Raw genomic sequence first — 57,671 nt, 5'->3', positions numbered from 1 at the left:
TATTGCGCGTTAAAGACCTTATGCATAGCGGCACACGCTTGCCGCAGATAGCACTAGGCAGCCCGCTGCGTGATGCGCTCTTGGAGATTACCCGCCAAGGGTTGGGATTTACCTGTGTTGTCGACAGCGAAGGGCGACTTGCAGGTGTTTATACCGATGGCGACTTACGCCGCACCCTCGACCAGTTTCATGATCTGCGTAAAGTAACCGTGGACGATGTAATGACCCGACCCGGCAAACGCATTGGCCCCGACCTACTGGCCGCCGAAGCGGTGCGCATCATGGAAGATAGCCGTATTACTGCGCTAGCGGTCGTCGATGACGAACAGCGACCCATCGGGGCGCTCCATATGCACGACTTGCTTGCCAGCGGCGTTATCTAACCACTTTACCCAACAGTTTACTGACAAGGAGTCCCTATGGCCCTCCCCACTGCGCTACTTGACCAGCTTCGCCATGTGCGACTACTTGCCCTCGATGTTGACGGTGTGCTCACCGATGGACGGCTATACTTTCAGGCCGACGGTATCGAGATCAAAGCTTTCCATACACAAGACGGCCATGGCTTAAAGTTGCTTAAACGTGTGGGCATTCATGTGGCGTTAATTACAGGACGCGACTCCCCCATGGTGAGCCAGCGCGCTGCGGCGCTGGGAATTAACCTTGTCCACCAGGGCTGCGAAGATAAGCTCACTACTTTGAAAGCGCTGTGCGAGCGCCTCAATCTGAACCTAAGTCAGGTGGCTTACTGCGGCGATGACCTGCCTGATCTTGCGCCTATCAAACGCGCAGGCGTTGGCATTACGGTACCCAACGCACCCGATTACATGCATACCCACGCTGACTGGATTACCGACCGCTTGGGTGGTCACGGCGCCGTACGTGAAATTTGCGATACATTACTTGAAGCGCAGGGCCACTGGAGTACTGTTCTTGAGTCGTATTTGAATGGTCGCGTGTAATGTTTCAAAGAACCAAGAAACGCGTCGGGTTAGCGGCCCTGGTGGTCGCTTTAGGGGGGCTGCTGGTATGGCTGGACCCACGCGGCCCGGAAGACCGGCCCGTTGACGAAGAAGCGCAGGCTGAAGAGCCTGGCCACGTGCTGGAAAATGCCGAGATCACGCTGTTTGGTGAAACAGGGCATATCCAGCAGTCGCTGTCCGCGCCTTTATTGGTTTACATACCACAAAGCACCCAAGCCGAAGTCACTCAACCCGAAGCGACGCTGTTTGATAGTGATAACCGAGAGTGGCTCGCTCACGCCAACGAAGGCGTTCTGAACACGACCACCCAAGCGCTAACACTGTCTGGTGATGCACAGCTTCTGGCGCCTACAGAAGGCTGGCAGCTTGATACTGAGTTATTACATTATGATGGGGTAGCGCGTCATGTCTGGAGCGAGGCGCCCGCCGTGTTTCAGCAGCCACCTCAACAAATGAGCGCATCACGTATGGATGTTTGGCTTGATGATAGCCAGGTCCGACTAACCGATAACGTCCGCGGCCATCACCCCCCCGCAACACAAAATCCTTAGGAGTCGCTATGAACGCTTTTATTCGCACCGCGCTTTTCGCCCTTGCGGTGCCGCTATCGGCAGCGGCCCAGACAAGCCAAGCCCCCATTGAAGTAGAAGCCGACCAGCTAGACCTTGATCAGCGTGCAGGCACTGCCGTTTATTCAGGCGATGTCAATATTCGCCAAGGCAGTATGCAGCTACGTGGGGATCGCGTTGAAATTATCCGTAACGACGCGGGTGAGCTTTCTCGCGCTATTGCCACCGGGGAGCGCGCCTACCTACGCAATCAACTCGATGATCAGGACACGCCGATGGAAGGATGGGCACGACGCGTGGTTTATCACGTAGCAGAGCGGCGTGTAGAGCTTATTGACCAGGCCGAACTGACCCAGGCGGGTGATCAGTTTACCGGTGGCCGCCTGGAGTACTTCATTGACCGCGAAGTGGTGCAGGCACGCTCCGATGCAAACGGTAGCGAGCCGCAGCGTATTCGTATGACGCTTCAGCCAGCGCAATAGGAGCCAACCATGTCTATTGCGGAAGCACCGCCCATAAAAACCCTTTACGCCAATCACTTGGCAAAAAGCTATAAGCGCCGCCGCGTGGTTAAAGACATTAGCCTGGAGATTGCTCAAGGCAGCGTGGTAGGCCTACTTGGCCCTAACGGCGCGGGCAAAACCACATCGTTTTATATGATTGTGGGCCTGGTGAAGTCTGATGCGGGTACGGTGCGTATCGACGAGCAAGACTTAACCCGCGTTCCCATGCACGAACGCGCGATGGCCGGCATTGGCTATCTACCCCAGGAAGCGTCTATTTTTCGCAAGCTATCGGTTGCGGATAATATTATGGCGATTCTGGAAACCCGCAAAGATCTGGACAGGGCAGGACGAGAGCAGCGGCTTGAGGCCCTGCTTGACGACTTTCATATTACCCACATCCGTGACAACCTGGGCATGAGCCTTTCCGGCGGCGAGCGGCGGCGCGTCGAAATTGCCCGCTCCTTGGCCACAGAGCCCGCGTTTATCTTGCTGGACGAGCCATTTGCAGGTGTCGATCCCATCTCGGTTGGTGAAATCAAGAGCATTATTCGCGCCTTAAAACAGCGCCACATTGGCGTGCTAATTACTGATCATAACGTCCGAGAAACACTGGATATTTGCGATATCGCCTATATTGTCGGTGACGGCCACATTATTGCTGGCGGCAGCCCTCAGACTATCCTTGATAACCAAAAAGTGAGGGAAGTTTACCTGGGTGCTGATTTTCGCTTATGAATTTAATTTCACCGCTAAACAGTGATCTGCAGTAAAAATTTTATCAGTGGCATGCTTATTGCACTTGCACAACAACATGACTCGCACTAGGGTGAAGCTTTCCGATTAACGAGTGGTTCTCAGATGGTCATGAAAGCTTCTCTCCAATTGCGTATCGGTACGCAGCTGACCATGACACCTCAGCTGCAGCAAGCGATTGCACTGCTACAGCTATCGACATTGGATCTACGTCAGGAAATTCAGCAGGCACTGGATGCCAACCCAATGCTGGAGCAGGAAGACGAGTTCGGCGAGCAGGCGACCGTCGAAACACCCGACGAGGAGTGGTCAGAAAGCATTCCCGAGGAACTGTCTGTCGATAGCGACTGGTCTGACACTTACCAGGACATGGGTAGCTCTGGCAGCAGCGAAGGCCCCGATTTTGAACGCCAGGCCGCGGGACAAAGCCTGCATGGACATCTCCTTTGGCAGCTGGCGATGACCGATTTTACGGCTCGTGAGCAGCTAATCGCCGAAAGCCTGATTGATGCACTGGATGCCAATGGCTACCTGACGCAGCCGCTCAACGATATCCGCGATGGGTTACGTGCTCAAAGCATCGAAGGTCTCAGCCAGCGAGAGTTGGAGACCATTCTGATGCGTTTACAGCAGTTCGAGCCAACGGGCGTCTTCGCCCGTGACTTGCGCGAATGTTTGATGCTTCAGTTAGCAACGCTCCCCGACGACACGCCCCTACTTGTTCCCGCGCGCCGATTGGTTCGTCAGTTTCTTGAAGCGCTGGGCAAAAATGACATTCGCCTATTAAAGCGCCGCCTAAGCCTGGACGATGAGCAGCTAGACGATGTGATCGGTCTGATCCGAAGCCTGGACCCACGCCCAGGCAGCGCTTATGGCGTCACCGACGATAGCTATATCACGCCCGACCTGGTCGTACGTCATGACCATGAAGGCTGGCACCTGGAGCTTAACCCTGAAGCCCTGCCCCGGCTGCGTATCCAGCCCGACTACGCCAGTTTAATCAAGCGTGCAGACAAGAGTCAGGATAACCAGTTTTTAAAAGAGCACTTGCAAGAAGCGCGCTGGCTAATCAAAAGCCTGTCCAGCCGCAACGACACGCTTCTACGCGTAGGACGCGAGATTATCACTCGCCAAATCGGTTTTTTAGAGCACGGTGAAGAAGCGATGAAGCCGTTGATTCTTGCCGATATTGCCGAGGCGGTTGAGATGCACGAATCAACCATTTCTCGGGTCACCACACAAAAATATATCCATACCCCACGGGGCGTCTTCGAACTTAAGTACTTTTTCTCAAGCCAAATTAGCGGGCAGGATGGCGCAGACAGCCACTCAAGCACCGCGATTCGCGCCCGGCTTAAAAAGTTGATTCAAGATGAGCCTCCCGGCAAACCTCTTTCGGACAGTCGTTTGGTGACATTACTGGGAGATGGCGGCATCACAGTGGCACGCCGTACGGTGGCGAAATATCGTGAGTCGCTGGGCATTCCCTCATCAAGTGAACGTCGTCGTTTGCGTTAGTCGTTACAAGAGAAATGGCAAAACTCGCGACAGGGGCTTTGCAACACCGTAAAAAGGGTTACAATCGAAATTCAGTCCGATGGATAAGGAGCACGTCAATGCAAGTAAATATCACGGGTCATCATGTAGAACTGACTGACGCCTTGCGTGACTACGTTAATGAAAAGCTTGAACGCATCGAACGTCATTACGACCACATCACCACGGTACAAGTCACCTTATCTATTGAGAAGGAGCGCCAACATGCCGCGTGCACCCTTCATGCGGCAGGCGCCGACCTACATGCCGACGCCGAAGATGTCGACATGTACGCCGCTATTGACGCCTTAGCAGACAAAATTGATCGTCAACTCGTTAAGCACAAGGAAAAAGCACAAGCTCGCGCCCAAGGCGCTGGCGTGCGTTAATTCAATGACGTTGGAAACCATCCTCCCCCCGGAGCGCGTACTTTACGACGTGCCCGGGGGCAGCAAAAAGCGGGTGCTGGAGTTTTTCAGCACCTTTATCGCTCAAAATACACCCAGTCTGGATAGTCAGGAAGTTTTCAGCCGACTGATCGGCCGGGAACGCCTTGGCAGCACGGGGATCGGTAACGGCGTCGCCATCCCCCATGCGCGCAGCCCACATTGCGTTACGCCTATTGCGGGTTTTTTAAAATTATCAGAACCTATTGATTTTGATGCTATTGATGGCGACCCGGTCGACCTCGTCTTTGTGCTGCTTGTTCCCGAAGAGGCTGACGACACGCATTTGTCGCTTTTGGGCCAAGTGGCCACCATTATGAATGATGCGAGCACACGCCAGGCATTACGCAAAACCAGCAGCCAGCGCGATTTGCTTGACCTGCTGATGAGCAAGATTCGCGAACAGGCCGCTCCATAATCGCCCATAACGACTAACACGTTTTCATGCGTTATCCCTTTTATACGTTCAATCAGAGAGAGCCACTATGCAACTGGTGATTATTAGCGGCCGCTCTGGCTCTGGCAAGTCAATCGCTTTACAAGCGCTGGAAGATATTGGCTATTACGCCATTGATAATCTCCCTGCCATGTTGCTTGGTTCTTTGGTTGACGAACTCCGTGACGAGGGTGAGCGCACACATCTAGCGGTCAGTATTGATGCCCGCAACCTGCCAGCGGCGCTCGAGCGTCTTCCCGTACTGCTTGAAGAGCTGCGCGCGCGGCCTATAGATTGTCAGGTTATCTATCTAACCACCGATTCACGTATTTTACTTGAACGCTACTCTGCGACACGGCGACGCCATCCGTTAACGCGCAACAGTAATATGACGCTTGAAGAGGCAATAGAGAAAGAGGAAGAGACGCTCAACGAAATACGTGATTTGGCCGACCTGCGGATTGATACATCACGCTTATCGGTCCACGACCTGCGTCGGCGCATTTCAGACCAGGTAGCCCACCAGCGCAAGGACCAGCTAACACTCACCTTTGAGTCGTTCGGCTACAAGCATGGCGTACCCATGGATGCAGATTTAGTCTTTGATGTACGCTGCCTGCCCAACCCTTATTGGGACCCAACGCTACGCCAGTACACAGGACGTGATGCCACGATTATTGCGTTTCTGCGCGGCTACCCGATTGTCGAAGAGATGAGCCATGATATTCAGGCAATGCTTGAGCGCTGGCTGCCTGCTTACCAAAATAGTCAGCGCAGCTATATGACGGTGGCTATTGGCTGTACCGGTGGGCAGCACCGTTCTGTGTATATTGCCGAGCAGCTGGCGCAAAAGCTGGCACCGCTCATCGGCGAAGTCCAGTTGCGTCACCGAGAATTGGAGCTGCAATACACGCTACGAGGAACCCGGGCAGAGCCACCGACGGCTTCTCCATTTTCCGAGCAGACGCCCAGCCCTACGTAAACGCTTATGCCTAATGACACCACTCGGAAAAAAGGAACCAGGGTGCCAGAAAGAACCTTAACACTGACCAATCAGCGCGGCCTACATGCCCGCGCCGCCACAAAGCTGGTGAAGTGCAGCCAGCACTACTCCGCCAGCATACAGGTGTATAAACAGCAGCAAATGGCTGATGCAGCCAACATCATGTCGCTATTGATGCTAGCTGCACCCTGCGGCACCCAACTGCGGATTTGTGCGGAAGGCGAGGATGCCGAACAAGCGCTTGATGCAATCCAAGCGCTGTTCGACGCCCGCTTTGACGAAGATCAGTAGTACGGCTTTTTTAGCTACCGGCGACAGTCATCGCATCCACTAACCAGCTGCCCGTATGGATACTGCCGCGCGTATCGATATCACTTCCGATACCGACAAGGCCTGAAAACATACGCTCAAGATTTCCAGCGATGGTAAATTCTTCAACCGGATACTGGATTTCTCCATTCTCGACCCAGAAGCCCGCCGCACCACGCGAGTAATCCCCGGTTACGCCGTTCACGCCTTGGCCCATTAGTTCGGTGACCCAAATGCCTCGACCCATCGTTTTAAGCAGCGCATCACGCGTCTGCAAGGATGCGTCTAAACGCACGTTGCGGGCACCGCCAGCATTCCCCGTGGTTTGCATGCCCAAGCGACGGGCACTGTAGGACGAAAGCATATAGCTCGCGATACGCCCCTGTTCGATAAAGCGGTTATTACGTGTCTGCACACCTTCTCCATCAAACGGCGTACTGGCGGTCGCTCCTATTTCCATAGGGCGCTCTTCCAGACTAAACCACTCAGGAAATAACGGCGTGCCCAAACGGTCACACAGGAAAGAGGATTGACGATACAGCGCGCCACCCGCCAATGCGCCCAATAAATGCCCAACCAGACCACTAGACAGCGAAGGATCAAACAGAATGGGAAAGGTGCCGGTTGGCGGCCGCTTGGCACCTAACCGACGCAGCGTACGGGCCGCAGCCTCGCGCCCTACTTCACCCGGGTCGCGCAAATGCTGAGGATTACGCGCAGAGGTATAGTCGTAGTCCCGCTGCATACCGCCTTCATCCTGAGCAATGAGCATGCATGAAAGGGAGTGACTACTGCCTTTTTGGGTACCTAAAAAACCATGGCTGTTAGCATAAACCCGTACGCCCTCACCGCTTGAAAGCGACGCGCCTTCTGACTGACTAATACCCTCAACGTCGCGACCCGCCTGCTCGCAGGCAAGCGCAAGGTCGATTGCTTGCTCAGTTGTCAGCGCCCACGGGTAATGAACCTTAAGGTCCGGCAATTCGGTCGCCATCTGATCGGCATCCGCCAAGCCAGCCACCGGGTCTTCACCGGTATAACGCGCAATGGCTAATGCTTTCTCAACCGTTGCTTGAATCGAGGCACTGCTGGCGTCACTCGACGATGCACTTCCTTTGCGCTTGCCGACGTAAAGCGTGACGGCAATGCCTTGATCCCGTGAAAGCTCAACCGTTTCCACATCGCCCAAGCGCACACTAACGCCCACGCCCTGATCAACGCTTGCGCCCACTTCTGCCGCATCGGCTCCCAGGCGCTTGGCCAAGGCCAACGCCTCTTCTGCACGCGCGGTTAACAGTGCCTGCTGCGAGGATGCATCAAATGCCTGTGCCATATAGCCTCCTTTTTCGTACGAATCTCATCGCCGAATCAATGTTCTTGTCGCAGCCTGATATAATGCTGCCAACGAATCTTGTCTGTGAGCCTTACTATGCCGAAGAAACGCCCCGAGCCCCTTGATACTCAAGAACCCGAAGAGCGCCCCAGCAAGTCGCAGCTCAAACGCGAAATGCATGCGCTCCAAGCGCTCGGCGAAACCTTAATCGCCATGAAACCAGCTGAGCGTGCCCGCTTTCCTCTCTCCGACGACATGCTGCGCGCTATCGAAGAGACCTCTCGTATTCGCTCCCACGAAGGGCGCCGCCGTCATATGCAGTATGTCGGCAAGCTGGTTCGCAAAGAGGACCTGACCGCGATTCAAGGTGTCTTTGACTCAATTGAGCAGGAAAAAGAGCAGCGCGACCATGCCTTTCATCGTCTTGAAAAGTGGCGGGACCGGCTTATTGGAGAAGGCGATCCTGCCGTTGACCAGTTTATGGCAGACTATCCCAACGCGGATCGCCAAGCGCTACGTCAGTTAGTTCGCAACGCTCAGCGTGAGCGCGATCAGGACAAACCACCCGCCAGCTCGCGTAAGCTGTTCAAACTTCTACGCGACACGCTGGCGCTTTAACACTTACGAGGACTGCGTACCGCCTACGGTTAGCTCATCCAGTTTTAGTGTGGGCTGACCCACCCCAACCGGTACGCCTTGACCCTCTTTGCCACACACGCCAATGCCTGTATCCAGCGCCATATCGTGGCCGATCATGGAGACACGTCCCATCGCCTCCGGCCCATTACCAATCAGCGTGGCACCCTTAACGGGCACCGTAATACGCCCATCCTCAATCAGGTAGGCTTCGCTGGCGGAGAATACAAATTTGCCCGAGGTGATATCCACTTGGCCGCCACCGAAGCTAACAGCGTAAATCCCTTTCTTGACGCTTTTGATAATATCCTCGGGTGCATCCTGACCTGCCAGCATGACCGTATTGGTCATGCGCGGCATGGGCAAATGCGCAAACGACTCGCGGCGAGCATTACCGGTTGGCGCCATGTTCATTAATCGGGCATTCAGCTTGTCCTGCATATAGCCAGTAAGAATGCCGTCTTCAATCAACGGCGTGTTTTGCCCGGGCGTACCCTCGTCATCGACACTTAACGAGCCGCGACCATCAGCAATCGTGGCATCATCGACCACCGTCACACCCTTGGCAGCTACGCGTTGCCCCATACGACCCGAGAATGCCGAACTGCCTTTACGGTTGAAATCACCTTCCAGTCCATGGCCGACGGCTTCGTGCAGCAAAATACCCGGCCAGCCAGAAGCCAGTACCACCTGCATTTGCCCGGCTGGCGCGTCGACCGCCTCAAGATTGACGAGCGCTTGGCGCACAGCCTCTTTTGCGTATCGCTCGGCAACACCTTCGTTACGCAGGCGAGCCATGGAGTAGCGTCCGCCACCGCCTGCACTGCCGCGCTCTCTGCGGCCATTTTTCACGGCAATTACGCTAACGTTAAAGCGCACCAGCGGGCGAATATCTGCGGCCAAGGTGCCATCACTGGCACGCACCAGAACCACTTCGTAAGTGCCAGAAAGCGAGGCGCTTACCTGAGAAACGCTAGGGTCAGCCGCGCGAGCGATGCGATCAGCTTCTTTTAGCATGGCGACCTTCTCTTCAGCAGTCAGCCCCGCTAAAGGATCAACACCAGCGTAAAAAGGGGCCACTGAAACCGGCTTAACGGCTTGCCCAGGCAGGCGCTTGCCACTACGCACAATGCCTGAGGCCGTGCGCCCGGTATCGATAAGCGCATCCGCACTAATCTGATTGGAGTAGGCAAAGCCGGTTTTTTCTCCGGCCAGGGAGCGGACGCCCACACCGCCATCAATGTTGTAACTTGCCTCTTTTACCTCACCATCTTCCAACACCCAGCCCTCTGTCCAGGTGCGCTGAAAGTAGAGATCAGCGTAATCCACACCCGCGCCCATGGCGTACTCAAGGCCTTTATCAAGCCCACCAAGATCCAAGCCACCCGGCGTAAGAAGAATGGAAACGGCGGAGTCTATATCGCTCTTAAATGCGGTCATTCGGAGCCTTCTAAAGTAACCTGCGGCGAAGTCCAGGGGCCTCGCGCGCGATAATGAATGGTCGTCGCTCGGTCCAGAGCGCTGCCAAAAAGCTGATCAGCAATAAATAGTGCGCCACCTACAACAGGAGCGCCCACCGCAATGGCGGCAATGGGCAGTGTTTGCGTCACCGGCATCACAACGCCAAGGCGCAAATCAAGCTCTCGATGAAGCAAGTTAACATTACCGGTTAGGGTTAAGTTGGCGGCAGGTGCTTTAATTTGCAATGGCTCGCTCAACGAAAGCTGGCCATTTTCGACATCTGCCGTGCCGTCAACGCGATCAAAAGCGGTGCCCGTGCCGGTGACGTCAGAAAAATCCAACCGCAATCGACGCAATATATTATCGAAATTCAGCAGGCCAACGAGGCGCACCGGTGCAGAGTCCAGATGCATAAAGCGCCCATCCTGCATGTCGATGTCTATATCGCCCTGCGCCTGATTTAACGAGAACTGCCATGGTGCGCCCGCCCAGCCAAGATTGGCGGTTGCGGTAGTACGTCGGCTGCGTAAGGCAACGGGTTGATCCATGCGCTCAAGAGCGGTACCTACATCGCCGCCTTCGATGGAAATATTGGCCTGGGTTCGACTGGTCGAAGCATCGCCCTCCCAATAGAGTTCACCACGAGCAGAAAGTTGCCCAAGCGTTAACCCAACCGGCATTAGCGAAAACCGGCCTGGTTCAGTGTGCCAATAGGCGGATAAAGGCCCGAAACGGCTTTCCCCCATGCTCATTTCCGACAGCCGAAGCCGCCCATCGGGCACCTCAGCCAGCCACTCAGGAATAGCCGCAGGCACTGTGTGCTGTGTCTCCACTTCACCGAGCCATGAATCCGGCGAGGTCGTTTCTGACTCACCGCTCGTATCTGCCAAATCAGTCAGCCGATCCAGTGCTAACTGGCTAATGGTGATATCCAGAGGGTGCTGAGCTGCTTGCTGATAGCGAAGATGCCCCGTTACCAAGTCGCTCTCAAGCGCTGCGGTAACTGTGCCATTCTGTACACTGCCGATTAATGCCGCACCACCAGCGCATGCTTGCTGATAGACAAGGCAAGCGGTATCCAGGGAAAACTCCAACGGCGGATGCTGACCGGATAGTTGAGCGGTTAGATCACCGCCCACACCCTGGTCGCCTCGAAACAGTGGAGCGACGGCCTGTTGCCACGCCATCGGGTCAATGCGAGGAAGGTTTGCCTGTAAGCGAAAGCCTGACTGCATCGGCCACTCGGGTGCGCTTACCTCGGTATCCGCCACATGCAGGTTGCCTGACACGTCACCTAACCGATCCTTTAAGCGTAAATGCGCGATATCGGCCAAGCGACTCTCCACCCGGCCACTGTCGAAATCAGCATTAAGCGTCCAGGGCCAAGGCTCGCCTGCTGCCTTGGCAAAAGGTTCAGGCAGATCAAGACGCACCCCTTCAAGCTGGCTTTCTAGAGATAGCGCAGGGCTTGGCTCAAGCGTTACGCGCCCTTGCCACTGCATCGTTCCATCAAGCAGCTGCTTGCCTTGCTCGGCAGGTATATCCACCAATGAGAAAAGTGACGCCACCGGCGTTTGCCCCCGCAAGCGGATACCGTCTCGCTGGGTATGCATGTCGGCACTAATATCGCCGCCCAATAGCTGTCCATCGACACTGCCTATTAGCGCCATACTGTCACCGTACTGCTGCCAGGTTAACTGGCCCTTTACCGCCTGAAGCGCCCCGCCCACGGGGGCGTAAGCGATACGGGTGAGCGCAGGGACTGCATTGACTTCCAGTTGGAAATTATCTGGCGCTTCTAGAGGTAGCGATATGGCTAAATCAGCCTCTACCTCGCCTTCAGCCTGAAGGTCGTTGAGAATATTCATATCGACATCAGGTATCGATGTTAAAAATGCAATCAGGGCGGAGCCATCGCCATGCAGGTTACCCGACACATTGAGTATCTCATCTTGCATGGTCAGCTCGCCTTGTGAAGCGGTTATACCGCGACTCTGGGCATGCTCAACCCGCGCTTCAAGCACCTGATTTTGCCACGTTAAACGCCCTTCAACATCCTCCAGGCGAGGCCAGCCGGGGGCAATAGGCAAATGCCCTTCGGTTATCTTAAGTGCCAGCGTTGCGGATATATCATCAGCGCTAATGTCGCTCTCGATAGGCAGGCTCAGTTTGAGCGAACCATTAGGCACCTTGCCGCCAATATCATCTAACAGCCAGTCACGCAGTTCCTCATCGAATACATGCAAGGGCAGCCATTGACCCAGAGGGCGCTCAAGCGCATCGACATTGGCAAAATCGATATCCAGTCCGAACCGACCTGTCTCCTCTGCAACCACTAACCCAAACCCACCGCTTATCTGGGCATCGTCCCAATCCACGTTAATTTGACGGCCGCTGACCATCGTATTAGGCCCATCGTAGACCCACTCTACGATGCCCTCAGCCTGCTGAAGCTGCATGGGTTCGGTGAACAAGTCGGGGAAATAGAGCGAACTGTCACCGGCACTATTAAACGTCACCCGGCCACGGGAGTCCCGAGCCTGAACCCAGGCATCCATGGGGCCGCCACCTGGCGCGCCTTCCCAGGGCGATACTTCGACATTGGTTAACGCCGCATCGACCTCCCAACTACCCTCCTTCTGGCCCAAGCTCAGTCCTTGCACCCGCCCCCTCGGAGCCAGCGTTTCCAGTACACGCGTCACGGATTCGGGTAACAATACGTAGTCTCGCCAAGCAGTGAGCGAAGCCAGCTCAAAAGCACTGGTACGCAGCGCCCACTGGCCTGGCCGATGAGACAGGTACCAGTGATGCGGAAGTGCCGGGCCTTCTATCGCCTCGCCAGGTTCAGCCCAGTCAACACTCTCTGCGTTACCGCTTAACCATGCTTCACCGCCCTCTCCTTCGCGTTGCCACTCACCCTGTGCTTGTATGTTTCTTAGCACGGCGAACTGAATATCCTGGCGCAGCACTAGCTCAGGGATATCGATGGCAAGGCGCACCTCCTGAAGCCCGCCTTCATACCAGCGGCCCCACACGCGTGCATCGCCTCCGGCCTGCTCCAGGTTCGGCACATGTTCTGGCCGAAACAGCTCAACCAGCGTCAGTAACTGATCAAACTGGGCCTCCAGCTTCAACGTGGCAGAGAAGTCGTTCAGGCCATCTCGGCCCGGCTGCATTTCCGCTAGTAGCTGTACAGCGGGTATTGGTGGCGCTTCGCTACGCTCCGAATCAAGAACGTCGACCGTACCCTGAAGTTTTGCCCCTTGCTGATTGCCGGCTAATAACAGCGCAGGAGCTTCGAGCATGACGCGCTCTTGCTTGCCGTGTAGTACAACACGTGTGTCATCAATCCAGATTTGCTGGCGTAATACCCATTCCGTCCAGGCATCGATGGTTGGCAAGTCAACATCCGGCTCTGGCGCTATATGCACCGGCAGCTTGGCAGGCTCGGGCCATTGCCAAACATCGTTCACTCCTTGATAAAGGTGAAATTCGGTTTGATGTAATCTGATATCGCTAAAGATAGGCAAGAGATTACGTAGCGATGCGCCAATATCCAAGCGCAGCTCGGCTTGGCGCAGTGAAAAAAGCGGCTGACCGCTCGGCGTTTCGGCCCCAAAGCCTTCAAGCTCCACGATCAACTCACTACGCGCCATTGAAAAGGAGAGATTTTCAATCGTTACCGGCACACCAATCTGAGCTTCCAAAAAAGCCTCAACATGCGGCGTCAAAGTATCTGCCTGACTGACCATGAGCCGGAAAAGCAGCGCTATTACCGCAATACCGCCCAGTCCCCAGGCAAGCAGAAGTAAACTCCAACGCGTCAGCGAGCGGATCGTCATGGCATCACATCAACACAATGTCGTACTGCTCTTGTGAGTAGTGTTGCTCCACCTGAAAACGAATCGTTTTATTAATAAACGTTTCCAAGTCTGCCACTGCCGCCGACTCCTCATCCAGCAGCCTATCAACGACGGCCTGGGAAGCAAGCACGGTATACGTTTCAGGGCTATAGGCGCGTTCTTCACGCAGAATCTCGCGGAAGATCTCGTAGCACACCGTTTCAGGGGTTTTGAGCGTGCCGCGTCCGCTACAGGTAGGACAGGCATCGCACAACGTTTGCTCAAGGCTCTCACGAGTACGCTTGCGCGTCAGTTGCACAAGCCCTAACTCGGTAACACCGGTGCATTTGGTCTTGGCATGATCACGCTCCAGCGCTTTTTCAAGCACACGAATAACCTGGCGCTGATGCTCTACCTCCGCCATATCGATAAAATCGATGATGATAATACCGCCCAGATTGCGTAACCGAAGCTGGCGGGCAATGGCCGTTGCTGCCTCAAGGTTGGTCTTGAAAATGGTCTCTTCGAGGTTGCGGTGCCCAACGTACCCCCCCGTATTGACATCAATTGTTGTCATCGCCTCGGTCGGGTCAATGACCAGATATCCGCCTGACTTCAGTTGCACCTTGCGGCCCAGCGCCTTCTGAATCTCATCTTCTACACTATAGAGATCAAAAATGGGCCGCTCGCCTGGGTAGTACTCAATTCTATCCACGGCATAGGGCATAAACTCTTCGGCAAATTCGACCAGCTTGACAAAATTTTCCCGAGAATCGATACGCACTTTCTCGATGTCATCACGCATCACATCCCGCAAGGTACGCATAAACAGCGGCAAGTCGTCGTAAATGACGTTGGACGGCGCCGCGCTAATTTTGCGTTCGGTAACTTTACGCCAGATACGCAGCAAAAAGTGCATATCGCCCGCCAGTTCCTCATCGCCGACGCCTTCAGCGGCCGTGCGTACGATAAAGCCGCCGGTCACTTCCAATGTTTGCTCAGTAATGCTGCTATCCAGCAGGGCCTTCAGGCGCTCGCGTTCACGCTCATCTTCAATGCGCTGCGAAACCCCATGATGAGGAGAGTCGGGCATATACACCAGGTAACGAGAGGGAATAGAGAGGTGCGTGGTAAGACGCGCCCCTTTCGTACCAATGGGGTCCTTGGTTACCTGTACGACCAGCGCTTGCCCCTCGTGCAATAATTGCCCAATGGTTTGCTGCTCATCAACGGGCGTCCCGGAGGGCATAACTTCATGGGCATGGATAAACGCCGCGCGCTCAAGGCCAATATCGACAAAGGCAGCCTGCATGCCAGGCAATACGCGAACCACTTTGCCTTTGTAGATATTACCTACAATGCCACGTCGCCGTGAGCGCTCTATAAGCGCCTCTTGCAAAACGCCATTTTCAACGAGCGCAACCCGTGTTTCCATGGGCGTTAAATTGATGAGGACTTCACCGCTCATGCAAAATTCCTTCTCGGTTCACGTATATCACACCCGTTACAGGGGGCATGAGACGACGAATAAGTGTGCGAGTATTAATGCCCCATCCAAATAGGCACTCCCTGCTGGCCAAGCAACTGCGCCGTTTCATAAAGCGGCAAACCCACAACGGCAGAGTGGCTACCCTTGATTTCTTCGACAAAAATGGCGGCCAAGCCTTGTATGGCATATCCGCCCGCCTTGTCCGCTGGCTCACCCGTTAACCAGTAATCGCTAATTTCCTGAGCGGTGATCTGTCGCATCTTGACGTCCGTCGTTACGCAACAACACAGCACCCCCTTGGGCCCTGTAACAGCCACCGCCGTCAGCACCTGATGTGTCCGATTCGACAACTGCCTCAGCATGGCGGCGGCATCTTCTGCATTAACCGGCTTGCCCAGAATAGTACCGTCTACCACTACGGCGGTATCCGACCCAAGCACCGGTAACAGCGTCTTCGGCGCAGCGGCCAAGGCCTTGGCAACCGCAAGACGCTTTACATAAGCCGCTGCTGACTCTCCCTGTTTCGGCGTTTCATCTACATCGCTGGGTATAACACTCACCGTCACCCCAATGGACGCCAGCAGGTCTCGCCGCCTGGGTGAAGCAGACGCTAAACAAAGCAGGGGCGATGATGTAGTAGCCAGTGTTGACTGCATGCCTAAGACCCCAGTAAGCGTCTTTCCAGTGCCTTAAACATGGTAGCTAACCATGGCCATAAAAAGGCACTGATTAACGCCGACATCAGGAAAGAGAGGTGTATTGAGAACTCCCCGGTTAAGGTACGTAACCACTGTTCGACTAACTGCACCAGGCCAAGCAGCACCAGCACCAATAGCGACTGTTGAACCAGTGAATACGCTCGAAAGCGCGGATACACCAGGGCGCATAGAAACGCTAATAACGACAATATCAGCGCATGTTGGCCAAGCGCCGTTCCCTCTATCAGGTCAAGCAGCAGCCCAAGCACAAAGCCATGGAAGACACCGACTCGGTCAGGTGAACGCATACACCAGTAAATCAGCATCAGCCCGATCCATTCAGGCCGATAAACTTGCCACCCCTCGGCCAGTGGCATGACTTGCAAACACAGCGCCAGAATCAAGCTAAACCACACCACTACCAAAGGTACAACAGGTGCGCGCGCCATTAGCGAACCTCCTGAGGGTCAGCAGGTACCGTTGGCGCAAGGCGCTGGGCTGCATGTATCGCGCTGGCTGAGATATCCATGGACTCATCCCAAATTGAATCTTCGATGTCTTCGCGCGGCGGTGGGAAAAGCAGCAAGAAATGACGAGCACGCTGCAACTGGGCAGTAGGTTCAGCCGTTACATGCGCAAATGGCTGACCGGGGTCATGATAAACGTTGGTAACGCGCGCAACGGGGTATCCCGGCGGAAAACGACCGGCAATCCCTGAGGTGGTGAGCAAATCGCCTTCCCGAATATCCGCCGTGTCTGGCACGTGTAATACATTGACGCTGCCATAGCGACCAGCCCCCTGGACAATAAAGCGCAATCCGTTACGGTTAATCTGAACAGGCAGCGCGTGGCTTGCATCTGCCAGCAACAGCACACGACTAGAGTACGCTGAAACGGCTGTCACTTGGCCTACCAGCCCCGACGCATCAATCACAGGCTGCCCAACATACGCCCCGTTACGATGCCCACGATCAACCACCATTTGATGGCTAAACGGGTCATTATCCAGGGAAAGCAGCTCTGCACTGATATAAGGAATTTGGCGCCGTTCTGCGGCGTTTAATAGATGACGAAGCTCGGTATTTTCAGCCGTCAGGTTGGCCATGCGCTGCCCACGATGAGACAGCGTCAGAATTTGTTCGCGCAGTCGGCGGTTTTCGTCCACCAATGCCTGCTGATCAGACAGCGCGAGCGCGCCCCAATTCAATAGATCGCTAGGCACGCTAACAATCCATTGAACAGGCGCAACAACCATCGTCATTTGGGCGCGCACGCCTTCCATGCGTGTAAATCGGTGGTCGGCAAACATCAAGGCGCTTGCCGCCAGCACGCAGAAAAACAGCCGGTAGCCCGGCAGCGACCCGTGTGAAAATAGCGGTTTAATAGGCAATCCCCCGCGATAAACCGCTAAAAATCAGTCGCTTGAGAGCAGCTCAAAAGTGTGCTGATCGATCATTTCAAGCGCTTTACCGCCGCCTCTTGCCACACAGGTAAGTGGGTCTTCGGCCACGATGACCGGCAATCCCGTCTCTTCAGCAATCAGCTTATCGAGGTCGCGCAGCAACGCGCCACCGCCTGTTAACACCAAACCGCGCTCCGCAATATCAGAAGCAAGCTCTGGGGGCGACTGCTCAAGTGCGCTTTTAATAGCGGCGACAATCGAGCCAAGCGTTTCCTGCAGCGCTTCCAGAATCTCGTGCGAGTTCAACGTGAAGCTGCGCGGTATACCTTCCGCTAAATTACGCCCACGGACGTCGATTTCACGCAGCTCACCACCGGGGTAGGCGCAACCAATCTCTTCCTTGATTCGCTCAGCCGTGGCTTCACCAATCAAGCTGCCATAGTGGCGGCGCACGTACGCGGTGATCGCCTCATCAAAACGATCACCGCCTACGCGGATCGATTCTGAGTAGACCACGCCATTAAGCGAAATAATGGCAATTTCGGTGGTACCACCACCAATATCTACCACCATCGAACCTTGCGCTTCCTCAACTGGCAGCCCAGCGCCAATCGCAGCAGCCATTGGCTCTTCGATCAGGAACACTTCACGGGCGCCAGCCCCTTCAGCCGATTCACGGATCGCTCGCCGTTCAACCTGCGTTGACATGCACGGTACGCATACCAGTACGCGCGGGCTAGGCGTCAGAAAGGTGCTTTGGTGCACTTTACGAATAAAGTGCTGAAGCATCTGCTCGGTGACCGTAAAGTCGGCGATGACGCCGTCTTTCATGGGCCGGATGGCGGTAATATTGCCAGGCGTACGTCCCAGCATGCGCTTTGCGTCGGCACCTACCGATGCCACGCTACGCATACTGCCAGACTGGCGAATGGCGACAACGGACGGTTCATCGAGCACGATGCCACGACCGCGAACATAAATCAGTGTGTTGGCCGTACCCAGATCGATCGACAGATCGCTGGAAAACAGCCCCCTCAAACGTTTGAACATGGATGTTGTTACCTAGTGCAGACCGGGAACCCTGTGCGGATGCAAACGGTATCACCGCAACCCCTTGGCAGCAAGCACGAGTCGCGCTGAACACTGCCCGCGGAGGTCAAAATGTGCTACCTTTTGCGGCTATTTTCCACGTCTGCTACACAAGACGTTTTTTTCGATGACTGATTGTATACCGTATAACGCGGAATATGTTCCATCTCACGTTTTAGCGAGGAATTTTCGATCATGGCGCTTGAAGAATCTCATGTGCGCCGGGCTGCGCACCTGGCCCGACTCGCCGTCAGCGATGACCAGGCTATTGGCTTTGTAGACGATCTAAGCCGCATTTTGGACATGGTCGACCAATTACAAAGCATTGATACAGAGGGAGTTTCTCCGCTTTCACACCCATTGGATGCCACCCAGCGCCTGCGTGCGGACGAAGTAACCGAAACCAACCAGCGCGACACCTTTCAGCGTTGTGCTCCGGCAGTGGAAAACGGCCTATATCTGGTCCCCCGCGTCGTTGAGTAAGAAAGCCGTGTTTTTAAGGCTGTTTTAATGACGGTTTCCACACTTTTCATACGTTCTCGAACGGAGCTTTCGGGTCATGCTTGATAAAACGTTAACGCAACTCGCTGCCGCCTTAAAAAGTGGTGAGTTTTCCAGCCGCGAGTTAACCTCGCACTATTTACAAAAAATTGAAAAAGCTGATAGCAAGATCAACAGCTTTATTACCGTGACCGCTGAACAGGCGCTTAATCAGGCCGAAGCGGCCGATAAAGCACGCGCAGCGGGTAATGCCGGGCTGCTTACCGGCATTCCTTTGGCGTTAAAAGATATTTTTTGTACACGCGATGTAAAAACCAGCTGTGGCTCCAAAATGCTGGATAACTTCATCGCGCCGTATGATGCCACCGTCGTAGAGAAGCTTAATGCGGCCGGCACCATCAGCCTGGGTAAAACCAATATGGATGAGTTCGCCATGGGCTCCTCCAATGAGAATAGCTACTACGGTGCGGTTAAAAACCCTTGGGATTCAACCGCTGTTCCCGGCGGCAGTTCCGGCGGAAGCGCTGCTGCAGTCGCTGCCGGCCTTGTGCCTGCGGCCATGGGTACCGATACCGGCGGCTCTATTCGCCAGCCGGCGGCTTTTTGCGGCATTACGGGGTTGAAGCCCACTTACGGGCGCGTTTCGCGCTACGGCATCATTGCCTACGCATCCAGCCTGGACCAGGCAGGCCCCATGGCCCGCTCGGCTTCTGACTGCGCGCATTTGATGAACGTGATTGCGGGTCACGACGTACGCGACTCCACCAGCGTCGCCCGCGGTGTGCCGGACTACACCGAAACCCTCAATGCGCCGCTTTCAGGTCTAAAAATCGGCCTACCAAAAGAGTATTTTGGTGATGGGCTAGACCCCGAGGTCGAAAAAGCCGTGCGTGATGCGGTAAGCGTGTATGAGTCACTGGGTGCGACGGTACGCGAAGTGAGCCTTCCGCATACTCACTATGCGATTCCGGCCTACTACGTCATCGCCCCTGCGGAAGCTTCCTCCAACCTGTCGCGCTATGACGGCGTGCGCTTTGGTCACCGCTGCAACGAGCCGGTCGATTTAGTCGATCTTTACATGCGCAGCCGTGCCGAAGGCTTCGGTGAAGAGGTCAAACGACGCATTCTGATTGGCACGCATACTCTTTCAGAAGGCTTTTTTGACGCCTACTACACCAAAGCGCAGAAAGTTCGCCGCTTGATTCGCCAGGACTTTTTAGACGCGTTTGAAGATGTTGACGTCTTGATGGGCCCGGCCTCGCCGACTCCGGCCTTTGACCTGGGTGCCAAAAAAGATCCGGTCTCGATGTATCTGCAGGATATTTATACGATTGCCGTGAACCTGGCGGGCATCCCCGGCATCAGCGTACCCGCAGGCTTTGCCGGCGGCCGCCCAGTAGGCTTACAGATTCTGGGTACGCACTTTGCTGAAGCGCAGCTTTTAAATGTGGCGCACCAGTATCAACAAGCGACCGACTGGCACCTTCAACTTCCTGCTATTGCCGAGGAGCACGCCTAATGCAATGGGAAACCGTAATTGGGCTGGAAGTCCACGTTCAGCTCGCTACCCGCTCCAAGATTTTCTCTGGTGCTTCTACCGCGTTTGGCGCCGAGCCAAATACCCAGGCATGCGCGGTTGATTTGGGCCTTCCAGGAACGCTGCCTGTGCTCAACGAGCAGGCCGTGGCCATGGCCGTTCAGTTTGGTCTAGCGGTCCATGCGGATATTGCTGAAGTATCGGTATTTGATCGTAAAAACTACTTCTACGCGGACCTACCCAAAGGCTATCAAACCAGCCAGATGTATCAGCCCATAGTGGGCCCTGGTGACGTGGAAATTACCCTGGATGACGATACTACCAAGCGTATTCGCATTCACCATGCGCACCTGGAAGAAGACGCTGGAAAGTCGCTGCACGAAGACTTTTTAGGCATGACCGGCATCGATTTAAACCGTGCAGGCACTCCGCTGCTAGAGATCGTTTCCGAGCCGGATATGCGCAGCGCCAAAGAAGCCGCCGCGTATCTTAAAGCGATCCACTCCATCGTTACGTATCTGGGCATTTCCGACGGCAATATGGCCGAAGGCTCAATGCGCTGCGATGTGAACGTGTCTGTGCGCCCGAAAGGCCAGGAAGCCTTTGGCACCCGGGCAGAGATCAAAAACGTTAACTCGTTCCGCTTTGTCGAGCGGGCGATTGCGTTTGAAGTAGAGCGCCAGATTGAGCTCATCGAAGACGGTGGCACCGTTGTCCAGGAAACACGCCTGTTTGATCCTGAGCGCGATGAAACCCGCAGCATGCGGACCAAAGAGGAAGCCAACGACTACCGCTACTTCCCCTGCCCCGACCTACTCCCCGTCGTACTTGATAACGCTTACCTGGACCACTTACGCAGCCAGTTGCCTGAACTGCCCGCCGACAAGCGTGAGCGCTTCAAGAGTGAGCTAGGCCTTTCTGCTTATGACGCCGCGGTGCTGTCTGCCAGCCGTGAAATGGCCGAGTTCTTTGAGGAGGTTCACCAAGGTTGCGGTGATGCCAAGCAGGCCGCAAACTGGGTACAGGGCGAGCTTTCCGGGGCGCTTAACCGTGAGAACCTCGCCATCAACAGCAGCCCGATATCGGCGCGCCAACTGGGCGAGTTACTTAGCCGAGTGATTGACGATACGATCAATGGTAAAGCTGCCAAGCAGGTCTTCCAGGCGCTCTGGAATGGCCAAGGCGAAAGTGCCGACGCCATCATCGAAGCCAAAGGGCTTAAACAGGTTACTGATACCGGCGCGATTGAAGCCATGATCGACCAGGTGATTTCTGAAAGCCCGGCTCAGGTCGCGCAGTATCGCGACGCAGAACCTGAAAAACGCGGCAAGATGATTGGCTACTTTGTGGGTCAGGTAATGAAAGCCTCGCGCGGCACGGCTAACCCCCAGCAGGTTAATGGCGTGTTAAAAGAGAAGCTCGACGCGCTGCTGTAAGCATCAACGTTTGGCTCGTACAGCAACGCGAACGGCGGCCTTGGGGCCGCCGTTTTTATTACTTTAAAACGGTTCTTTCAAGCCAACTGACCTGGCGACATATAACGCGCTAACTGAGCGCAGCCTGCTGCCCATACGTCTGCCTCTAACTCCGCAATGCCCGCGGTGTCGAACCCCAGCCCCTGGCCCGGCCTGCCCTCCACCAGCAGTTCCGTCAGGTTGCCCACCAACGGCATATGGCTGACCAGCATTATCGGCGCGCTGTCTGGCTGTGTTAACAACCAATCGCTTACCTTGGCCGGGTCATCCTCTGGGGTTATAAAGTCCAGCGTGCTTAGCGAACAGCCTAATGCCTCAGCGACAATACGTGCCGTTTGTTGCGCACGGGCGTAGGGGCTTGCATAGAGAACCGGTGCGAAAAGCTCCCCTTTTGCCAAGCGTGCAGCCAGCCATTGCGCCATCATGGCGGCTTCGCGCTCCCCCTGCGGGGTGAGCAGCCGTTTGCTATCCGGAAAGCCGGGCGCGGCTTCTCCGTGGCGCATAATGAATAAGCTACTCATGCCAGCCTCGATTATCCAAATGGGCCTGCTGAACTGCCTCGCGGGGCAGAATAAATTCTACATCACTGCTCTGCTCGCCCATCATCAGCGTACGCGCCATCTCCTGGGCAGGCACACCGCCGAAGAGAACATGGGAGAGGCCTTCGGCAAGCGGCATATATACGCCCATTTCCTGCGCCTTGGCGCACACCAGCTTAACCGTATTGACACCTTCAGCCACTTGGCCAAGCGCGGAAACAGCCTCTTCAAGGCTGCGCCCCTCGCCCATGGCATACCCCACGCGATAATTACGCGACAGGTTCGACGAGCAGGTCACAATCAAGTCGCCCACCCCGGCAAGGCCAAGGAATGTCATGGGGTTAGCCCCCTGGGCCACGGCAAAGCGGCTCATTTCAGCCAGCGCCCGAGTCATTAGCATGCTGCGGGTATTTTCCCCCATCCCCAACGCAGCGGCCATGCCCGCCGCAATGGCATAAATATTCTTAAGTGCACCGCCCAATTCCACCCCGTGGCGATCATTGCTGGCATAAACACGAAAGTAGCGACAGCCCAATGCTTGCTGCACACGGGTGCGCGTTAGCGCATCGGCACTGGCAATCACTGTCGCCGTTAGCTGCTTATCGGCTATTTCCGAGGCCAGGTTGGGGCCTGCGATGACGCCAATATGGGAAAAACCGGTTTCATCCGCTAACACCTGACTCATCAGCAGAAAGCTATCCGGTTCAATACCTTTGGTGGTACTGACCAGAATTTGACTGGCCTTTAGCCAAGGTTTCGCGGCCTGCACCACGCTTCGAAACGCCTTTGAGGGAATGGCGATAAGCACAAGCTCGGCATCGTCCAGCACCGTGTGCAGGTCCGTTGAGGCTTGAACGGCAGGATTCATCGCATAGTGCGGCAAGTAGCGACCGTTACGGTGCTCTTGATTAATTTGTGCGACCAGCGCTTCGTCTCGCATCCATTGACGCACATGGGCACCGTTATCCGCCGCGATGCTGGCAAGCGCCGTACCGAAACTGCCACCTCCCAGCACCGCGACCTTGATTTGCTGCTCAGCCATAAGGATGTCCTGAATAAATCACGCGAAAAGTAACAGCTACTTTATCAAAACAAACGGCCCGCTTGGGAATCCAAACGGGCCGTGAGAGGTAACAACGACGATTAAGCGGTCAGTACGCTGTTTAGACGCTTCACATAAGCGGCTGGGTCGTCCAGATGACCGCCCTCGGCGATAATCGCCTGGTCAAGCAGGATATGCGCTAGCTGTGTGAAGATCTCGCCTTCTGCTCCTTCCAGGCGTGTTACCAGCGGGTGCTCCGGGTTGAGTTCTAAAATGGGCTTAACGTCCGGCATTTTTTGCCCGGCGGCTTCCATAATGCGGCGCATTTGAAAGCCCATTTCATGCTCAGGCAGCACGACGCAGGCCGGTGAGTCGGTCAAACGATGGGTAACCTTGACGTCTTGTACACCATCGCTAAGCGCTTCTTTAACACGCTTCAACAGATCTTCTTTTGCCTTGGCGGTCTCTTCCTGAGCTTTTTTCTCGGCTTCGTCTTCGACATCACCAAGGTCCAGCTCGCCTTTGGCAACATCAGCAAAGGATTTACCGTCAAACTCGGTCAGATGGCTCATCAGCCACTCATCAATACGGTCAGACAGCAGCAGAACTTCGATACCTTTCTTGCGGAAGATCTCCAGGTGCGGGCTGTTTTTCGCCGCATTGAAGCTATCTGCTACCACGTAGTAGATCTTCTGCTGGCCTTCTTTCATGCGCTCGACGTAGTCAGCAAGCGATTGATCCTGGGTAGCGGTGTCGCTGTGCGTCGACGCAAAGCGTAAAAGACCGGCGACTTTTTCGCGGTTGGCAAAATCTTCGCCTGGGCCTTCCTTCAGCACGCTGCCGAAGGTGTTCCAAAAGGTTTGGTACTCTTCGCTATCCTTGGAAAGCTTTTTAAGCATATCCAGCGCACGCTTGGTCAGCGCCCCTTTGATCTTGTCGACCTGCGGGTCCTGCTGCAAAAGCTCGCGGGAAACGTTGAGCGACAGATCGCGCGTATCCAACACACCTTTGATAAAGCGCAGATAGAGCGGCAGGAACTGTTCAGCATCATCCATGATAAATACGCGCTGCACATAAAGCTTAACGCCGCGAGCGCCATCGCGCTCATACATATCAAAAGGCGCCCGGCCCGGCACGTAGAGCAAACTAGTGTACTCAAGCTTGCCCTCTACCTTGTTGTGGCTCCAGGCAAGCGGGTCGCTAAAGTCATGGGCAACGTGCTTATAAAACGCCTTGTACTCGTCATCAGAAACGTCGCTCTTGGGGCGCGCCCAGAGTGCAGTGGCTTCGTTAACGGTTTCCCACGTGGTGACTTCGCTGCCTTCGATGTCGTTGCCTTCATCATCCTTGGCCGTTTCGGTCTTGGGCATGCGCACGGGCACTTCAATATGATCAGAGTACTTGCGCACCAGGTTTTGAAGGCGGTAATCGTCAGCAAACTCTTTAGCGTCTTCTTTCAGATAAAGCGTAATTTCGGTGCCGTGAAGCTCGCGCTCAATATCAGCGACGGTAAACTCACCTTCGCCTTTAGAGCGCCACTCAACGCCTTCAGAGGCGGCCGTCCCGGCTTTGCGGGTACGCACTGCCACTTCGTCAGCCACAATAAAGCCTGAGTAGAAACCTACACCGAACTGGCCGATCAACTTGGCATCTTTTTGCTGCTCGCCTGACATCTGCTTTAAAAACTCAGCGGTGCCTGAGCGGGCGATGGTGCCCAGATTAGCGATAACGTCTTCGCGGTTCATACCAATACCGTTGTCGCGCAACGTAATGGTATTGGCTTCTTTATCGTGCTCAATTTCTACTCGAAGCTCGCTGTCGCCTTCGTACAGCGCATCGTTATCTAGCGCCGCGTAGCGCAGTTTGTCACAGGCATCCGCGGCGTTAGAGATAAGCTCACGCAGGAAAATCTCCCGGTTGGAATACAGGGAGTGAATCATCAGGTTGAGAAGCTGCTTAACTTCTGTTTGAAAGCCTAACGTTTCTTCGTGGGTCGCTGTTGACATTCGCCTAGCCCTCATCAATCACGTTTGTTTAGAGTTCCTGCCTCCCAATGAGACAGGAACGAAAAAATGTGTGAGTTGGATATGGGGATAAGCAGAGCGATTTCAAGAAGGTGAGTGTTGAGAAGTAGTGATATCAATATCGCCGTACTTCCAGGCGCGGTAATCTGCCAAGCGCTGGTCAATACGGTTGAGAAGCCAGCCAACGATAATGACATCGTCAATCAGACCTATGAAAACGAGAAAGTCCGGAATTAAATCGAACGGCATTGCAAGGTAGGCAAGCGCCAGCGTCATCATGCCAAAGGCAGCCCAGGGCACAGGCCGAAAGCGACCGCTCAGGACATCAGACGTCATGGGCACAAACAGTTTCAGTGCGCGTCCGATACGTTTTACAGCCCAGAGGCGGGATTTAAGTCGACGAAATAGCCACAACGTGGATAATCGAGCCATCGTAATTGAATCCTCCAAGTGTCACGATTGTCTGAACACTATTTGACCATTTCGTTCACTATTAGCGGTTGCCAATCCGTTAGCGAGAAAGAGAGAAAATTATGCAGGCATCGCCATTCAGATCCCCTTTTCGCACTTTATGCGCGGCAATCCTGGTGGGCTTACCCACTGCCTCATGGGCCGCTTCTGATACCGCTATGCGCGATGCGTTAGAAGCCGCTCGTCAACAACAGTGGAACCACATCGACGAGCGCGCTATTGAAGGTCATGTGCTGAGCGGCTATGTCGACTACCACCGATTACGCAATCAACTACCCAACGTCTCGACGGCCCAAGTACAACGCTTTATTGACCAGCATAACGACTCTCCGCTTTCTGAGTGGCTACTCGGTCAGGCCATTGCCCAGTATGGCCACGCGGGGCGTTATAGCGATTTGCTGGCCGTTGCCGATGGCGAACCTGCAGGCACCGCTCGCCAGTGTTATTACTATACAGCCATACTGGATTCACAGCCCCAGCAGGCCGCAGAGGCAGGCCTTGCACTTTGGCTTGAAGGAAGCTCTCAGCCCGATGCGTGTGACCCCCTGTTTGACCGCCTGCGGGCTAACGGCACGATTGATGCAACGGCTATCTGGGAGCGAAGAATGCTCGCTTGGCAAGCCGGTGAAGATCGTCTCTCAGACTATTTAGACGGGCTGCTCAGTGGCCAGTGGCACACCGCGATTGAAACCGCCGACCAAGTGAATACCAATACCCGCGCGGTCACCTCAGCGCCCGCCTGCCTTGGCCCTGAATGCGCGGCAACCGCCAGTTTCTACAAAGCCGCGATGCAGCGGTTCACCCGTGAAGATACCCCGGCCGCATTGAGTAGCTGGCAAACCATCGCGCCCAACTTGAACCTTCTACCCAGTGATCAGCAAACCATTGAAGAAGAGTTGGCTTTCTATGCACTGGTACGCAATGTACCCGGCGCCTTAGGCTGGGTAGATGACGTTCTTCCCTCGTTGGATAGCGAGCGCGTGCTTGAGCTGCGCGTACGTCGTGCATTGGCAGACCGGCAGTGGCAGGAGGTGATTCACTGGATTGCGGAAATGCCCACCAGCCAACAAGAAAACAGCCGCTGGCAGTACTGGCTGGGGCGTGCCAACGAACAGCTGGGCAGCCAGGAGGCAGCCACCGCTCGCTACCGTCAGGCGGCGACCGACCGCAGCTTTTATGGGTTTGCGGCCGCTGAACAACTTGGCCAGCCTTACCAGCTCAATCTTGAGCGCAATCATTTTGATGAGACTTCACGCGAACGCACTGCACGCCTCCCCGTGGTCCAGCGTACCGAAGCGCTGCTACGCATTGGCGAAGACGGCCTTGCCAATAGCGAATGGCTGTATGCGGTGCAAAACGGCACGCCCCAGCAGGCGCGCGCCCTGGCCGATTATGCGGCCCATCAACAGTGGCATGCACGCCTGGTACAGACCACGATTGCTGGCAGCATGTGGGATGCGCTTGATTGGCGTTTCCCCGAGGCTTACCGGGAGAGCTTTATGCACTGGGGCCACCAAACCGGTGTAGACCCGTATATGCTAATGGCGATTACCCGTCGTGAAAGTGCCTATAACCCGGTAGCGCTCTCTCCAGCAGGCGCTCGCGGTTTGATGCAGTTAATGCCCGGCACGGCAAGCCTGGTAAGCCGCCAACTGGGTATTAGTGACCCAGGGCCTTACGGCATTCTTGACCCTGAACTTAATATTCGCCTGGGCAGCACTTATCTGCGCGACAAGCTGAACCGCTATCAGGGTAACCGACTTGCCGCCGCTGCGGCCTATAATGCTGGCCCTGGGCGTGTTGATCAGTGGCTGGGAAGCGGTATGGAGTCATTTGATCTGTTTGTGGAAAGCATTCCCTTTAAAGAAACACGCGATTATGTGCAGGCGGTGCTTAGCTATCGGGTAATTTTTGAAAGCCTGGCCAACGGTGGTAACAGCGAAGGTGTTTCACTGTTGAGTGATAGTGAACAACAAGTACGTTACGACCGCGCTTTGCTGGCACGTCAATAAGCGTACAAAGGTAATCGCGCTTACTGCCTGGTCAGTTTACTCACCAAGCGCCCAGTTATACTGGGCGCTGCTCCATCGCCAAACGGAGCCCAAACGCGACCAGCACCGCGCCAGTCGCGGCATTTAACACCTGCGCAAAGCGCACGCTGGCGAGCCACTTGCTGGCACCTCCTACCATGAATACCACGCTAATTTGCCAGATATTGGCAATGATAAAGTGGACACCTGCTAGCCACAGGGACTTGACCAACGCCGGATCACCCGGCGCAATAAACTGAGGCAAAAAAGCCATATAAAAAATAATCGTTTTTGGATTCAATACATTGGACAGCAAGCCTTCCTTAATGGGCTGCCAAAGCGGAACAGGAGAAGCAGCACCGATCACCCCTTTGACCGGTAATGGCTGGCCACGCCTTGCGGCTAACAAACTGGTGACCCCTAGCCATACCAGATACCCCGCCCCGACTAACTTTAATAGATGAAATACCCAGGCCGACTGGAGCAGAATCAGTGAAATGCCTAATGCCGAGATGGTCGCGTGTACAAACAGACCGCAGCAGATCGCTAAGCTGGTGGCAATGCCGTCCCGTGTCCCGCCTCGGGCAGTGTTACGGATAACCAGCAAGGTATCCACGCCAGGCGTAATCGACAACAGTGTAATAGCGACCAAAAAGGCCACAAACTGAGAATCCACAAGCTGTATTGACGACATATACGCGGCTCAACAAAAGTTAAGAAACATTAGATTGTTACTGGACGACCCATTTTTTTGCATCTACATTGATTTTGGCGGGCGAATCCTATGCAGGTTCGCTTGATCATTATAAGCACGTTAAGGAAACGACTAATGGCAACTGGCACCGTCAAGTGGTTCAACGATACGAAAGGTTACGGCTTCATCTCACCCGATGATGGCAGTGACGACCTGTTTGCGCACTTCTCCGAAATTCAAGCGGAAGGCTTCAAGACCCTGCAAGATGGTCAAAAAGTCAGCTTTGAGGTAACGCAGGGTAAAAAGGGCCTTCAGGCTTCTAACATCCGCCTTGCTTAATCATGGCCGGATGTAGCGAGGCCCGCCAAGGCGGGCCTTTTTATTGCCTGCTCAACGCGCCTTATTGATGAGTAGCGTTAGCATTATCGTTGTCTGCGTCTTCATTCAGAATAACCCCACGGCTACTACTGCCATTATGTTCACGCTCGATTTCCTGAAACTGCTCTTCAAGACGCTTTTGGGCTTCCTCAAAGCGGCGTTCGGTATCCTCAATCAATGCATCAACATCAGTAGCTTCCCGGTTATCTTCCAAGCGAGGGCTTTCGGGTAGGCTGCTCTGTGTTTCCCACTCATTGGACAATGCTTCTTGCTCAATAGCATCGTACTCTTCGGCTTGTTGTTCAGCTTCTTCAAACTGCTCATTTAAGCGCCGCTGGGCTTCCTGAAAACGCTGTTCAGTCTCTTCAATCATTTGATCGACGTCGGAGCGCGTTGCCTCTCCTGGTAATGCACCACCCTCTTGCAGTATCTCATCAGGGTCCGCCGCCAGAGTGTCTTCGCCTGCTGTTACCTCTTGGGCCTCGGACTCGTCAGCGTTGGCTGCATCATCTTGCATATCATCACGCAGCGCCTCGGCCTGCTCTAGCTCTTCAGCGGCTTGGCGCGCCTCAACGTCATCCTCTATCTCCGCAGGGCTTGGCATATCCGCGGCATTTTCAGCGGCGGCCGACGCCTCTTCCTCTTGTACAACGTCATCATCAGAAACCGACGAAGGCTCATCCGGTGTCACATCAGTCTCTTCTTGAGAGTCGCCACATGCGCTTAGCAATAGTGCCAAGGTGGCAATAACCGGTATCCATAAACGGTTTACCATTAGATTCCCCTTCTTAAATAACGCTTTTAAAGACAGCCTACGATCAGTGTCGGTCATTTGCTGACAGTAACGAGCAACCCTCAGGCAATAAAACGTGCAGCGCCAACGGCACCACTTCAACGCAAAAACGATCATACTGACACATTTCGCCGTCCAGCGTTAAGGGCCAAGCGGGATCATCTTTCTGAGTTGTGACCGTCAGCTCAGTCGCTGTGAAATAGCGTACATACTGCCCATCAGAGGGAAAACTCTGAAGCTCGCTAATCAGCGTCGGCAGTTCCGTTACGGAGCTAAAATCCTTCACCAAAAGAACATCCAAGCGGCCATCATCAAGCTTGGCACGTGGGGCGAGCACCTGTCCGCCGCCTGATTGCCGGCCATTACCTAACGCCAATAACAGCAGCGAGACATCCTGCTCTTTATCGCCCCAGTGAAGCGTGCCACGATAGCTGCGATGCCGCCAGGCTTTAAGCGCCCCCATTAAGGAGTATGCACCTCCGCCTAACAAGCGTTTCAGCGTCTTCGGTGTTGAAGAGGTAATTTCCGCCCCAAATCCGCCCGTGGTCATGTTGACGTAGTACTGAACGACGGTTTTACTATTAGCCTCAGCCGTTACTCGTACGACATCAACAGGGTATGCGCTTAGTGTCATTGCCTCTGCCAGCGCAGGGCTTGGCTCCAACGGTAACCCCGTGGAGGTGGCAAAGTCGTTGGCACTGCCCAGCGGCACAACGCCCAAAGCGGGACGCTTATCATGAGCGACACGCATTAGCCCGTTAACCACTTCGTTAACAGTGCCATCGCCGCCGCAGGCGATGACATGGGTGATGCCCATATCACATGCCTGCTCGGCAAAGAGAGCGGCGTCACCGCCCTCCCATGTTGAGCGCACGGTAATCGGCATCCCTGCCTCACGCTGCTCTTCAACGGCTTCACGCAGTGCCGGGTTCCCGGCTGATTTACCATTTATAATCAGTAAAAAATGCGGTTGTGAGTCGTTCACCAATGGCTTCCCTTTCATGGTTGGAACGCTGGGAGTGCTTACGCCAGCGCTTTTTCAACTACTTCATATACGTTCGAAGATAGCGGCTCTTTTTTGATACGTTCCAACTGCGCATGCATTAAGGCCTGGCGCGCTTCGTCAAAACGCTGCCAGCGTGTTAGCGGGGTAACCAATCGCGCGGCAATTTCCGGGTTTAGTCGATTAAGCTCAATCACCACATCGGCAAGCAGCGCGTAGCCCTTACCATCCAGGCGATGGAAATTAACCCGATTTTGCGTAAAAGCACCCACTAGCGCACGTACTTTGTTTGGGTTCTTGATTGAAAATGCCGGATGCTGCATCAAGAACTCGACACGTTCCAGCACATCAGACTGCGGCCGCGTCACTTGAATCGTAAACCACTGATCCATAACCAGCGAATCATGCGCCCATTTTTCACCAAACGCTTTTAAAGCGGGTGACGACACGTCATCACGTTCGCTATGCACAAGCAGCGTTAGCGCATGGCGAACATCGGTCATATTGTGGTCAGCGGCAAACTGAGCCTGGCAAAATGCAATCGCCTGCTCATCCTCAATCGACATCAAATAGCTAAGCGCTATGTTTTTGAGGCTACGCTGGGCGATTTGCTCAGGCGTTGGCGCGTAAGCCTCCTCCGAGCGATTGGTTTCAAACGTGGCCACAAATTCATCGCGAAGTGCTAACGCCAATGATTGGCGCACAAACTCACGCGCCGCGTGAATCGCATCGACATCGACGATCGGCTGCTGCTCGGCAATGTAGGCTTCAGAAGGTAGGGTTAGCATCTCGGCAAGCACCGCCTTGTCAGACGTCGAGCTTGTCAGCAGCGCTCTAAAGGCTTCCGTAACGCGGCCGTCCATGACTTTTTCAACGCCATTACGATGCGCCGCGATCAGATCGTCCAACGCCAGCATGGCCAAGCGCTGACCGGCATCCCAGCGGTTAAAACCATCACTATCATGGGTGAGCAAAAATGCCAGTTCTTCACGTGAATAGGGGAAATGTAGCTTCACTGGCGCCGAGAAGTCACGCAGCAGTGACGGTACTGGCGCCTCGGCCACATCGGTAAAGACAAAGGTCTGCTCGTTATCGCGCAAATGGATCACCGCATCCTTGCCCAGCACTTCCCCGGCCATGGTCAGCGTTAAGTCCTGACCAGACTTGGTTCCCACCAGCCCCATCCGCACAGGGATATGCAGTGGCTGCTTCTCGGTTTGGCCGGGCGTGGCAGGCGTGCGCTGCCGAAGCGTTAGCCTGTATTCACTATGTACATAGTCGTATTCACCGTGGACATCAATCTCTGGCGTACCTGCCTGCGCGTACCAGCGCATAAATTGATCAAGCGTTTGGCCCGACGCCTCTTCCATACAGCCAACAAAGTCTTCAATGGTGACCGCCTGACCATCAAAGCGCTCAAAGTAGGCATCGGCCCCTTGGCGGAAATTTTCCCACCCCACCAGGTTACACAGCATACGCACTACTTCTGCACCCTTTTCATAAATAGTCAGGGTGTAGAAATTGGTGATTTCAATGTAGTGGTCGGGGCGCACAGGATGCGCAGTGGGCCCTGCATCTTCTGCAAACTGCGCCGTACGGAAAAAAGACACATCTTGAATACGCTTAACCGGCGCCGAGTTGGTATCAGCGGAAAAACACTGATCCCTAAAAACGGTAAAGCCTTCTTTCAGCGATAGCTGGAACCAGTCACGACAGGTCACTCGATTGCCGGACCAGTTATGAAAATATTCGTGGGCCACAATGCCTTCCACGTTTTGAAACGTGGCATCGGTGGCGGTATTGGGATGCGTCAGTACAGCGGCAGAGTTGAAAATATTCAGCCCCTTGTTTTCCATCGCTCCCATATTGAAATCGTTAACGGCCACGATCATAAACAGATCAAGGTCATATTCGCGGCCATAGGTCTGTTCATCCCACGCCATGGAACGTTTGAGCGAAGCCATGGCGTGTTCGGTTTTATCCAGATTTTCCTCTTCTACCCAAATTTGCAGCGTGACATCACGGCCGCTCATGGTAGAAAAGTGGTCCTCAACCTTGTGTAAATCACCCGCTACCAACGCAAACAGGTAGCACGGTTTAGGGTGCGGATCTTCCCACTTCACGAAATGGCGGCCGTTTTCCAATATACCGCTGTCCACGGGGTTGCCGTTGGCCAGCAAAACGGGTTCGTTGTTTTGATCACCAATGACCGTGACGGTAAAGGTGGCCATCACATCCGGGCGGTCTGGGTAGAACGTAATGCGCCGAAAACCTTCCGCTTCACACTGGGTACAGTACATACCACTCGACTGGTAAAGCCCTTCCAGGGCAGTGTTAGCACCAGGCGCAATTTCTACCTCACTTTCAAGGCTGAACGCTGCCGGCACCTGCATAATACGCAGGCTGCCCTCACCCAACTGGTAATCCGCTTCCGCTAGCGGTGTGCCATCAATGACCAACGAGATCAGCGACAACTGCTCGCCATTCAGCACCAGGGGCGTTTGGGCGTCTACGTTTTCGTTACGTTCAATCAACAATCGTGCTTTTACACGGGTGGCAGCAGGGTCAAGATCAAACGTCAGCTCGGTATGGGTGACCTGGTAGGCGGGCGGCTGATAGTCGCTTAAATAAACCGGCTGCGGATCAGACATAGTGCGTTAGCTCCTGTAATAAACGATGGTTGCGAGTAGACAAAAAGAGTGGCAAAAACGGGGCAGCGCATAGACACCGCCCTACACGTGATAAGGCTTAATCGCGGAAATTATCAAACTGCAGAGGTAGTTCAGGCCCCTCTTCACCCCGTAAAAGCGTCATGACGCCTTGTAAGTCGTCACGTTTTTTCCCGGTCACGCGAACTTTTTCACCCTGAATTTGCGCTTGGACTTTAAGCTTACTCGCCTTGATACGCTTTACCACATCCTTGGCTTCTGCCGCATCAAGCCCCTGCTTCAAAACGACTTCCTGACGCGCCTTCACCCCGGAAAGCTCGGGGTCTTGAATATCCATGCAGCGCGCATCAATGCCTCTGGCAATTAACCGACCGCGCAGTACATCCAGCATCTGCTTAAGTTGAAAATCGACCTGGGCCTCTAGCTGCACTTTTTCGCCTTCAAGGGCGAAGCTTGCGTCAACGCCTTTAAAATCAAAACGCGACTGCACTTCACGATTCGCCTGGTCAACGGCGTTAGACGCTTCGTGCTGATCAAATTCCGACACAATATCAAAAGAGGGCATGGCATTTTCCTGGCAAGTTATGATGGGTTATTTTAGAGCAGTAAGCTCCCTATCGGCCAATTCTGTTATTGATTAGCCACAAAAACCTCGATTCCTACGGAAAAGCTTAACAACTGTATAAATTTTATTCACATTTAAGCTATCATCACGGCATTGCAAGCTCTATATGGCGTAGGCTAGAAATCTTCATGCAGCCTTTTAAGAGGAAAGTGACGGTGAAAGACCGCGATACACGCCATAAAGCGTCGATGGAAAAACTCAAAGCCCGCGTGGATGAAAAAGTAGCCAGCGCCACAGAACAACGCGGACTACTGCTGGTGAATACCGGAAATGGTAAAGGCAAGACCACGGCCGCCTGGGGCACCGTCACCCGCGCGTTAGGCTATGGCTATAACGTGGGGGTTATTCAGTTTATTAAAGGCTTATGGGAGTGTGGCGAACGCAACCGTTTGGAAGATGACCCTAATCTTGACATAGCAATTATGGCGACGGGCTTTACCTGGGACACCCAAAACCGTGAAGCCGACACTCAAGCCTGCCTGGCCGTTTGGAAAGAGGCTGAGCGCATGCTGGCTGACCCAAACACTTACCTGGTCGTGCTGGATGAAATTACCTACATGCTCAAGTTTGGCTACCTGGATATCGCCACCGTTAAAGCGGCGCTTGAAAATCGCCCCAGCGAGCAGACAGTAATTATTACGGGGCGTAATGCGCACCGAGAACTGATAGCCATGGCGGATACCGTCACCGAAATGCAGGAAGTTCGCCACGCCTTTAATAATGGCCTACAGGCACGTCGTGGCATTGATTTTTAATCAAGATTTACCAAAAAGGGGCGCCAAGGCACCCCTTCTCATACACCCGACGATATTCTCAGCGAGTGTTATTCGACGACAGCGGATTATTCGCCGTCAAACGGATTGCGCAGTACGATGGTTTCAACACGGTCTGGACCCGTTGAAATAATATCGATACTGGTGCCCACCTGCTCTTCCAGGAAACTGATGTAAGCGCGGGCATTGGCCGGTAAGTCGTCGACGTTTTTAGCACCCAGCGTCGACTCTTTCCAGCCTGGTAAATCCTGATAAAGCGGCTCTATGGCTTCGTAGCCTTCAGAATCAACCGGGTTGTCCAGAACGTCACCATCTTTACTGCGATAGCCCACGCACACCCGAATATTTTCCAGACCATCGAGCACGTCAAGCTTGGTCAGGCAGATGCCGGATATGGAGTTAATTTGTACCGCATGACGCAGGGCCACAGCATCAAACCAACCGCAACGGCGTGGACGACCCGTGGTGGCGCCAAATTCGTGGCCACGCTCAGCCAGGTGACGGCCATGGTCGTCGAACAGCTCAGTGGGGAACGGTCCTGAACCCACGCGCGTGGTATACGCTTTGGTAATACCCAGCACATAATCCAGGTAAAGCGGGCCGACACCAGAACCCGTGGCCGTGCCGCCAGCCGTGGTGTTGGAGCTGGTAACAAACGGGTACGTACCGTGGTCGATATCCAGTAGCGAGCCTTGGGCGCCCTCAAACAGAATATTTTCACCCGCCTTGCGCAGGTCGTGAACCATGCTCACGGTATCGCATACCATCGGACGAAGCTCATCAGCCATTTGCATGGCGCTGTCCAGCACTTCCTGGAAGTCGACGGCGGGTTCACCGTGGTAATTAACCAATACGAAGTTGTGGTAATCCAGCACTTCGCCCAGTTTGGAGGCAAACCGCTCCCGATGAAGCATATCGCCCAAGCGCAAGCCACGGCGTGCCACTTTATCTTCGTAAGCCGGACCAATGCCTCGACCCGTTGTGCCAATCTTGGCAACGCCACGGGCTTTTTCGCGGGCCTGATCAAGGCGCACGTGGTAAGGCAAAATCAGCGGGCAGGCGGGTGAAAGGCGCAGGCGCTCACGCACCGGCACACCTTTATCTTCAAGCTCGCGGATCTCTTTGATCAGCGCTTCAGGCGAAAGCACCACCCCGTTGCCGATTACGCAGGTTTTACCCGGACGCAGGACACCCGACGGAATGAGATGAAGCACCGTTTTTTCACCGTCGATTACCAGCGTGTGGCCCGCATTATGGCCACCCTGGAAACGCACTACCGCCGCCGCTGACTCGGTGAGCAGGTCAACAATCTTGCCTTTGCCTTCATCACCCCATTGGGTGCCCAGGACTACGACATTCTTACCCATTATGCACTCGTCTCTTGTGTCAGGGCCGTTGTCTGCCAACAGCCATCGATAAACTCAAGACGGCGGTCACACTTGTGCTCCGCCGGCCCAGTACGCTGCCCAGGCAGCGCTTGAATAACGCGTTCTCCCTGCTCTCGCAGTGCAACTATGGCAGCGTTGAGAGACTCTTCCTCTTGGGCAGGTGCCCAAATGGCGCCGTTGCCTGGCGATGCCAAGGCCAATGATGCCAGTTGCTTTAAATCCATCGAAAAACCAGTAGCCGGACGTGCACGCCCAAAGGCGCGCCCCGTATCATCATAGCGGCCACCCTTTGCAAGCGCATGGCCGTAACCTGGCACATAAGCGGCAAACATCATGCCTGTGTGGTATTGATACCCACGCAACTCGGCAAGATCAAAATAGAGCGACACGTCAAAGCGAGCCAACACGCCCTGATACAGCGCACTTAACTGATCAAGCGCGGCGGTTACAGAAGCCGGGGCACCTGCAAAGCGCTCGCGTGCTTGCTCAAGTATGCTGGCGTCGCCGTGCAACTCGCCTAGCGCCATAAACATATCGGCCAGTACCGGGTCGCTGACGCTTGCGTTAACTTGCTCCGCCAATTGTCCCGGCGACTTGAGTGCCAGTGCCTCAAACAGCGTGCTCTCCTGCTCATTATTAAGCGCGGCAGCGTCTACCAAACTACGATAAATGCCGATGTGCCCAAGAGCCAGATGTATTTCACCTGCGCCTGCGGCTTTTAAACTGGCGAGCGCCAAATGAATGATTTCACTATCGGCCTCTAGCCCAGCATGGCCAAACAGTTCGACGCCGACCTGAACAGGGCTGCGTCCGCCCTGATGCTGATCAGCTTTAGCGCGCAGTACGTTCGTGCAGTAGCACAACCGAACGGGCCCTTGGCGTTTGAGCGAGTGGGCATCCATACGCGCCACCTGCGGCGTGACATCTGCCGAGGCGCCCATCATACGGCCGGTTAATTGGTCTGTTAGCTTAAAGGTTTGCAGATCAAGGTCGGTACCGGTACCGGTCAACAAGGAGTCTAGAAACTCCACCGGTGGTGGCATGACCTGGTCATAGCCCCAGCAATGATAAAGATCAAGCAGCGCGCGGCGCAGCTCTTCCATGCGGCTTGCCTGAGGCGGTAGCACCTCATCCATGCCGTCGGGCAACAGCCAGCGGTCAGCGATGGTCATGTAAACAATCCTGCAAGACGATGAAGGCCCTGGAGTCGATGAATACGCGCTTGACGCATTAACGTTAAATGAGGGCCACAAAAAAACCGGGCGACGCCCGGTTCAATTAAGTCTACCACGTTTGCTCAAGGGATGAACCCCGCCATGCGTTCTGCTTCATGGCAAAGTTCACCTCTATGCCAACTTACTCTTCTTCGCCTGCTTGCCCGTTAGGATTAGCACTGCGCAGGTAACGGAAAAAGTCGCTGCTGGGGTCTAATACCAGCATATCACCGTCGCCCGAGAAGCTGTCGCGGTAAGCATTCAAGCTACGCCAAAAGGAGAAAAACTCCTGATCCTGGCCATACGCTTCAGAAAAGATACTGGCCGCCTGTGCATCACCTTCACCGCGCAGCGTCTCTGCACGCTCATTTGCCTGAGCGATAAGTACGTGGCGACGACGGTCAGCATTAGCGCGAATCCGCTCAGCTTCCTCCTGCCCCTGGGCACGCCATTCGCGGGCTTCGCGCTCACGCTCAGAACGCATCCGTTCAAAGACTGCCGCTGACACGTCTTCAGGTAAATCAATACGCTTGATGCGAATATCGCGGATAGCGACACCCAGCTCATCACGCATCAGGCTGTCCAGCTCTTCGGTAGGACCAATCATCAGGTCATCACGGCGCTCGGCAATGATTTCCTGCAGATTAAGACGGCCAAACTCGTTACGTAAGCTCTCGTCAACACGCGGCTGAATAAGGCGGATCGCCATCATTTCATCGCCCGCCGTTGCCTCGTAGTAACGGGTAGGATTAACCACCTGCCATTTAACGTAGGAGTCGACGATAACCGCTTTTTGCTCAAGCGTCAGATAACGACTGGTATCAGTATCCAGCGTCAGCAGGCGCGTATCAAACTTATGGATCGTTTGAGCAATCGGTATTTTGACATGCAGGCCAGGCTGAATATTCTCTTCAATAACCTCACCAAAGCGCAGTTTTACGGCACGCTGTGTCTCATCAACAACATACAGCGAATTACTTGCCAACCACGCGACAACGGCCAAGCCACCAACGATCAGCAGGGATCGATTATTAATCATTTACCGGCCCTCCCTGCGAATAGAGCTACTACCTGAAGATGAAGAATTCGTCGTTTGGCTTCCACGTAAATTTTCTACAACACGCGGATCCAACTCCTCACTGCCTGAGCCACTGTCATTAGCGCTTGATGCGCTATTGCTGCGCCCGCTATTGCCACGCATTTGATCAAGCGGCAGATACATTAGCGGTGCATTTTCGCTTACATCCATGAGTACCTTGGGTGTACCGCCATAGACGCTTTCAAGCGTATCCAGGTACATCCGCTCACGCATTACCTCTGGCGCATTTTGGTACTCTGTTAACAAGGCATTGAAGCGATTCGCTTGACCCTGAGCTTCAGCCACTACCGACTCACGATACCCTTGGCCTTGCTCAACCACGCGTTGGGCTTGACCCTGAGCGGCCGGGATAATGGCGTTAGCGTAAGCCATGCCTTCGTTAATGGTACGCTGGCGGTCTTCGCGAGCACGAATTACATCATCGAATGCGTCGATAACCGGCGCAGGTGCGGAAGTCGACTCAATGTTAATGGTTTGTAAACTGATACCCGCTCCATACGCATCAAGATAGGACTGCAAGCGGCTAGCGACCGAGCTGCCCAGGATTTCACGTCCTGAGGTCAGGATATCGATCATGTCTGTGCCACCTACAACGTGACGCAAAGCAGAATCAAGCGCATTTTCCATGGACAGTGCAGGATCACGCACATTGAGAACAAAATCTTGCGGATTTGCGACCTGGTACTGCGCCGATATTTCCACTTCCACGATGTTTTCATCGCGCGTCAGCATCGCCTGGGTTTGTGACACAGAGCGAACGCGCGTGACATTTACCATGCGGACATCGTCAATCAATGGCGGATTCCAGTGAAGACCCGGCCCAACAACGCTCTGGTACTCACCAAAACGTAAAACAACGCCACGCTCAGACTGATCCACCAGATAGAAGCCGGAGGCTGCCCAAATCGCTAGCGCAACCACAACTAAAAGGCCCGGCAATGCAAGCGTATTACGTGGCTTACCACCACCGCTTCCACTGTTCCGCTTGTTTCCATTGCCTTTTTTACTGCCGCCGCCCAGCATGCCGTTCAGCTTGTCTTGAAACTTCTTGAGCGCTTCATCAAGGTCAGGAGGGCCTTGGTTATTACCCCCATTGTTCCCGCCCCGATTACCGCCATCGTTGCCACCACGGTTATCACCGTCGTTGCCACCCCGTCGACCACCACTACTCCATGGGTCGTGCTGGTTGCCACCACCAGGCTCATTCCAGGCCATACTTCGTCTCCACTAAGGTGCTCATCTACGCATGGCATGCCTTCGGCAAGTTCCATGCGCTTTATTGAAATTATTGCTATATCAAACTGTTATTACCATCCCTTACACGAGTAGAAAAGCAAGGACCTACCACTCGTCAACTTCACGTAATGCTACAGGCAAATAGGTGTTAGCGCGCTCACCCAGCTGCGCCATTAATTGGTTAAAGTCGCGACGCGGCAGTCGAACCTCTAATACAGAGCGCCCCTGCTCATCAAATGCTTCCTGACGCACGGCGTTTAACTCATGAAGTCCTGCCCGCAGCTTGCCCTGTTCTGGCGTCAGTGTCAGCGAAAATCCGATGACATCGCCAGCCAAGCGCTCAGTAAGCGCTTCATGAAGTAGCTCAAGACCTTGGCCTTGTTGAGCAGACAACCACACCACTTCAGGCACGCCATGCCCATCACGCTCAATACGCGGCGCGCTATCAAGCTTGTCGATTTTATTCATTACCTTGAGAACCGGCACACTATCGGCGCCAATCTCTTTCAATACGTGCTCTACCTGGTCAACGTTTAGCTCGCGATCAGGGTCGGCTGCATCAATCACATGCACAAGCAAGGTGGCTTCCGCTGCCTCCTGAAGCGTCGCCTGGAACGCCTCAACAAGCTTATGGGGCAAATGCCGGATAAACCCTACTGTATCCGCCATCACCACCGGGCCCACGTCTTCGATCTCAAGGCGCCTCAGCGTCGGGTCCAGCGTTGCAAACAATTGGTCAGCGGCATACACATCGGCATTGGTTAACGTATTAAACAGCGTCGATTTGCCTGCGTTGGTATAACCGACCAGCGACACACTGTGGATTTCCGCACGTGCACGGGCGCGGCGGTTCTGTTCACGCTGGCTACGTACTTTATCCAATCGCTTGTTGATTGACTTAATACGTCCTCTTAATAGACGGCGGTCGGTTTCCAGCTGCGTTTCGCCGGGCCCACGCAAGCCAATCCCGCCTTTTTGGCGCTCAAGGTGCGTCCACCCACGCACAAGGCGAGTAGACATATACTCTAGCTGAGCAAGCTCGACCTGCAGCTTACCCTCATGGGTTCGTGCCCGTTGCGCAAAAATATCGAGAATCAGACCAGTACGGTCAAGGACTCGGCACTTGAGTTCTTTCTCAAGGTTGCGCTGCTGGGAAGGACTTAAACTATGATTGAAGATCACCAGCTCCGCCTCATGAGCCGCGAGCATGGCTCGCAACTCTTCCAGCTTTCCCGAACCCACAAAGGTTCGTGAATCAGGGCGCTGACGACTAGCGGTGAGCAGCGTCGCGGGCTCTGCACCTGCAGAGCGCACGAGCTCTAAGAACTCACCCGGGTCTTCACGTGCTTGTTCGTCATGAAAATCAACGTGGACAAGAACTGCCGTTTCACCGGCTTCTGGGCGTTCAAAAAACAATCAATACCTCGAGGACTCTATTGCTCATCCAGCGGTGTTAAATATCCGCATCAGGCGCGGCCGGGTCTTGTGCCGGCAAACGCACATTGCGCGAAGGCACCACCGTGGAAATAGCATGTTTATAAACCATCTGACTAACGGTGTTACGCAGCAGAATAACAAACTGGTCAAACGATTCGATCTGGCCTTGAAGCTTAATGCCATTTACCAAAAAGATGGAGACCGGAATGCGCTCTTTGCGCAAAATATTCAAGTAAGGATCTTGAAGGGACTGCCCTTTGGACATGTTGCTCTCCCTAAACTGTCGTTGGGGTTGGTTGTTAAATGGCGTGCCCTACTGGTGCTACGCCGCAATCTATTTGCCCGAAAGGCCCGTGTGGTTGAAAGCGCCCTTCGGCTACTCAAAAACACACGCTCACGAAACCACTATCTTACGCTAAGCACCGCTTTCACGCACGAATTTCAGCGTCTTATCCACCACGTCCAACTGCTGCGAATCAATCCAGGTAAGATTAGACCAGCTTCTTAACCAGGTTAGCTGACGCTTGGCGAGCTGGCGAGTAGCAATTACGCCGCGCTCCTTTAAGACAGCATAGTCGTACTCACCGTTCAGATACTCCCACACCTGACGATACCCTACGCTTTTCATGGCGGGCAGTTCCAGATGCAGGTCACTACGCTTTTTGAGGGCGGCCACCTCATCTATCAAGCCCTCCTCAAGCATAGCGGCAAAACGTTTTTCAATACGTGCGTGTAAAACACGTCTGTCGTCTGGCGCCAACGCAATGGATAGCACGCGCCAAGGGAAAGGCGCTGGCTGCTGCTCACCCCATAGCTCACTCATTGAGCGCCCACTGGCGTAATAAACTTCGAGTGCGCGCATTAAGCGTTGAGGATCATTAGGATGGATGCGCTGCGCCGACACAGGATCCACATCCATCAGTTTTTTATGCAGCGACTCCAGGCCTTCACTTTCACGCTGTTTGGCTAGCTGCTCGCGAATAGCGGGGTCCGCCGCAGGCATATTTGCGACCCCTTCAACCAGGCGCTTGTAGTAAAGCATGGTGCCGCCCACGAGCAGTGGCACCTTGCCCGCTGCGCTGATTTGCCGCATCTCACTAAGCGCATCTTCTCGAAAATCAGCGGCTGAATAGGGCTCTGCAGGATCACGCAGATCTATTAACCGATGGGGTGCACGGGCAAGCTCAGCAGCACTGGGCTTAGCACTACCAATATTCATACCGCGGTAGACCATTGCGGAATCAACGCTGATTAGCTCATGCCCTAGCCGCTCGTGCAGCGCGATTGCCGTATCGGTTTTTCCGGCCGCCGTGGGACCCATTAAAAAAATCGCCCAAGGGCGTGTATCAGCCATACCGTGGCAAACTCCGCCAAAAAATAACAGGGATTAATTCAGCCAGCCGCCACTTGGCAACATCTGGCAGCACCGCTACTGTCCGCGCAAGAACAACCGATCAAGCGCTTTTAGGTTCATTTGTGTCCAGGTAGGCCGACCATGGTTGCACTGATCGCTACGCTCGGTGCGTTCCATATCGCGCAGCAATCCATTCATCTCTTCAATGGTTAGCCGCCGATTCGCGCGCACGCTACCGTGGCATGCCATGGTGGAAAGCAGCTCATGAATACGTGTTTCTACCTGGTGAGTGCGCCCAAAACGGGCAAGCTCTTCAAGCATTTCACGCACCAGCGCTTCCGGGTCAGCCTGGGCCAAAAGCGCGGGTAACTGGCGCACCAGCAGCGTTTCCGGCCCTGCAACATCCAGCTCAATCCCCAATTGAGAAATGGCTTTCTGCTCGCTTTCTGCCGTTGCCACTTCCGTGCGGCTGGCGGCAAGCGATACGGGTACCAACAGCGGCTGTGTATCAATGCCACTGGCGGCTGCCAGCTGATTTTTCATCCGCTCGTAGACAATGCGTTCATGGGCGGCGTGCATATCCACCAGCACGAGCCCCTGGGTATTTTGCGCAAGAATATAAATCCCATGCAGTTGCCCCAAGGCAAAGCCTAGCGGCGGCGCACTGGTCGGGTCACTTTCAGGCATTACCGCAGGTGCTTCGCGCACCTCGCTGACAGACTGGTGACTACCAGCCCATGCACCCGGCGGCTGCGGCGTAAGCAGCGTATCCTCATGATTAGGGTGCAAGGCCTGATAGCCCTGCATAAAGCGGCGTACTTTTTCAGCCCCCGGGTGACGGTCAGGCGCTTGGGAAAGCGCCATGCCCTGCTGCTGCCACCGGGTAGAATCAGTCTGCTCAGGTTCAGCAGTGGCACCATTCACGCCTTCTGCTGAATGCTCCGAGACATCACTGGTATCGCCATCACTTTCTTGCGCTGGCTTAGACGTCGCTAGGCAGTGGTGCAGACTTGAGTAGAGAAAATCATGCACCATACGCCCATCACGAAAGCGCACTTCATGCTTGGTGGGATGAACATTCACGTCGACCACATCAGGGTCCAGTGTCAGGTAGAGTACAAACACAGGATGGCGGCCGTTATAGAGCACGTCCCGATAGGCCTGGCGCACGGCATGGGCCACCAGGCGGTCACGCACCACACGCCCGTTAACGAAAAAATACTGCTGATCGGCCTGAGAGCGTGAATGTGTGGGCAAGCCCACCCAACCGCTTAGGCGCAGACCACCAGCTTCGCGCTCAATATAGCGTGCATGCTCAATAAAATTCTTACCCAGCAGCGAGGCGATACGCCGCTCCTGAGCCGCCGCCGCATGCCCAGCAGGTAGCTGGTGAACTACCTTCTGGTTATGACGGAGCACCCAGGTGATGTCGTAACGCGACAGTGCCTGACGCCGAAAGGCCTCTTCCACATGGGCAAACTCGGTCTTTTCAGTACGTAAGAACTTACGCCGCGCAGGCGTATTGAAGAACAAATCACGCACCGCAACGCTGGTGCCTCGTGGGTGTGGTGCAGGCGTTACTCGCGCCTCCATCTCTCGCCCTTCGGCCACCACTCGCCAGCCGGTTCGCGGGTCTTCTTCCGCATTGGAAACAAGCTCCAACCGAGAGACAGAGCTTATTGAGGCCAGCGCCTCGCCACGAAACCCCAGAGAACTGACGCCCTCCAGGTCCTCAAGGCTTCCGATTTTACTGGTGGCATGACGTGCAAGCGCCAGCGGCAAGTCCTGCTCACTAATACCGATGCCGTCATCGCGTACTTTAATTAATCGCGCACCGCCCTGCTCGATCTCAACCTCAATGCGCTGACTTCCCGCATCAATGGCATTTTCAACCAACTCCTTGGTTACCGACGATGGACGTTCGACAACCTCCCCCGCGGCGATTTGGTTGGCCAAGCGGGGATCGAGTACATGAATACGTGACGGCAAAGAACTCGACTCGGACACCAGACACCTCAAGAGTTGGGAATACGTAATACTTGGCCCACACGAATAACGTCGCCATTCAAATCATTAGCTTGGCGCAGCTGGCCCACTGGCACACCGTGGCGCAGCGCAATCGAAGAGAGCGTATCGCCTGACTGAATGCGGTACTCATTCCCCGTAGGCTGGCGATGATTATCGCGCTGCCAAGCAAGCAGGCTCGCCGGTGGCGGGTTACGTTCAAAATGCGCGTTTAACCCGGAAAAAATAGCATCCGCAAGCCCCTGCTGGTGAACGGGATCACGCAGTCGACGCTCTTCACTGGGGTTGGAAATAAAGCCAACCTCAATCAATAGCGAAGGAATATCAGGCGATTTAAGTACCATAAAACCGGCCTGCTCGACGCGAGATTTATGCAGCCGATTAATCCGCCCCAACTGCTCAAGCACCTGCCCGCCAATAGACAGAGAATCGTTCAGCGTGGCGGTCATGGTTAAATCAAGCAAAACGCCGCGGAGTACTTGATCCTTATCACGCAGCGAAAGGTTGCCATCCACCCCGCCAATCAGATCAGCGCGGTTTTCGCTGTCGGCAAGCCACTGGGCTGTTTCTGACGTAGCGCCACGCTGCGAAAGCGCGTATACCGAGCTGCCCTCGGGGCGCGGACTGTTAAATGCATCGGCGTGAACCGACACAAAGAAATCGGCCTTTTGCTCACGGGCAAGCTGGGTACGTTGCCGCAGGCCAATGTAATAATCGCCATCACGAATAAGCACCGCTTTATAGCCCGGCTTGGCGTTGATTTGCGCAGCCAGTCGGCGGCTTATATCCAGCACAACGTCTTTTTCTCGCGTACCGCCAGGGCCAATAGCGCCTGGGTCTTCACCGCCGTGGCCAGCATCAACGGCAATAATAACATCGCGTTGGGGGTGCGGCTGGGCGGGCTGAACTTCGGCCGACTCAGGGCTTTGCGTTCCAGGCGACGCCTGACTATCCGGCAATTGAGCCTGAACATCGTTTCGCTGCGCCAGCATTTCCTGATCACGAATCATCGCTTCTATCGGATCAATCGGGTTTTCAACGGCACTCTCGCCAGGATACTCAAGGTCTACCACCAAGCGGTGACCATATTGGTCATTAGGCGGCAACACAAAGTGGCGCGGTTCCACTAAGCGATTGAGTTCCAGCACCACGCGCAAACCACCCCCATCCCGCGGCCCGGTCCGCACAACCTCAATCGCGCTGCCATCTAGCGGCAATGTGGAGGCATCCGTTTTTAGCTGGCTCTCCTCCAAATCAATCACCAAGCGCTCGGGGTCCGACAGGGAAAAAACATTCGCCTGAGTGACGCCGGAAAGATCAAATACCAGCCGCGCGTGGTCGGGGGCGGCCCATAACCGCATGCTTTCAACATCAGCGGCCTGTACAGAAGAAACGCTCGCCATTAGCGCCATCAGCCCAGGCATGAGATACCGGGCCAGGCCGGTGAATTCGTTGCTAGTTACCATGAAGTGGCACCGTCTTCTGACTGCTTAAACGATTGTCTTGACTGCAGCCCATTAAGGACGCACTCACCGTACTCACTGAGTGCGTTCAACGTCGCCTCGCGCCCTGCACCCGCTACCGTAAGTGATAAGAAAATATCGGGAGCTGGCAGCCATCCCTCGCCGCGACTTGGCCACTCAACAATACATAGAGCGTCGTCCGCCAGCACATCACGACCGCCGATAAACTCAAGCTCCTCAGGGTCAGATAAACGATAGAGATCTAAATGATAAATGCGCTGTGTGCCCAGCTCATAAGGCTCCACGAGGGTATAGGTAGGGCTTTTGACTGCCCCCAGATGCCCATAAGTCCTTAAAACTCCACGTGTTAATGTCGTTTTACCGGCGCCCAGGTCACCTTCCAGGTAAACACGCCCACGCCCCTGCAATGCACTTCCCAGCGCTTCACCAAAAGCGACCTGCGCTTCTTCATTTTCCAATTGCACCTGCATGTGGGCTGCCTTCACGGGTTGATCAATACTCGTGCATAGGATGCCAGATCACTTGCCAGCAAGCCACGTTCTCCTTGTGCCTGTGCGGCGCGGTCGGCGGCTAGCGCATGCACCATAACGCCTAGCCAGGCACTACTCTCTATCTCTGTTCGCTGGGCGACCAAGGCGCCGAGCATACCGCTGAGCACGTCACCCATTCCACCACTGGCCATACCGGGGTTTCCGTAAGGACATACAACCAAGCCACCGGGCCCGGCAATCAAGCCCCCCGAGCCTTTTAGAACCACAACGCCTCCTCGTCTACGCTGTAGCTCACGCGCAGCGGCAGGCCGGTCAGCCTGCACATCGGTGACGCTACACTCAAGCAGCCGGGCAGCTTCGCCAGGGTGCGGCGTTAATATCCAGTTATCACGGCGCTCGCTCGGCCAGTGGCTGGCGAGTAAATTAAGCCCATCGGCATCGACGACCAGCGGAGAGCCCGATGCCAGCGCGTGCTGCAACACAGCCTGCCCCCAAGCGGCTTGCCCCATCCCCGGCCCCACCACCAGAGCATCGGCTTTTTGCGGAAGTTCGTTTAAATCAGCGCCGCCGCGTACACCGTGCGCCATTACTTCCGGGCAACGCATCAAACTGGCGATGGTATGCTCTGGCGCGGTTGCCAGGCTTACTTTGCCAGCGCCTAAGCGTACCGCCGCGTGGGAAGCCAACAGCGCTGCACCACCAAACCCCGGAGCACCGCCCAAGACCAGCACATGCCCCATATCGCCTTTATGGCTGGTACGGGAGCGCGGCGCAAAGGCGTCTGTTAACCAGCCTTCGTCCAGCCGCCACGCACAAGGAGGAATATCAAAAAAGGCCTGCGCTTTAACGCCCAGGGGGCGAAAATCAATCTCCCCCGTATAGGCAGGCGCTTCGCCGGTATGTAGCCCTATTTTATCGCCAATAAACGTGACGGTAGTATTAGCGTGAACAGCATCGCCAAGGACCGCGCCCGTATCGGCGGCTAACCCAGAGGGTATATCGATCGCCAACACGGGACATTTAGCGGCGTTGATCGCCTTAATCGCCTGTTGCGTTGCCCCTGTCACCTTGCCGGTAAGGCCGATACCGACCAGAGCATCAACAATCACCTCGCCCGAGAACACACAATCGGCGTGCCACGCTTCGCAGGAAACACCGGCAGAGGTTGCAAGCTCGGCAGCCCTGGCGACATCACCTTTCAGAGCACCCAACGGCTTTAGCGTAATACGCTGCACTTTAAGCCCTGACTGAATGGCAAGCGCTGCCAGCACATGACCATCGCCAGCGTTATTTCCCCCACCACACAACACCGTTACGCTACGCGCATGGGGCCAGCGCGCGCGAAAGCTATGCCAGGCACTGGACGCTGCCCGCTGCATTAGGGCAAACCCTTCGATACCACCGGCAATGGTACGGCGGTCCAGTTCACGTACCTGCTCCGCTTTGAATAGCGGGCGCAGCGAGGAAGTACTTAAGGTGGACACGATATCTCCTTTCGCATGTTGTGATGGCGACCAATTGCGTTAGCATAGCGCGACTAATGCTCGACCGTAGACTGATAATGCCCTGTTCCACTGCTTCTTCACTTTCAAGCCATACCATGACCACTGAACAACTGGCCCATCTTGCTGACCTCATCAAAACCTGGGGCCGCGAGCTGGGCTTTCAGCAGGTAGGTATTACCGATACGCAGCTCGATACGCATGAGCAGCATCTCAACGCATGGCTTGAGAAAGGTTATCACGGTGAGATGAGCTTTATGGACAAGCACGGCACCAAACGTACACGCCCGGCCGAGCTTGAACCGGGCACGCTGCGAATCATCAGCGTGCGTATGGATTATTTACCTCCCGAAGTTGAAACGACTCGGCTGCTGGGTCAGCCGCAAAAAGCCTATGTATCACGCTATGCATTGGGCCGTGACTACCACAAGCTAATACGTAAGCGCCTAGCTCAGCTGGGTAAAAAAATCGAACAGGAAGTAGGCCCTTTTGGCTACCGTGCCTTTGTCGATTCTGCCCCGGTAATGGAGCGCGCCCTGGCGCAAAAGGCAGGCCTTGGCTGGTTCGGTAAAAACGCCATGCTGCTCAACCCAAAAGCAGGCTCACTGTTCTTTTTGGGTGAGCTTTATACCGACCTGCCCCTCCCCGTTGACCCGCCCTACGAGCGTGAGCATTGCGGCAGCTGCAATGCTTGTCAGACCGCCTGCCCAACAGGGGCGATTGTTGACGACAAAGTGGTGGATTCGCGCAAGTGCATCTCCTATTTAACGATTGAGCTACACGGAGCGATCCCGGTTGAGTTTCGCCGCGCCATGGGCAACCGCGTATATGGCTGCGACGACTGCCAACTGGTATGCCCGTTCACACGCTTCACCCGCGTGAGTAATGAGCAAGATTTTGCCCCCCGCCACGACCTGGACCGCGCCTCCCTGCTCAGCCTGTTTGGCTGGAGCGAAGAGGCATTTTTGGACAAAACCGCCGGCAGCCCCATTCGACGTATCGGCTACGAACGCTGGCTACGCAATATTGCCATTGGCCTGGGCAACGCACCGTGGAGCGAAGCCGTTGAAGCCGCGCTGTGGGCACGGCGCGCTTACCCCAGCGCTCTGGTACGTGAACACGTTGCCTGGGCGCTTGATGAACAGCGCCTCAAGCGCGATGCACGCATTGCGACAAGCTAACGTTCAACCGAGGCTTACTCTTCTTCGTCCTGCCCGCCTGCCACGCGCAAAAAGGTATTGCGGTAGTGGTCAAGTTCAGCAATCGACTCTTTGATATCATCCATTGCCAAGTGCACGTTGCGCTTGCTAAAGCCTGCCAGTGCGCCCGGGTTCCAGCGCTTGGCAAGCTCCTTAACGCTTGAGACATCCAGGTTACGGTAGTGGAAGAAACGCCACAGCGCTGGCATCTCACGCTCCAAAAAGCGTCGGTCCTGATGGATGCTATTACCACACATGGGCGACGAGCCTGCCACCACGTACTGGCGCAAAAATTCCAGTGTCTGCTGTTCGGCACTGGCCGTATCGTTCTGGCTGGCTTTTACGCGCGCGACCAAGCCGGACTCGCCGTGGGTCTTCTGGTTCCAGTCATCCATTTGTGCCAACAGACTATCAGGCTGCTTAACAGCAATTACCGGGCCTTCCGCCACGACGTTTAAATCCGCATCGGTAACGAGCGTTGCCACTTCGATAATGCGCTCTTTATCAGGATCAAGGCCGGTCATTTCCAAGTCGATCCAGACCAGCAGATCACTGCGCGGTTCATTACTATTGCTCATGCTTTTCTCCAGGATAGCCAACGGGTCGAGTTACCCGGCGTCAGTTAACAGGTACACTATCCCCTATTGTACCGAGCATCGAGTGGTCATGAGCAAACGTAAATTAAGCCGCCAGCAGCAGTGGCGAGTCGACAAAGTCCAGGCAGAGCGTGCTAGCCGCGCTGAAAAGCGTGATGTACGCGACGCAGAAAAGTTGGCGGCAGGCGAATACGGCGCCGAACAGCCCGGCCGGGTGATGGCGCATTTCGGGCGAACGCTGGAAGTACGTAATGCCGAGGGCACACCGGTACGCTGCCATCTACGTGCTAATCTGGACGGTATGGTAACCGGCGACCGAGTAATCTGGCGGGCAGGCCAGGAGGGCTCCGGCGTTGTTGTGGCCCGCGAAGAGCGTGACACCGTGCTCAAGCGCCCTGACGCGCGTGGCCAACTCAAGCCGGTCGCCGCCAATATCGACCAGATTTTAATCGTTTTTGCCGTTGAGCCGGCGCCGCACCCTAATTTGATTGACCGTTATCTAGTCGCCGCTGAAGCCACCGCTATCGCACCGGTTCTGGTACTCAACAAAATCGACCTGCTGCCAGACGATGGCGGCGAGCTTGGCAAGTTACTGGAGCGCTACCGTGCGCTAGGCTACCCGGTGGTGCGCACCACTACAGCCAATGAAGAAGGGCTTGCCCCTTTACGCCAGCAACTTGAGGGCCGTACCTCGGTGTTTGTGGGCCAAAGCGGCGTGGGTAAATCATCGCTAATTGACCTGCTGTTGCCCGGTGAGTCATTGCGTATCGGCGCGCTTTCCGAAGATTCACGCAAGGGCACGCACACCACGACTACCGCGCGGCTCTATACCATGAACCGCGATGAAGTCACCGATGGCGAACTGATCGACTCTCCCGGCATTCGGGAATTTGGCCTGATTCATTTGACCGAACAGGACGTGACCGACGGCTTTATCGAGTTCCGCCCTTTCCTGGGCTACTGCCGTTTTCGTGATTGCCGTCATCGGGAGGAGCCAGGCTGCGCTTTACTTGAAGCGGTTGAGGAAGGCAAGATTCACCCGGAACGTTTTGCCAGCTATCGCCGGATTCTCGATAGTTTAGACGCTTGATTTTAAAGGAGCTAACCATGAGCACCGAGCACCCATCGTCAGAGTCAAATCTTCTACCGCTGATCGTTGAGCCAGAACAGTTACAGGGTCACCTGGATCAACCAGCGCTTTTGATCATTGATGTGCCGGTGAATCCGGATAATTACCGACAGGGGCATGTGCCGGGCGCGGTATATCTGGATTTTCGCTACCTGATGCGCGGCGAAGGCCCGGTGCCCAATGACGTTCCCGATGTAGGCTTCTTATCGCAACTATTCAGCGCATTGGGGCTTACTCGCGACACTCACGTTGTGGCCTATGATGACGAAGGCGGCGGCTGGGCAGCGCGCCTTTTATGGACGCTGGAGCTGATTGGCCACACCCGCTACTCCTATTTAAATGGCGGCATTCATGCCTGGCGTGATGCCGGTATGCCCGAAAGCACGGAGCAAACCCGCCCCTCGCCTAGCGAATACCATGCACAAATTTTAAACCCGCAGGCGCTCATCACCTGTGATGAGATTAAAGCCAAGCTGGGTGACAAGCAGTTCGCGGTTTGGGATGCACGCTCCAAGGGCGAATATGACGGCGAGAAAGGCAATAATAAGCATCTTGGCCACATTCCAGGTGCGGTCAATATGGATTGGCTAAACGCCATGGACCGGACCCGCGCCCTGCGTATTCGCGACTACGCCGAGCTTATAACCGAGCTTGGGGCCATGGGCCTGACGCCCGATATGGAAGTAGCCACCCACTGCCAGAGCCACCACCGCAGCAGCTTTACCTGGCTGGTGGGTAAAGCGCTAGGGTTTAATATACGCGGCTATGCGGGCTCCTGGGGCGAATGGGGCAACCGCGACGATACGCCGATCGAAAAGTAACGTAACCGGCTTGGCTGGCACGACGTTTAACCACTGCTAAAAGTAATTAATGTGACGCTACCTCAAAAAGCTTTCTCGTTACTCCAATACCCGCTTCCCCATCATGCCATCTCGCGCCTGACCGGCACGTTTGCGCAGAGTGAGGTGCCTTGGCTGAAAAACATGCTGATCAAGGCCTTTATCAAGCGGTTTAACGTCGACATGAGCCAGGCACTTGAGCCGGACCCAACGGCGTACGCTAATTTTAACGCGTTCTTTACCCGCGCTTTAAAAGCGGATGCTCGCCCGCTGGGGCAAGGCATTTTAAGCCCGGCCGATGGCTCGCTTTCGCGCCATGGCCGCCTGCAGGCGGGTCAGCTGGTTCAAGCCAAGGGCCATACCTATTCGGCACAGTCGTTACTGGGCGGGGATGCCGCGCTTGCAGAAGAGTTTATGGGCGGCAGTTTCGCGACCGTTTATCTCTCGCCACGCGACTATCACCGTGTACATATGCCCATGACCGGAACGCTGCGAGAAATGATTTATGTGCCTGGGCGAATTTTCTCAGTGAATAAAGCCACCGCGAGCTACGTGCCGAACCTGTTTGCACGCAACGAACGTCTGGTATGCATTTTTGATTCAGAGCACGGCCCATTTGCCATGGTGTTGGTCGGCGCGATGGTGGTTGCCGCCATTGAAACCGTGTGGTCTGGGCAAGTTACACCGCTGGCGGGCGTGCCTCAACGCACACGTTTTGACAACACCATCACCCTTGAGCGCGGCGAGGAAATGGGGCTATTCAAACTCGGCTCTACCGTTGTGATGTGTTTTGCCAAGCCGGTTACGTTTAGCAATCCAGCAACGCGTGAGGATTATCGGCCAGAAGCCATGGTGCAAATGGGCCAAACCCTCGGTGATTTTCCGCCAGCCCCGCCTATCGCTTAGCGTTAGCAATTAGGCGTCGAAAAGGTGAGCACGTCTTCAAGGCGTGCTTTACCCAATGCCAATTGAATTAAACGGTCAATTCCCAGCGCTACGCCCGCACATTCGGGCATGCCATGCTCAAGCGCTGCCAGTAAACGCTCATCAACATCGACCTCGGGTAGCCCCAGGCGTCGCCGTTCAGCGTTATCGTCACTAAAGCGAGTGCGCTGCTCCGTGGCATCGGTTAGCTCGTGATACCCATTGGCCAGCTCAATACCGCTCAGGTAAAGCTCAAAACGTGATGCGACCCACTCTCCATCCACATCCTGGTGTCGGCGGGCAAGCGCTGCCTGGCTGGCGGGATAGTCCGTTACCACGCTTAATTCGTTCTGGCCCAACGTGGGCTCAATCACCATGCTCATCAAAAGGTCGAGGCAGATATCGCGGCCTTCGTTCACCAACGCCCCGGTAGGCATCCGGCCTCGCTCAGCGGCCAGCGCGCGTAGCTTATCAAGTGACGTTGTGAAGGGGTCGACAGCCAAGCAAGTATGAAACAGCTCGCGATAACGATAGTGCACTACCGGCCCGGCAAAAGCAGGTAACAGCGTGGCCACCAGCGTGGCGGTCTCGTCGATCAGTTCGCCAAGCGACAACCCTGGCCGGTACCATTCAAGCATCGTGAATTCGATGTTGTGGCGCGACCCCACTTCGCCATCACGAAAACTTCGCGCCAGCTGAAAAATGGGCCCACTGCCTGCGGCCACTAAACGCTTCATATGAAATTCAGGTGAGGTTTGCAGCCATAACCGTCGCTGACCTTTATCAGTGCGCGCTTGAGTCGCAAGTGACACCAGGTGCACATCGGTACTTCCGCCCTGCCCAAGCACAGGCGTTTCAACTTCCAGCACGTCACGTTGGGAAAAAAATGCTCGTACTTTTGAAAGCAGACGTGCTCGCTCGCGCAGCGTTTCAATTTGCGCATTTGGTCGCCACTCAATGGCCATCACTGCTCCTTGAATAAAATAAAGCCACGCAAATGCGTGGCCCTAAGGTAGTACAAATGCCGCCAAGTGCGTAATAAAGCCTACCGCTTTATCCACTTGGCTAAGCACTTAGCACTTAGCTTAAAAACGTACTTATCAAGCGCGAGAAACGTACTCGCCGGAGCGCGTATCGATTTTTAACACTTCGCCCTGGTTGATAAACAGAGGTACACGAACAACAGCACCCGAAGAGAGCGTTGCGGGTTTAGAGCCGCCCTGCGCCGTATCGCCCTTCAGGCCAGGGTCAGTCTCGACCACTTCAAGCTCAATGAAGTTGGGCGGCGTCACCGAAATTGCCTTGTCGTTCCACAGTGTCAGCGTATATGGCACCTGCTCTTTGAGCCATTTGACAGTATCGCCCAGCGCTTTTTTCTCTACGGCGTACTGCTCAAAAGAGCCGTCCGTTTTCATAAAGTGCCACATGTCACCGTCGGTGTAGAGGTACTCCATCTCCAGGTCCATGACATCTGCACCTTCCAGTGAATCACCCGATTTAAAGGTACGCTCGCCTACACGGCCGGTCATCAGGTTACGCAGCTTAACGCGGTTAAACGCCTGACCCTTGCCGGGCTTGACCAATTCGTTCTCAACGATTGAGCAAGGATCACCGTCGAGCATTACTTTTAAACCGCCTTTGAATTCATTGGTAGAATAGTTAGCCATGTTGCCTCTCTGTGATCTATTTCAGTTAGCTATTACAGTGAGCGATGCAAGATAGCCTACGTCGCCGCAGCGTGGATAGCATCGTCAAATAAGTGCGCGCATGATAACCCGAAGGAGGGCTTTTTGCAGGAGAACATTATGATCGTTGCCTCGGATAATCACGAGCGATTCAACGAAGCCTCAAGCCCCTCGTGGCAACAGCAGCTTTCCAGCGCCATTCGTGACCCGCATGAGCTTTGCAAGCGGCTTGGACTAAAGAGTGAATGGCTCTCTGGCGCACATACCGGGCATAGGCTGTTTGAAACCTGCGTGCCCGAGGCCTATTTGTCACGCATCGCTTACGGCGATACGTCCGACCCGCTGCTGTGCCAAGTGCTGCCCGTCAGCGACGAAGCGCTCACACCGAGTGGTTACGTGCTTGACCCTCTTGAAGAGGCTGATCATCGCCCTGCCAAAGGGTTGATTCACAAATACGCCGGTCGGGTGCTATTAATCGCAAGCCCAAACTGCGCAATTAACTGCCGCTACTGTTTTCGTCGCCACTTTCCCTACAGCGATAATTCACCATCCCGCGCCCAGTGGCAAGATGCGCTTGATTACCTGCGCAGCAGCCCCACCATTCATGAAGCCATTCTTTCCGGCGGCGACCCGCTGGCCGCCAACGACCGTCAGCTAGCCTGGCTAGTCGGCGAGCTGGAAAAAATCCCTCATCTTAAGCGGCTGCGCATTCACACACGCTTACCCGTGGTGATTCCTGATCGTATCGATGACGCGCTACTTGCCTGGCTGGGCAATACCCGGCTGCAAAAAGCCGTGGTACTGCATATCAATCATGCCAACGAGATAGATCAAGCCGTCGTTGAGGCCTGCACCCGATTAAAAGAAGCCGGTGCCACGTTGCTTAATCAAAGCGTACTGCTGCGCGGCGTTAACGACGAAGTGAGCACACTCACCGCCCTTTCAGAGCGGCTTTTTGAGGCAGGCATCCTGCCCTACTACCTGCATGTATTAGACCCAGTGCAGGGCGCCGCTCATTTTGATGTACCGGATGATGAAGCATGTGCGCTCATCACCCAACTACGTGAGCATCTACCCGGTTTTCTGATGCCCCGACTAGTGCGCGAAGTGCCTGGGGAGGCGAGTAAAACGCCGCTGTGAGGGGTATCAATAGCCAAGCGAGCAGCCCGATACGGGGCTTGGCATATAAACGTTACACCATTCAGGAAATGCTTGCCGCCTCGGCGCTTTGGACAGCCCAAGAGGTTGTGCATGCCAAAACCGCTAAAGCGGCATTTTCAGTCATAAACCGGGGCGCATGTACATCCCACCCACCACCCAAGGCGAAGGAACACTTGCCCACCCGGACAGTGCCGGTGGCGTGCAGTGGGACCGCCCCTTTATCTACCCCTACCATGTTCGAAGAAGCCGTATCCGCTACCGCATGGTGCGTGCCTGCCTTCTATTGAGGCGAGTTCGTATCACGCTTTGTCAATGCCGATTCCATGCGGTCCAATTGAGCACGCAGTTCTCGAACATCGCTACGTAATCCCTGTATTTCTGCCTCTTCTCCTTCGCCACTGTCCAGCGCCATCTGGGCGCTCTCTTTTTGCATGACGTCCAGCACAATGCCGATCATCATATTGAGAAAGATAAAGGCGTTGAGGAATATGAACGTTAAGAAGTAGATCCAGGCATAGGGAAAGTGCTCCATCGTCGGGTACAGCACGGCAGTGGCCCAGCTTTCGAATGTTGCAACTTGGAAAAGCGTGAGCATGGCCAGCGCGATATTACCCCATAGCTGCTCATCGACGGTGTGGAACAAAAAGCTGCCGATTGCGGCATAAATGTAGAAAATAATAAACATCAAAAGCGCCACGTATCCCATACGTGGTATGGATTTGATCAGCGCCGACAGCAGCATTTGAAGCTCAGGTATCATTGATACCAGACGCAGCACGCGGAAGATGCGTAGCAAGCGCGCCAGCAGCACCATTTCTGACTCATCCATGGGGATTAGACTGGCGGTAACAATCAAGAAATCAAAGATGTTCCAGCCTTTTTTGAAGAAATCCCGCAGCCTGGGCTCTGCCGCCATACGAATAAGGATCTCGACCAGAAAAAACACCGTCACCGCCATATCCAGCACGCCGAGCCACTGCTCAAACCGGCTCACCTCATCGTAGGTGCGTGCGCCAATTACCAGCGCCGATATCACAATGATGGCAATCACAAACGTCTCAAAAAACTTATTACTGCGCAGCTTTTCAAAGCGTGCCTGCCAGGTACTAAAGGAAGTGCTCATTGCTGTAAAGTTCTCGCAAGCATAGAAAATTCAAAAAATAGTTTAAAAAATGAGAAGCATTATTCATCCTCCCCATGCGGCAACGCAAATGCTACCTGCAATAACCGCCATCCGTTTGGGGCGTGCATCAACGGCAAGCACCCAATCACTTTCTCTTGTTCATTGAATAAGCGGACCGATTATACGAAAGCCGCACATCTTCAAAACAAGTGATATTCTACAGTTTCGCTTAATTTACCCTTGGCCCTAGGTGCATTCTCCTCACTTTGCGGCTTTTTTTGAGATTTTATTGCGCTGGATGAGCCCATGATACTGCTTTGGATAGCCTTATTACCGTTGCTTGGGGTACTGGTGCCACTGATCACCGCTCAACGCGACCGCTCTGTGTGTTCGCTTGCGACGAGCGTGGTACCGGCTGCCGCCCTGCTACTCACCTTACTTCAGGCCCCTGCCTTGCTGGATGGTGAAACGTTGCGCTTCCATGCTGAATGGATGCCTGAGCTTGGCTTGGAACTTGCCTTTCGTCTGGATGGCCTGTCCTTGCTTTTCAACCTCCTGATTCTGGGGATTGGCCTGCTCGTATTGCTGTATGCCCACTTCTATCTGGGCAAAGATGAACCTGTAGGGCGTTTCTACGCTTTTCTGATGCTGTTCATGGCCTCTATGGTCGGTATCTCAATGTCTGACAACCTGATTCTTTTATGGTTGTTCTGGGAGCTTACAAGTCTCTCCTCGTTTCT

General features: G+C 54.8%; 55 protein-coding genes (2 of these 55 running past the window's edge). 23 read left to right on the top strand and 32 right to left on the bottom strand.

The window, feature by feature from the left end:
- From ACT3T7_RS03315 to ACT3T7_RS03270, 10 genes are all read left to right on the top strand, one after another.
- Positions 1-383: the 3' end of a KpsF/GutQ family sugar-phosphate isomerase gene (locus tag ACT3T7_RS03315; RefSeq protein WP_172116314.1), read on the top strand. Its footprint begins 604 nt before the window's first position; only the last 383 of its 987 coding nucleotides appear in the window; its start codon lies off the left edge, out of view; the stop codon is at positions 381-383.
- A gap of 36 nt (positions 384-419) precedes the next feature.
- Complete coding sequence (locus ACT3T7_RS03310; protein ID WP_172116313.1) at positions 420-962, top strand: KdsC family phosphatase; 543 nt, start codon at positions 420-422, stop codon at positions 960-962.
- Positions 962-1,534, top strand: a complete 573-nt coding sequence (gene lptC / locus ACT3T7_RS03305) for an LPS export ABC transporter periplasmic protein LptC (protein ID WP_444630087.1) — start codon at positions 962-964, stop codon at positions 1,532-1,534. Before ACT3T7_RS03310 ends, lptC begins: the two co-directional genes overlap by 1 nt.
- An 8-nt stretch (positions 1,535-1,542) precedes the next feature.
- Positions 1,543-2,034 carry a lipopolysaccharide transport periplasmic protein LptA gene (gene lptA, locus ACT3T7_RS03300; protein WP_444630086.1) on the top strand — a complete coding sequence of 164 codons (492 nt, stop codon included), beginning with the start codon at positions 1,543-1,545 and terminating at the stop codon, positions 2,032-2,034.
- A gap of 9 nt (positions 2,035-2,043) precedes the next feature.
- Positions 2,044-2,793, top strand: coding sequence for an LPS export ABC transporter ATP-binding protein (gene lptB, locus ACT3T7_RS03295; RefSeq protein WP_193053808.1), 750 nt, complete (start codon positions 2,044-2,046; stop codon positions 2,791-2,793).
- Positions 2,794-2,916: 123 nt separating this feature from the next.
- A complete protein-coding gene (locus tag ACT3T7_RS03290) occupies positions 2,917-4,329 on the top strand; it encodes an RNA polymerase factor sigma-54 (RefSeq protein ID WP_444630085.1) in 1,413 nt (470 codons plus the stop codon).
- A gap of 98 nt (positions 4,330-4,427) precedes the next feature.
- Positions 4,428-4,736 carry a ribosome hibernation-promoting factor, HPF/YfiA family gene (hpf, locus tag ACT3T7_RS03285; protein ID WP_172116309.1) on the top strand — a complete coding sequence of 103 codons (309 nt, stop codon included), beginning with the start codon at positions 4,428-4,430 and terminating at the stop codon, positions 4,734-4,736.
- Between the two features lie 4 nt (positions 4,737-4,740).
- Positions 4,741-5,211 (top strand): PTS sugar transporter subunit IIA, encoded by a 471-nt coding sequence (locus tag ACT3T7_RS03280; protein WP_087109434.1) that lies wholly within the window; start codon positions 4,741-4,743, stop codon positions 5,209-5,211.
- A gap of 67 nt (positions 5,212-5,278) precedes the next feature.
- Positions 5,279-6,211, top strand: coding sequence for an RNase adapter RapZ (gene rapZ / locus ACT3T7_RS03275; RefSeq protein ID WP_444630084.1), 933 nt, complete (start codon positions 5,279-5,281; stop codon positions 6,209-6,211).
- Between the two features lie 42 nt (positions 6,212-6,253).
- On the top strand, positions 6,254-6,523 hold the full coding sequence (locus tag ACT3T7_RS03270) for an HPr family phosphocarrier protein (protein ID WP_172116307.1): 270 nt from the start codon (positions 6,254-6,256) through the stop codon (positions 6,521-6,523).
- 10 nt (positions 6,524-6,533) lie between these two features.
- Here the strand turns inward: ACT3T7_RS03270 and pmbA are convergent, their stop codons facing one another.
- On the bottom strand, positions 6,534-7,874 hold the full coding sequence (pmbA, locus tag ACT3T7_RS03265; protein WP_444630083.1) for a metalloprotease PmbA: 1,341 nt from the start codon (positions 7,872-7,874) through the stop codon (positions 6,534-6,536).
- Between the two features lie 96 nt (positions 7,875-7,970).
- On the opposite strand from pmbA, the gene yjgA reads away from it, so the two are divergent.
- A complete protein-coding gene (gene yjgA, locus ACT3T7_RS03260) occupies positions 7,971-8,492 on the top strand; it encodes a ribosome biogenesis factor YjgA (protein WP_192526324.1) in 522 nt (173 codons plus the stop codon).
- A gap of 3 nt (positions 8,493-8,495) precedes the next feature.
- Here yjgA and tldD read toward each other — a convergent pair whose 3' ends face one another.
- The 7 genes from tldD to ACT3T7_RS03225 form a co-directional block, all read right to left on the bottom strand.
- The gene (gene tldD / locus ACT3T7_RS03255) at positions 8,496-9,950 is read right to left on the bottom strand and encodes a metalloprotease TldD (RefSeq protein WP_444630082.1); all 1,455 of its coding nucleotides are present in this window, start codon (positions 9,948-9,950) and stop codon (positions 8,496-8,498) included.
- Positions 9,947-13,813 (bottom strand): YhdP family phospholipid transporter, encoded by a 3,867-nt coding sequence (locus tag ACT3T7_RS03250; protein WP_444630081.1) that lies wholly within the window; start codon positions 13,811-13,813, stop codon positions 9,947-9,949. The genes tldD and ACT3T7_RS03250 overlap by 4 nt, the downstream gene beginning before the upstream one ends.
- Before the next feature lie 4 nt (positions 13,814-13,817).
- Complete coding sequence (gene rng / locus ACT3T7_RS03245) at positions 13,818-15,281, bottom strand: ribonuclease G (protein WP_193053815.1); 1,464 nt, start codon at positions 15,279-15,281, stop codon at positions 13,818-13,820.
- A gap of 74 nt (positions 15,282-15,355) precedes the next feature.
- Positions 15,356-15,958, bottom strand: a complete 603-nt coding sequence (locus tag ACT3T7_RS03240) for a Maf family protein (RefSeq protein ID WP_444630080.1) — start codon at positions 15,956-15,958, stop codon at positions 15,356-15,358.
- 2 nt (positions 15,959-15,960) lie between these two features.
- A complete protein-coding gene (mreD, locus tag ACT3T7_RS03235; protein ID WP_444630079.1) occupies positions 15,961-16,449 on the bottom strand; it encodes a rod shape-determining protein MreD in 489 nt (162 codons plus the stop codon).
- The gene (gene mreC / locus ACT3T7_RS03230; RefSeq protein ID WP_444630078.1) at positions 16,449-17,390 is read right to left on the bottom strand and encodes a rod shape-determining protein MreC; all 942 of its coding nucleotides are present in this window, start codon (positions 17,388-17,390) and stop codon (positions 16,449-16,451) included. Before mreC ends, mreD begins: the two co-directional genes overlap by 1 nt.
- Positions 17,391-17,414: 24 nt before the next feature.
- On the bottom strand, positions 17,415-18,452 hold the full coding sequence (locus ACT3T7_RS03225; protein ID WP_172116298.1) for a rod shape-determining protein: 1,038 nt from the start codon (positions 18,450-18,452) through the stop codon (positions 17,415-17,417).
- A 234-nt stretch (positions 18,453-18,686) separates the two neighbouring features.
- Between ACT3T7_RS03225 and gatC the strand changes: the two genes are divergently transcribed.
- The 3 genes from gatC (at position 18,687) to gatB (ending at position 21,965) form a co-directional block, all read left to right on the top strand.
- The gene (gene gatC, locus ACT3T7_RS03220; protein ID WP_087109458.1) at positions 18,687-18,974 is read left to right on the top strand and encodes an Asp-tRNA(Asn)/Glu-tRNA(Gln) amidotransferase subunit GatC; all 288 of its coding nucleotides are present in this window, start codon (positions 18,687-18,689) and stop codon (positions 18,972-18,974) included.
- Positions 18,975-19,050: 76 nt separating this feature from the next.
- Positions 19,051-20,511 carry an Asp-tRNA(Asn)/Glu-tRNA(Gln) amidotransferase subunit GatA gene (gene gatA / locus ACT3T7_RS03215; protein WP_172116297.1) on the top strand — a complete coding sequence of 487 codons (1,461 nt, stop codon included), beginning with the start codon at positions 19,051-19,053 and terminating at the stop codon, positions 20,509-20,511.
- Positions 20,511-21,965 (top strand): Asp-tRNA(Asn)/Glu-tRNA(Gln) amidotransferase subunit GatB, encoded by a 1,455-nt coding sequence (gatB, locus tag ACT3T7_RS03210; protein WP_172116296.1) that lies wholly within the window; start codon positions 20,511-20,513, stop codon positions 21,963-21,965. The genes gatA and gatB overlap by 1 nt, the downstream gene beginning before the upstream one ends.
- A 77-nt stretch (positions 21,966-22,042) precedes the next feature.
- Here the strand turns inward: gatB and sixA are convergent, their stop codons facing one another.
- The 4 genes from sixA to ACT3T7_RS03190 form a co-directional block, all read right to left on the bottom strand.
- The gene (gene sixA, locus ACT3T7_RS03205) at positions 22,043-22,525 is read right to left on the bottom strand and encodes a phosphohistidine phosphatase SixA (protein ID WP_444630077.1); all 483 of its coding nucleotides are present in this window, start codon (positions 22,523-22,525) and stop codon (positions 22,043-22,045) included.
- Positions 22,518-23,585, bottom strand: coding sequence for an NAD(P)H-dependent glycerol-3-phosphate dehydrogenase (locus ACT3T7_RS03200; RefSeq protein ID WP_441677023.1), 1,068 nt, complete (start codon positions 23,583-23,585; stop codon positions 22,518-22,520). Before ACT3T7_RS03200 ends, sixA begins: the two co-directional genes overlap by 8 nt.
- 101 nt (positions 23,586-23,686) lie before the next feature.
- Positions 23,687-25,591 (bottom strand): molecular chaperone HtpG, encoded by a 1,905-nt coding sequence (gene htpG / locus ACT3T7_RS03195; RefSeq protein WP_444630076.1) that lies wholly within the window; start codon positions 25,589-25,591, stop codon positions 23,687-23,689.
- A gap of 102 nt (positions 25,592-25,693) precedes the next feature.
- Positions 25,694-26,041 (bottom strand): YkvA family protein, encoded by a 348-nt coding sequence (locus ACT3T7_RS03190; protein WP_193053822.1) that lies wholly within the window; start codon positions 26,039-26,041, stop codon positions 25,694-25,696.
- Between the two features lie 101 nt (positions 26,042-26,142).
- Between ACT3T7_RS03190 and ACT3T7_RS03185 the strand changes: the two genes are divergently transcribed.
- Entirely contained in the window at positions 26,143-28,092 is a 1,950-nt protein-coding gene (locus tag ACT3T7_RS03185; protein WP_444630075.1) for a transglycosylase SLT domain-containing protein, read from the top strand.
- A gap of 55 nt (positions 28,093-28,147) precedes the next feature.
- Here the strand turns inward: ACT3T7_RS03185 and ACT3T7_RS03180 are convergent, their stop codons facing one another.
- Positions 28,148-28,804: a LysE family translocator gene (locus ACT3T7_RS03180; protein ID WP_444630074.1), complete on the bottom strand. Its 657-nt coding sequence runs from the start codon at positions 28,802-28,804 to the stop codon at positions 28,148-28,150.
- 135 nt (positions 28,805-28,939) lie between these two features.
- On the opposite strand from ACT3T7_RS03180, the gene ACT3T7_RS03175 reads away from it, so the two are divergent.
- Positions 28,940-29,143, top strand: a complete 204-nt coding sequence (locus ACT3T7_RS03175; RefSeq protein WP_018915713.1) for a cold-shock protein — start codon at positions 28,940-28,942, stop codon at positions 29,141-29,143.
- A gap of 61 nt (positions 29,144-29,204) precedes the next feature.
- On the opposite strand, the gene ACT3T7_RS03170 is transcribed toward ACT3T7_RS03175, so the two are convergent.
- The 4 genes from ACT3T7_RS03170 to ACT3T7_RS03155 all read right to left on the bottom strand — a co-directional run bounded on the left by ACT3T7_RS03170 (position 29,205) and on the right by ACT3T7_RS03155 (position 34,212).
- Positions 29,205-29,957, bottom strand: a complete 753-nt coding sequence (locus tag ACT3T7_RS03170; protein ID WP_444630073.1) for a hypothetical protein — start codon at positions 29,955-29,957, stop codon at positions 29,205-29,207.
- A gap of 43 nt (positions 29,958-30,000) precedes the next feature.
- On the bottom strand, positions 30,001-30,960 hold the full coding sequence (gene yegS, locus ACT3T7_RS03165; protein WP_444630072.1) for a lipid kinase YegS: 960 nt from the start codon (positions 30,958-30,960) through the stop codon (positions 30,001-30,003).
- 38 nt (positions 30,961-30,998) lie between these two features.
- Positions 30,999-33,629 (bottom strand): aminopeptidase N, encoded by a 2,631-nt coding sequence (pepN, locus tag ACT3T7_RS03160; RefSeq protein ID WP_444630071.1) that lies wholly within the window; start codon positions 33,627-33,629, stop codon positions 30,999-31,001.
- A gap of 97 nt (positions 33,630-33,726) precedes the next feature.
- Positions 33,727-34,212, bottom strand: coding sequence for a YajQ family cyclic di-GMP-binding protein (locus ACT3T7_RS03155; protein WP_444630070.1), 486 nt, complete (start codon positions 34,210-34,212; stop codon positions 33,727-33,729).
- Positions 34,213-34,427: 215 nt separating this feature from the next.
- Here ACT3T7_RS03155 and cobO point away from each other — a divergent pair, with 215 nt between their 5' ends.
- Positions 34,428-35,027, top strand: coding sequence for a cob(I)yrinic acid a,c-diamide adenosyltransferase (gene cobO, locus ACT3T7_RS03150; protein WP_444630069.1), 600 nt, complete (start codon positions 34,428-34,430; stop codon positions 35,025-35,027).
- 86 nt (positions 35,028-35,113) lie between these two features.
- On the opposite strand, the gene ACT3T7_RS03145 is transcribed toward cobO, so the two are convergent.
- From ACT3T7_RS03145 to ACT3T7_RS03095, 11 genes are all read right to left on the bottom strand, one after another.
- The gene (locus tag ACT3T7_RS03145) at positions 35,114-36,412 is read right to left on the bottom strand and encodes an adenylosuccinate synthase (RefSeq protein ID WP_193053829.1); all 1,299 of its coding nucleotides are present in this window, start codon (positions 36,410-36,412) and stop codon (positions 35,114-35,116) included.
- Entirely contained in the window at positions 36,412-37,605 is a 1,194-nt protein-coding gene (locus ACT3T7_RS03140) for an ATP phosphoribosyltransferase regulatory subunit (protein WP_172116284.1), read from the bottom strand. Before ACT3T7_RS03140 ends, ACT3T7_RS03145 begins: the two co-directional genes overlap by 1 nt.
- 184 nt (positions 37,606-37,789) lie before the next feature.
- Complete coding sequence (hflC, locus tag ACT3T7_RS03135; RefSeq protein WP_444630068.1) at positions 37,790-38,686, bottom strand: protease modulator HflC; 897 nt, start codon at positions 38,684-38,686, stop codon at positions 37,790-37,792.
- A complete protein-coding gene (gene hflK / locus ACT3T7_RS03130) occupies positions 38,687-39,961 on the bottom strand; it encodes an FtsH protease activity modulator HflK (RefSeq protein WP_444630067.1) in 1,275 nt (424 codons plus the stop codon).
- A gap of 126 nt (positions 39,962-40,087) precedes the next feature.
- Positions 40,088-41,398: a ribosome rescue GTPase HflX gene (gene hflX, locus ACT3T7_RS03125; protein ID WP_444630066.1), complete on the bottom strand. Its 1,311-nt coding sequence runs from the start codon at positions 41,396-41,398 to the stop codon at positions 40,088-40,090.
- Positions 41,399-41,435: 37 nt separating this feature from the next.
- Positions 41,436-41,684: an RNA chaperone Hfq gene (gene hfq / locus ACT3T7_RS03120; RefSeq protein WP_009099947.1), complete on the bottom strand. Its 249-nt coding sequence runs from the start codon at positions 41,682-41,684 to the stop codon at positions 41,436-41,438.
- Between the two features lie 150 nt (positions 41,685-41,834).
- Positions 41,835-42,773: a tRNA (adenosine(37)-N6)-dimethylallyltransferase MiaA gene (miaA, locus tag ACT3T7_RS03115; protein ID WP_172116280.1), complete on the bottom strand. Its 939-nt coding sequence runs from the start codon at positions 42,771-42,773 to the stop codon at positions 41,835-41,837.
- Positions 42,774-42,848: 75 nt separating this feature from the next.
- Complete coding sequence (gene mutL / locus ACT3T7_RS03110; protein ID WP_444630065.1) at positions 42,849-44,780, bottom strand: DNA mismatch repair endonuclease MutL; 1,932 nt, start codon at positions 44,778-44,780, stop codon at positions 42,849-42,851.
- 8 nt (positions 44,781-44,788) lie between these two features.
- The gene (locus ACT3T7_RS03105; protein WP_192526306.1) at positions 44,789-46,264 is read right to left on the bottom strand and encodes an N-acetylmuramoyl-L-alanine amidase; all 1,476 of its coding nucleotides are present in this window, start codon (positions 46,262-46,264) and stop codon (positions 44,789-44,791) included.
- On the bottom strand, positions 46,258-46,752 hold the full coding sequence (gene tsaE, locus ACT3T7_RS03100; RefSeq protein ID WP_444630064.1) for a tRNA (adenosine(37)-N6)-threonylcarbamoyltransferase complex ATPase subunit type 1 TsaE: 495 nt from the start codon (positions 46,750-46,752) through the stop codon (positions 46,258-46,260). Before tsaE ends, ACT3T7_RS03105 begins: the two co-directional genes overlap by 7 nt.
- 11 nt (positions 46,753-46,763) lie before the next feature.
- Entirely contained in the window at positions 46,764-48,257 is a 1,494-nt protein-coding gene (locus ACT3T7_RS03095) for an NAD(P)H-hydrate dehydratase (protein ID WP_444630063.1), read from the bottom strand.
- Positions 48,258-48,373: 116 nt separating this feature from the next.
- Here ACT3T7_RS03095 and queG point away from each other — a divergent pair, with 116 nt between their 5' ends.
- A complete protein-coding gene (gene queG / locus ACT3T7_RS03090; protein ID WP_444630062.1) occupies positions 48,374-49,456 on the top strand; it encodes a tRNA epoxyqueuosine(34) reductase QueG in 1,083 nt (360 codons plus the stop codon).
- Between the two features lie 14 nt (positions 49,457-49,470).
- Here queG and orn read toward each other — a convergent pair whose 3' ends face one another.
- On the bottom strand, positions 49,471-50,052 hold the full coding sequence (gene orn, locus ACT3T7_RS03085; protein WP_444630061.1) for an oligoribonuclease: 582 nt from the start codon (positions 50,050-50,052) through the stop codon (positions 49,471-49,473).
- Positions 50,053-50,140: 88 nt separating this feature from the next.
- On the opposite strand from orn, the gene rsgA reads away from it, so the two are divergent.
- The 3 genes from rsgA to asd are packed head-to-tail and all read left to right on the top strand — an operon-like array spanning position 50,141 to position 52,944.
- Positions 50,141-51,160, top strand: a complete 1,020-nt coding sequence (gene rsgA / locus ACT3T7_RS03080; RefSeq protein WP_444630060.1) for a small ribosomal subunit biogenesis GTPase RsgA — start codon at positions 50,141-50,143, stop codon at positions 51,158-51,160.
- Between the two features lie 17 nt (positions 51,161-51,177).
- Positions 51,178-52,020: a sulfurtransferase gene (locus ACT3T7_RS03075; protein WP_444630059.1), complete on the top strand. Its 843-nt coding sequence runs from the start codon at positions 51,178-51,180 to the stop codon at positions 52,018-52,020.
- A 51-nt stretch (positions 52,021-52,071) separates the two neighbouring features.
- Positions 52,072-52,944, top strand: a complete 873-nt coding sequence (gene asd, locus ACT3T7_RS03070) for an archaetidylserine decarboxylase (protein WP_444630058.1) — start codon at positions 52,072-52,074, stop codon at positions 52,942-52,944.
- A 2-nt stretch (positions 52,945-52,946) separates the two neighbouring features.
- On the opposite strand, the gene epmA is transcribed toward asd, so the two are convergent.
- Both epmA and efp read right to left on the bottom strand, forming a co-directional pair.
- Positions 52,947-53,927, bottom strand: coding sequence for an EF-P lysine aminoacylase EpmA (gene epmA, locus ACT3T7_RS03065; protein WP_444630057.1), 981 nt, complete (start codon positions 53,925-53,927; stop codon positions 52,947-52,949).
- A 135-nt stretch (positions 53,928-54,062) separates the two neighbouring features.
- Positions 54,063-54,629: an elongation factor P gene (gene efp, locus ACT3T7_RS03060; protein WP_172116269.1), complete on the bottom strand. Its 567-nt coding sequence runs from the start codon at positions 54,627-54,629 to the stop codon at positions 54,063-54,065.
- A 138-nt stretch (positions 54,630-54,767) separates the two neighbouring features.
- Here efp and epmB point away from each other — a divergent pair, with 138 nt between their 5' ends.
- A complete protein-coding gene (gene epmB, locus ACT3T7_RS03055; RefSeq protein WP_444630056.1) occupies positions 54,768-55,787 on the top strand; it encodes an EF-P beta-lysylation protein EpmB in 1,020 nt (339 codons plus the stop codon).
- Positions 55,788-56,088: 301 nt separating this feature from the next.
- Here the strand turns inward: epmB and ACT3T7_RS03050 are convergent, their stop codons facing one another.
- A complete protein-coding gene (locus ACT3T7_RS03050) occupies positions 56,089-56,931 on the bottom strand; it encodes an ion transporter (protein WP_192526298.1) in 843 nt (280 codons plus the stop codon).
- A 306-nt stretch (positions 56,932-57,237) separates the two neighbouring features.
- Between ACT3T7_RS03050 and ACT3T7_RS03045 the strand changes: the two genes are divergently transcribed.
- A protein-coding gene (locus ACT3T7_RS03045; protein ID WP_444630055.1) for a monovalent cation/H+ antiporter subunit A crosses the window boundary here: on the top strand, positions 57,238-57,671 show its 5' end (the start). It continues 2,398 nt past the right edge of the window; 434 of the gene's 2,832 nt are visible here — the first part of the coding sequence; it begins with the start codon at positions 57,238-57,240; its stop codon lies off the right edge, out of view.

Source organism: Halomonas sp. 111, from assembly GCF_052379685.1.
Classification (GTDB): Bacteria; Pseudomonadota; Gammaproteobacteria; order Pseudomonadales; family Halomonadaceae; genus Vreelandella; species Vreelandella citrativorans.
This window is presented reverse-complemented; position numbering and strand designations above follow the sequence as displayed.

What these genes read in the sequence shown, in the direction of transcription:
- ACT3T7_RS03310 (WP_172116313.1), top strand. Translation starts at nt 420, where the DNA reads ATGGCCCTCCCCACTGCGCTACTTGACCAGCTTCGCCATGTGCGACTA.
- lptC (WP_444630087.1), top strand. Translation starts at nt 962, where the DNA reads ATGTTTCAAAGAACCAAGAAACGCGTCGGGTTAGCGGCCCTGGTGGTC.
- lptA (WP_444630086.1), top strand. Translation starts at nt 1,543, where the DNA reads ATGAACGCTTTTATTCGCACCGCGCTTTTCGCCCTTGCGGTGCCGCTA.
- lptB (WP_193053808.1), top strand. Translation starts at nt 2,044, where the DNA reads ATGTCTATTGCGGAAGCACCGCCCATAAAAACCCTTTACGCCAATCAC.
- ACT3T7_RS03290 (WP_444630085.1), top strand. Translation starts at nt 2,917, where the DNA reads ATGGTCATGAAAGCTTCTCTCCAATTGCGTATCGGTACGCAGCTGACC.
- hpf (WP_172116309.1), top strand. Translation starts at nt 4,428, where the DNA reads ATGCAAGTAAATATCACGGGTCATCATGTAGAACTGACTGACGCCTTG.
- ACT3T7_RS03280 (WP_087109434.1), top strand. Translation starts at nt 4,741, where the DNA reads ATGACGTTGGAAACCATCCTCCCCCCGGAGCGCGTACTTTACGACGTG.
- rapZ (WP_444630084.1), top strand. Translation starts at nt 5,279, where the DNA reads ATGCAACTGGTGATTATTAGCGGCCGCTCTGGCTCTGGCAAGTCAATC.
- pmbA (WP_444630083.1), bottom strand. Translation starts at nt 7,874, where the DNA reads ATGGCACAGGCATTTGATGCATCCTCGCAGCAGGCACTGTTAACCGCG.
- yjgA (WP_192526324.1), top strand. Translation starts at nt 7,971, where the DNA reads ATGCCGAAGAAACGCCCCGAGCCCCTTGATACTCAAGAACCCGAAGAG.
- tldD (WP_444630082.1), bottom strand. Translation starts at nt 9,950, where the DNA reads ATGACCGCATTTAAGAGCGATATAGACTCCGCCGTTTCCATTCTTCTT.
- ACT3T7_RS03250 (WP_444630081.1), bottom strand. Translation starts at nt 13,813, where the DNA reads ATGACGATCCGCTCGCTGACGCGTTGGAGTTTACTTCTGCTTGCCTGG.
- rng (WP_193053815.1), bottom strand. Translation starts at nt 15,281, where the DNA reads ATGAGCGGTGAAGTCCTCATCAATTTAACGCCCATGGAAACACGGGTT.
- ACT3T7_RS03240 (WP_444630080.1), bottom strand. Translation starts at nt 15,958, where the DNA reads ATGCAGTCAACACTGGCTACTACATCATCGCCCCTGCTTTGTTTAGCG.
- mreD (WP_444630079.1), bottom strand. Translation starts at nt 16,449, where the DNA reads ATGGCGCGCGCACCTGTTGTACCTTTGGTAGTGGTGTGGTTTAGCTTG.
- ACT3T7_RS03225 (WP_172116298.1), bottom strand. Translation starts at nt 18,452, where the DNA reads ATGTTCAAACGTTTGAGGGGGCTGTTTTCCAGCGATCTGTCGATCGAT.
- gatC (WP_087109458.1), top strand. Translation starts at nt 18,687, where the DNA reads ATGGCGCTTGAAGAATCTCATGTGCGCCGGGCTGCGCACCTGGCCCGA.
- gatA (WP_172116297.1), top strand. Translation starts at nt 19,051, where the DNA reads ATGCTTGATAAAACGTTAACGCAACTCGCTGCCGCCTTAAAAAGTGGT.
- gatB (WP_172116296.1), top strand. Translation starts at nt 20,511, where the DNA reads ATGCAATGGGAAACCGTAATTGGGCTGGAAGTCCACGTTCAGCTCGCT.
- sixA (WP_444630077.1), bottom strand. Translation starts at nt 22,525, where the DNA reads ATGAGTAGCTTATTCATTATGCGCCACGGAGAAGCCGCGCCCGGCTTT.
- ACT3T7_RS03200 (WP_441677023.1), bottom strand. Translation starts at nt 23,585, where the DNA reads ATGGCTGAGCAGCAAATCAAGGTCGCGGTGCTGGGAGGTGGCAGTTTC.
- htpG (WP_444630076.1), bottom strand. Translation starts at nt 25,591, where the DNA reads ATGTCAACAGCGACCCACGAAGAAACGTTAGGCTTTCAAACAGAAGTT.
- ACT3T7_RS03190 (WP_193053822.1), bottom strand. Translation starts at nt 26,041, where the DNA reads ATGGCTCGATTATCCACGTTGTGGCTATTTCGTCGACTTAAATCCCGC.
- ACT3T7_RS03185 (WP_444630075.1), top strand. Translation starts at nt 26,143, where the DNA reads ATGCAGGCATCGCCATTCAGATCCCCTTTTCGCACTTTATGCGCGGCA.
- ACT3T7_RS03180 (WP_444630074.1), bottom strand. Translation starts at nt 28,804, where the DNA reads ATGTCGTCAATACAGCTTGTGGATTCTCAGTTTGTGGCCTTTTTGGTC.
- ACT3T7_RS03175 (WP_018915713.1), top strand. Translation starts at nt 28,940, where the DNA reads ATGGCAACTGGCACCGTCAAGTGGTTCAACGATACGAAAGGTTACGGC.
- ACT3T7_RS03170 (WP_444630073.1), bottom strand. Translation starts at nt 29,957, where the DNA reads ATGGTAAACCGTTTATGGATACCGGTTATTGCCACCTTGGCACTATTG.
- pepN (WP_444630071.1), bottom strand. Translation starts at nt 33,629, where the DNA reads ATGTCTGATCCGCAGCCGGTTTATTTAAGCGACTATCAGCCGCCCGCC.
- ACT3T7_RS03155 (WP_444630070.1), bottom strand. Translation starts at nt 34,212, where the DNA reads ATGCCCTCTTTTGATATTGTGTCGGAATTTGATCAGCACGAAGCGTCT.
- ACT3T7_RS03145 (WP_193053829.1), bottom strand. Translation starts at nt 36,412, where the DNA reads ATGGGTAAGAATGTCGTAGTCCTGGGCACCCAATGGGGTGATGAAGGC.
- ACT3T7_RS03140 (WP_172116284.1), bottom strand. Translation starts at nt 37,605, where the DNA reads ATGACCATCGCTGACCGCTGGCTGTTGCCCGACGGCATGGATGAGGTG.
- hflC (WP_444630068.1), bottom strand. Translation starts at nt 38,686, where the DNA reads ATGATTAATAATCGATCCCTGCTGATCGTTGGTGGCTTGGCCGTTGTC.
- hflK (WP_444630067.1), bottom strand. Translation starts at nt 39,961, where the DNA reads ATGGCCTGGAATGAGCCTGGTGGTGGCAACCAGCACGACCCATGGAGT.
- hfq (WP_009099947.1), bottom strand. Translation starts at nt 41,684, where the DNA reads ATGTCCAAAGGGCAGTCCCTTCAAGATCCTTACTTGAATATTTTGCGC.
- miaA (WP_172116280.1), bottom strand. Translation starts at nt 42,773, where the DNA reads ATGGCTGATACACGCCCTTGGGCGATTTTTTTAATGGGTCCCACGGCG.
- ACT3T7_RS03105 (WP_192526306.1), bottom strand. Translation starts at nt 46,264, where the DNA reads ATGGTAACTAGCAACGAATTCACCGGCCTGGCCCGGTATCTCATGCCT.
- tsaE (WP_444630064.1), bottom strand. Translation starts at nt 46,752, where the DNA reads ATGCAGGTGCAATTGGAAAATGAAGAAGCGCAGGTCGCTTTTGGTGAA.
- queG (WP_444630062.1), top strand. Translation starts at nt 48,374, where the DNA reads ATGACCACTGAACAACTGGCCCATCTTGCTGACCTCATCAAAACCTGG.
- orn (WP_444630061.1), bottom strand. Translation starts at nt 50,052, where the DNA reads ATGAGCAATAGTAATGAACCGCGCAGTGATCTGCTGGTCTGGATCGAC.
- rsgA (WP_444630060.1), top strand. Translation starts at nt 50,141, where the DNA reads ATGAGCAAACGTAAATTAAGCCGCCAGCAGCAGTGGCGAGTCGACAAA.
- ACT3T7_RS03075 (WP_444630059.1), top strand. Translation starts at nt 51,178, where the DNA reads ATGAGCACCGAGCACCCATCGTCAGAGTCAAATCTTCTACCGCTGATC.
- epmA (WP_444630057.1), bottom strand. Translation starts at nt 53,927, where the DNA reads ATGGCCATTGAGTGGCGACCAAATGCGCAAATTGAAACGCTGCGCGAG.
- efp (WP_172116269.1), bottom strand. Translation starts at nt 54,629, where the DNA reads ATGGCTAACTATTCTACCAATGAATTCAAAGGCGGTTTAAAAGTAATG.
- epmB (WP_444630056.1), top strand. Translation starts at nt 54,768, where the DNA reads ATGATCGTTGCCTCGGATAATCACGAGCGATTCAACGAAGCCTCAAGC.
- ACT3T7_RS03050 (WP_192526298.1), bottom strand. Translation starts at nt 56,931, where the DNA reads ATGAGCACTTCCTTTAGTACCTGGCAGGCACGCTTTGAAAAGCTGCGC.